At 69.9% G+C, this 57,308-nt stretch carries 49 protein-coding genes and 2 pseudogenes (2 of these 51 cut by a window edge); 22 read left to right on the forward strand and 29 right to left on the reverse strand.

What is annotated here, in order from left to right; genetic code table 11:
• Window positions 1-964: the 5' portion of a galactose-1-phosphate uridylyltransferase gene (galT, locus tag AQJ27_RS32415; protein ID WP_067376240.1), read on the reverse strand. It extends 101 nt beyond the left edge of the window; only the first 964 of its 1,065 coding nucleotides appear in the window; it begins with the start codon at window positions 962-964; its stop codon lies off the left edge, out of view.
• A 153-nt stretch (window positions 965-1,117) separates the two neighbouring features.
• Here galT and AQJ27_RS32420 point away from each other — a divergent pair, with 153 nt between their 5' ends.
• From AQJ27_RS32420 to AQJ27_RS32430, 3 genes are all read left to right on the forward strand, one after another.
• Complete coding sequence (locus AQJ27_RS32420) at window positions 1,118-2,797, forward strand: sodium:solute symporter family protein (RefSeq protein ID WP_177324015.1); 1,680 nt, start codon at window positions 1,118-1,120, stop codon at window positions 2,795-2,797.
• 20 nt (window positions 2,798-2,817) lie between these two features.
• Window positions 2,818-3,117 (forward strand): hypothetical protein, encoded by a 300-nt coding sequence (locus AQJ27_RS32425; protein ID WP_067376245.1) that lies wholly within the window; start codon window positions 2,818-2,820, stop codon window positions 3,115-3,117.
• Between the two features lie 223 nt (window positions 3,118-3,340).
• Entirely contained in the window at window positions 3,341-3,820 is a 480-nt protein-coding gene (locus AQJ27_RS32430; protein WP_067376247.1) for a hypothetical protein, read from the forward strand.
• A gap of 179 nt (window positions 3,821-3,999) precedes the next feature.
• Here AQJ27_RS32430 and AQJ27_RS32435 read toward each other — a convergent pair whose 3' ends face one another.
• The 11 genes from AQJ27_RS32435 to rsmI form a co-directional block, all read right to left on the reverse strand.
• On the reverse strand, window positions 4,000-4,722 hold the full coding sequence (locus tag AQJ27_RS32435; protein ID WP_067376249.1) for a helix-turn-helix transcriptional regulator: 723 nt from the start codon (window positions 4,720-4,722) through the stop codon (window positions 4,000-4,002).
• A 259-nt stretch (window positions 4,723-4,981) separates the two neighbouring features.
• A complete protein-coding gene (locus AQJ27_RS32440; RefSeq protein ID WP_079065414.1) occupies window positions 4,982-6,811 on the reverse strand; it encodes an outer membrane protein assembly factor BamB family protein in 1,830 nt (609 codons plus the stop codon).
• Between the two features lie 91 nt (window positions 6,812-6,902).
• Complete coding sequence (locus AQJ27_RS32445) at window positions 6,903-8,837, reverse strand: outer membrane protein assembly factor BamB family protein (protein WP_067376253.1); 1,935 nt, start codon at window positions 8,835-8,837, stop codon at window positions 6,903-6,905.
• A 238-nt stretch (window positions 8,838-9,075) separates the two neighbouring features.
• Window positions 9,076-10,884 (reverse strand): ABC-F family ATP-binding cassette domain-containing protein, encoded by a 1,809-nt coding sequence (locus AQJ27_RS32450; RefSeq protein WP_067376255.1) that lies wholly within the window; start codon window positions 10,882-10,884, stop codon window positions 9,076-9,078.
• Between the two features lie 132 nt (window positions 10,885-11,016).
• A complete protein-coding gene (locus tag AQJ27_RS32455) occupies window positions 11,017-12,378 on the reverse strand; it encodes an acyltransferase family protein (protein ID WP_067376256.1) in 1,362 nt (453 codons plus the stop codon).
• A gap of 162 nt (window positions 12,379-12,540) precedes the next feature.
• Window positions 12,541-13,488, reverse strand: a complete 948-nt coding sequence (locus tag AQJ27_RS32460) for a 4-(cytidine 5'-diphospho)-2-C-methyl-D-erythritol kinase (protein ID WP_067376257.1) — start codon at window positions 13,486-13,488, stop codon at window positions 12,541-12,543.
• A complete protein-coding gene (gene rsmA / locus AQJ27_RS32465) occupies window positions 13,485-14,414 on the reverse strand; it encodes a 16S rRNA (adenine(1518)-N(6)/adenine(1519)-N(6))-dimethyltransferase RsmA (RefSeq protein ID WP_067376258.1) in 930 nt (309 codons plus the stop codon). Before rsmA ends, AQJ27_RS32460 begins: the two co-directional genes overlap by 4 nt.
• Window positions 14,415-14,608: 194 nt before the next feature.
• A complete protein-coding gene (locus AQJ27_RS32470; RefSeq protein WP_067376259.1) occupies window positions 14,609-15,997 on the reverse strand; it encodes a resuscitation-promoting factor in 1,389 nt (462 codons plus the stop codon).
• A gap of 141 nt (window positions 15,998-16,138) precedes the next feature.
• The gene (locus AQJ27_RS32475) at window positions 16,139-17,011 is read right to left on the reverse strand and encodes a TatD family hydrolase (RefSeq protein WP_067376261.1); all 873 of its coding nucleotides are present in this window, start codon (window positions 17,009-17,011) and stop codon (window positions 16,139-16,141) included.
• 68 nt (window positions 17,012-17,079) lie between these two features.
• Window positions 17,080-17,499 (reverse strand): hypothetical protein, encoded by a 420-nt coding sequence (locus AQJ27_RS32480; RefSeq protein ID WP_067376262.1) that lies wholly within the window; start codon window positions 17,497-17,499, stop codon window positions 17,080-17,082.
• Between the two features lie 200 nt (window positions 17,500-17,699).
• Entirely contained in the window at window positions 17,700-18,557 is an 858-nt protein-coding gene (rsmI, locus tag AQJ27_RS32485) for a 16S rRNA (cytidine(1402)-2'-O)-methyltransferase (RefSeq protein WP_067376264.1), read from the reverse strand.
• A gap of 94 nt (window positions 18,558-18,651) precedes the next feature.
• On the opposite strand from rsmI, the gene AQJ27_RS32490 reads away from it, so the two are divergent.
• Window positions 18,652-20,391 carry a dolichyl-phosphate-mannose--protein mannosyltransferase gene (locus tag AQJ27_RS32490; protein ID WP_067376265.1) on the forward strand — a complete coding sequence of 580 codons (1,740 nt, stop codon included), beginning with the start codon at window positions 18,652-18,654 and terminating at the stop codon, window positions 20,389-20,391.
• A gap of 419 nt (window positions 20,392-20,810) precedes the next feature.
• Entirely contained in the window at window positions 20,811-22,073 is a 1,263-nt protein-coding gene (locus AQJ27_RS32495; RefSeq protein ID WP_067376266.1) for a hypothetical protein, read from the forward strand.
• Between the two features lie 169 nt (window positions 22,074-22,242).
• Here the strand turns inward: AQJ27_RS32495 and AQJ27_RS32500 are convergent, their stop codons facing one another.
• Window positions 22,243-25,116 carry a PKD domain-containing protein gene (locus AQJ27_RS32500; protein WP_067376267.1) on the reverse strand — a complete coding sequence of 958 codons (2,874 nt, stop codon included), beginning with the start codon at window positions 25,114-25,116 and terminating at the stop codon, window positions 22,243-22,245.
• Window positions 25,117-25,676: 560 nt separating this feature from the next.
• Between AQJ27_RS32500 and AQJ27_RS32505 the strand changes: the two genes are divergently transcribed.
• The 5 genes from AQJ27_RS32505 (at window position 25,677) to AQJ27_RS32525 (ending at window position 31,191) form a co-directional block, all read left to right on the forward strand.
• Window positions 25,677-27,317: a penicillin-binding transpeptidase domain-containing protein gene (locus AQJ27_RS32505; RefSeq protein WP_067376268.1), complete on the forward strand. Its 1,641-nt coding sequence runs from the start codon at window positions 25,677-25,679 to the stop codon at window positions 27,315-27,317.
• Between the two features lie 97 nt (window positions 27,318-27,414).
• Window positions 27,415-29,085 carry a penicillin-binding transpeptidase domain-containing protein gene (locus AQJ27_RS32510; protein ID WP_067376269.1) on the forward strand — a complete coding sequence of 557 codons (1,671 nt, stop codon included), beginning with the start codon at window positions 27,415-27,417 and terminating at the stop codon, window positions 29,083-29,085.
• A 182-nt stretch (window positions 29,086-29,267) separates the two neighbouring features.
• Window positions 29,268-29,774, forward strand: a complete 507-nt coding sequence (locus AQJ27_RS32515; RefSeq protein ID WP_067376271.1) for a YbaK/EbsC family protein — start codon at window positions 29,268-29,270, stop codon at window positions 29,772-29,774.
• Window positions 29,771-30,607, forward strand: a complete 837-nt coding sequence (locus AQJ27_RS32520; protein WP_067376272.1) for a DMT family transporter — start codon at window positions 29,771-29,773, stop codon at window positions 30,605-30,607. The genes AQJ27_RS32515 and AQJ27_RS32520 overlap by 4 nt, the downstream gene beginning before the upstream one ends.
• 74 nt (window positions 30,608-30,681) lie before the next feature.
• Window positions 30,682-31,191, forward strand: a complete 510-nt coding sequence (locus AQJ27_RS32525) for an Imm21 family immunity protein (RefSeq protein WP_067376273.1) — start codon at window positions 30,682-30,684, stop codon at window positions 31,189-31,191.
• A 16-nt stretch (window positions 31,192-31,207) separates the two neighbouring features.
• Here AQJ27_RS32525 and AQJ27_RS58950 read toward each other — a convergent pair.
• Window positions 31,208-31,360: pseudogene (locus AQJ27_RS58950) on the reverse strand (IS5 family transposase); the annotation flags it as partial.
• Window positions 31,361-31,390: 30 nt separating this feature from the next.
• On the reverse strand, window positions 31,391-32,074 hold the full coding sequence (locus AQJ27_RS32535; RefSeq protein ID WP_067376543.1) for a maleylpyruvate isomerase family mycothiol-dependent enzyme: 684 nt from the start codon (window positions 32,072-32,074) through the stop codon (window positions 31,391-31,393).
• A gap of 126 nt (window positions 32,075-32,200) precedes the next feature.
• Here AQJ27_RS32535 and AQJ27_RS58955 point away from each other — a divergent pair.
• Window positions 32,201-32,341: pseudogene (locus tag AQJ27_RS58955) on the forward strand (EamA family transporter); the annotation flags it as partial.
• A gap of 63 nt (window positions 32,342-32,404) precedes the next feature.
• On the opposite strand, the gene AQJ27_RS57970 reads toward AQJ27_RS58955, so the two are convergent.
• Complete coding sequence (locus AQJ27_RS57970; RefSeq protein WP_201264377.1) at window positions 32,405-32,650, reverse strand: maleylpyruvate isomerase N-terminal domain-containing protein; 246 nt, start codon at window positions 32,648-32,650, stop codon at window positions 32,405-32,407.
• Window positions 32,651-32,968: 318 nt separating this feature from the next.
• On the opposite strand from AQJ27_RS57970, the gene AQJ27_RS32550 reads away from it, so the two are divergent.
• Window positions 32,969-33,637, forward strand: a complete 669-nt coding sequence (locus AQJ27_RS32550; protein WP_159064440.1) for a nitric oxide synthase oxygenase — start codon at window positions 32,969-32,971, stop codon at window positions 33,635-33,637.
• Window positions 33,638-33,813: 176 nt separating this feature from the next.
• Here the strand turns inward: AQJ27_RS32550 and AQJ27_RS54935 are convergent, their stop codons facing one another.
• Window positions 33,814-34,620, reverse strand: coding sequence for a hypothetical protein (locus tag AQJ27_RS54935; RefSeq protein WP_067376283.1), 807 nt, complete (start codon window positions 34,618-34,620; stop codon window positions 33,814-33,816).
• Window positions 34,621-34,969: 349 nt separating this feature from the next.
• Here AQJ27_RS54935 and AQJ27_RS32560 point away from each other — a divergent pair, with 349 nt between their 5' ends.
• Together AQJ27_RS32560 and AQJ27_RS56570 are read left to right on the forward strand one after the other, a co-directional pair.
• Window positions 34,970-35,569, forward strand: a complete 600-nt coding sequence (locus AQJ27_RS32560) for a hypothetical protein (RefSeq protein ID WP_067376286.1) — start codon at window positions 34,970-34,972, stop codon at window positions 35,567-35,569.
• A 208-nt stretch (window positions 35,570-35,777) separates the two neighbouring features.
• Window positions 35,778-35,999: a hypothetical protein gene (locus AQJ27_RS56570; RefSeq protein ID WP_159064441.1), complete on the forward strand. Its 222-nt coding sequence runs from the start codon at window positions 35,778-35,780 to the stop codon at window positions 35,997-35,999.
• 232 nt (window positions 36,000-36,231) lie between these two features.
• On the opposite strand, the gene AQJ27_RS32570 is transcribed toward AQJ27_RS56570, so the two are convergent.
• The 4 genes from AQJ27_RS32570 to AQJ27_RS32585 form a co-directional block, all read right to left on the reverse strand.
• Entirely contained in the window at window positions 36,232-36,486 is a 255-nt protein-coding gene (locus AQJ27_RS32570) for a hypothetical protein (RefSeq protein WP_067376293.1), read from the reverse strand.
• Window positions 36,483-37,469 (reverse strand): hypothetical protein, encoded by a 987-nt coding sequence (locus AQJ27_RS32575; protein ID WP_067376296.1) that lies wholly within the window; start codon window positions 37,467-37,469, stop codon window positions 36,483-36,485. Before AQJ27_RS32575 ends, AQJ27_RS32570 begins: the two co-directional genes overlap by 4 nt.
• Before the next feature lie 97 nt (window positions 37,470-37,566).
• On the reverse strand, window positions 37,567-38,295 hold the full coding sequence (locus AQJ27_RS32580) for a hypothetical protein (protein ID WP_235613664.1): 729 nt from the start codon (window positions 38,293-38,295) through the stop codon (window positions 37,567-37,569).
• A 138-nt stretch (window positions 38,296-38,433) separates the two neighbouring features.
• A complete protein-coding gene (locus AQJ27_RS32585; RefSeq protein ID WP_067376306.1) occupies window positions 38,434-38,790 on the reverse strand; it encodes an SsgA family sporulation/cell division regulator in 357 nt (118 codons plus the stop codon).
• Window positions 38,791-38,994: 204 nt separating this feature from the next.
• On the opposite strand from AQJ27_RS32585, the gene AQJ27_RS32590 reads away from it, so the two are divergent.
• The 6 genes from AQJ27_RS32590 to AQJ27_RS32615 all read left to right on the forward strand — a co-directional run bounded on the left by AQJ27_RS32590 (window position 38,995) and on the right by AQJ27_RS32615 (window position 43,867).
• Complete coding sequence (locus tag AQJ27_RS32590) at window positions 38,995-40,038, forward strand: energy-coupling factor ABC transporter permease (protein ID WP_067376309.1); 1,044 nt, start codon at window positions 38,995-38,997, stop codon at window positions 40,036-40,038.
• A gap of 1 nt (window position 40,039) precedes the next feature.
• Window positions 40,040-40,801 (forward strand): cobalt ECF transporter T component CbiQ, encoded by a 762-nt coding sequence (gene cbiQ / locus AQJ27_RS32595; protein WP_067376311.1) that lies wholly within the window; start codon window positions 40,040-40,042, stop codon window positions 40,799-40,801.
• Window positions 40,789-41,550, forward strand: coding sequence for an energy-coupling factor ABC transporter ATP-binding protein (locus AQJ27_RS32600; RefSeq protein ID WP_067376314.1), 762 nt, complete (start codon window positions 40,789-40,791; stop codon window positions 41,548-41,550). Before cbiQ ends, AQJ27_RS32600 begins: the two co-directional genes overlap by 13 nt.
• A 10-nt stretch (window positions 41,551-41,560) precedes the next feature.
• The gene (locus AQJ27_RS32605; RefSeq protein ID WP_067376316.1) at window positions 41,561-42,040 is read left to right on the forward strand and encodes a MarR family winged helix-turn-helix transcriptional regulator; all 480 of its coding nucleotides are present in this window, start codon (window positions 41,561-41,563) and stop codon (window positions 42,038-42,040) included.
• 125 nt (window positions 42,041-42,165) lie between these two features.
• Window positions 42,166-42,627, forward strand: coding sequence for an organic hydroperoxide resistance protein (locus AQJ27_RS32610; protein WP_067376319.1), 462 nt, complete (start codon window positions 42,166-42,168; stop codon window positions 42,625-42,627).
• Window positions 42,628-42,694: 67 nt separating this feature from the next.
• Window positions 42,695-43,867: a serine hydrolase domain-containing protein gene (locus AQJ27_RS32615; RefSeq protein WP_067376321.1), complete on the forward strand. Its 1,173-nt coding sequence runs from the start codon at window positions 42,695-42,697 to the stop codon at window positions 43,865-43,867.
• Window positions 43,868-44,059: 192 nt separating this feature from the next.
• On the opposite strand, the gene AQJ27_RS32620 is transcribed toward AQJ27_RS32615, so the two are convergent.
• From AQJ27_RS32620 to AQJ27_RS32630, 3 genes are all read right to left on the reverse strand, one after another.
• Complete coding sequence (locus AQJ27_RS32620) at window positions 44,060-45,070, reverse strand: helix-turn-helix domain-containing protein (RefSeq protein ID WP_067376324.1); 1,011 nt, start codon at window positions 45,068-45,070, stop codon at window positions 44,060-44,062.
• 156 nt (window positions 45,071-45,226) lie between these two features.
• Window positions 45,227-47,458, reverse strand: a complete 2,232-nt coding sequence (locus AQJ27_RS32625) for an MMPL family transporter (protein ID WP_067376325.1) — start codon at window positions 47,456-47,458, stop codon at window positions 45,227-45,229.
• A 112-nt stretch (window positions 47,459-47,570) separates the two neighbouring features.
• Complete coding sequence (locus AQJ27_RS32630; protein ID WP_067376328.1) at window positions 47,571-48,158, reverse strand: TetR/AcrR family transcriptional regulator; 588 nt, start codon at window positions 48,156-48,158, stop codon at window positions 47,571-47,573.
• 339 nt (window positions 48,159-48,497) lie between these two features.
• Here AQJ27_RS32630 and AQJ27_RS32635 point away from each other — a divergent pair, with 339 nt between their 5' ends.
• Window positions 48,498-51,962, forward strand: a complete 3,465-nt coding sequence (locus AQJ27_RS32635) for a S41 family peptidase (RefSeq protein WP_483027183.1) — start codon at window positions 48,498-48,500, stop codon at window positions 51,960-51,962.
• Window positions 51,963-52,143: 181 nt separating this feature from the next.
• Here the strand turns inward: AQJ27_RS32635 and AQJ27_RS32640 are convergent, their stop codons facing one another.
• The 4 genes from AQJ27_RS32640 to AQJ27_RS32655 all read right to left on the reverse strand — a co-directional run bounded on the left by AQJ27_RS32640 (window position 52,144) and on the right by AQJ27_RS32655 (window position 55,857).
• Window positions 52,144-52,404, reverse strand: a complete 261-nt coding sequence (locus AQJ27_RS32640) for a hypothetical protein (protein ID WP_067376331.1) — start codon at window positions 52,402-52,404, stop codon at window positions 52,144-52,146.
• Window positions 52,405-52,490: 86 nt separating this feature from the next.
• Window positions 52,491-53,375, reverse strand: a complete 885-nt coding sequence (locus AQJ27_RS32645; RefSeq protein ID WP_067376334.1) for an SDR family oxidoreductase — start codon at window positions 53,373-53,375, stop codon at window positions 52,491-52,493.
• Entirely contained in the window at window positions 53,372-54,301 is a 930-nt protein-coding gene (locus tag AQJ27_RS32650; protein ID WP_067376337.1) for an alpha/beta fold hydrolase, read from the reverse strand. Before AQJ27_RS32650 ends, AQJ27_RS32645 begins: the two co-directional genes overlap by 4 nt.
• A complete protein-coding gene (locus tag AQJ27_RS32655; protein ID WP_079065425.1) occupies window positions 54,298-55,857 on the reverse strand; it encodes a flavin-containing monooxygenase in 1,560 nt (519 codons plus the stop codon). The genes AQJ27_RS32650 and AQJ27_RS32655 overlap by 4 nt, the downstream gene beginning before the upstream one ends.
• A gap of 161 nt (window positions 55,858-56,018) precedes the next feature.
• Here AQJ27_RS32655 and AQJ27_RS32660 point away from each other — a divergent pair, with 161 nt between their 5' ends.
• Window positions 56,019-56,645 carry a MerR family transcriptional regulator gene (locus AQJ27_RS32660; protein ID WP_067376546.1) on the forward strand — a complete coding sequence of 209 codons (627 nt, stop codon included), beginning with the start codon at window positions 56,019-56,021 and terminating at the stop codon, window positions 56,643-56,645.
• Window positions 56,646-56,708: 63 nt separating this feature from the next.
• Here the strand turns inward: AQJ27_RS32660 and AQJ27_RS32665 are convergent, their stop codons facing one another.
• A protein-coding gene (locus tag AQJ27_RS32665; protein ID WP_067376340.1) for an exodeoxyribonuclease III crosses the window boundary here: on the reverse strand, window positions 56,709-57,308 show its 3' portion. The gene runs 204 nt beyond the window's last position; the window shows 600 of its 804 coding nt (coding positions 205-804); its start codon lies beyond the right edge, outside the window; it ends in the stop codon at window positions 56,709-56,711.

The following is a 57,308-nucleotide window of genomic DNA, read 5'->3' on the forward strand; positions in this document are numbered from 1 at the left end:
GCTTGCCGGAAGTGCGGCGAATGGTGAAAAGCTCGAGGTGAAGCGCGAAGTCGTCCCTGCTCACACCCTCGAACTCCGCCAGCGCGCCGAACGGCGCCTGGTGCCAGGCGGCGATGTACGGCGTCGGAGGCTCCCCCTCACCGAAGATCCGGTCGAAGCGCCTCAAGAGTTCCAGATAGACCTGGGGGAACTCTGTGCGCGCCTCCTCGTCGAGCCCGAGCAGGTCGGGCACCCGCCGCTTGGGGTAGAGGTGGACCTCGTAGGGCCAGTGCGCGGCGTACGGCACGAAGGCGACCCACCGCTCGGTCTCCAGGACGATCCGGTCGCCCTCGGCGAGTTCGCGTGCGACGACGTCGTCGAAGAGGTTCTGGCCGCCGGTGGCCTCCTTGTGCGCGGCCACCGAGCGCAGCATCAGGGCCGTACGCGGGGTGGTGAACGGGTAGGCGTAGATCTGCCCGTGCGGGTGGCCGAGGGTGACGCCGATCTCCTCACCGCGGTTCTCGAAACAGAAGACCTGTTCGACGGAGGAGAGGTGGGACAGCTCCGCCGTGCGGTCCGTCCACGCCTCCAGGACGAGGCCCGCCTGCTCCTCGGTGAGGTCGGCGAAGGACGAGTCGTGGTCGGAGGTGAAGCAGACGACCTCGCAGCGCCCGGAGTCGCCGGCGAGCGAGGGGAAACGATTCTCGAAGACGACCACGTCGTACGAGGAGTCCGGGATCTCGCTCAGCCGGTCGCCCTGCGAGGGGCACAGGGGGCACTCGTTCGCCGGGGGGTGGTAGGTGCGCCCCTGGCGGTGCGAGGCGATCGCGACCGAGTCGCCGAGGAGCGGGTCCCGGCGCACCTGGGAGCTGGTGACGGTGGGCTCCAGCGGGCGGCGGTCCACCGCGTCGCGCACCGCGCTGTCGCCCGAGTCGTAGTAGATCAGCTCACGACCGTCAGCAAGCCGGGTCGAGGTCTTCTTCACCGCTGGACTCCTCATCCACACCACACCCAACCATCAAACAGAACCGAACACAACAAACCACAAAGCAACAGGAACGTCAATGCCTGCGGGGGTTTGGGGGGTGTCTGTGAAGCTTGGGCAGCGTCATGGGGCTCATGGGGCATGGATACGGGCATGCATGCCCCCACATACCTCGCCGCAGGGCTCCGGCTCCCCACGAACGGGCTCGACTACACGATCCTCGGCATCTACTTCGTCGTCGTGCTCGGCATCGGTTTCGCCGCCAAGGCCTCGGTCAAAACCAGCCTCGACTTCTTCCTCTCCGGGCGGTCGCTGCCCGCCTGGATCACCGGCCTCGCGTTCATCTCCGCCAACCTCGGCGCGACCGAGATCCTGGGGATGGCCGCGAACAGCGCGCAGTACGGCGTCTACACCGTGCACTGGTACTGGATCGGCGCGATCCCCGCCATGGTGTTCCTGGGCCTGGTGATGATGCCGTTCTACTACGGCTCGAAGGTCCGCTCGGTCCCGGAGTTCCTGCTCCTTCGCTTCGACAAGGCGGCGCACCTGCTGAGTTCGATCCTGTTCGCCTTCGCGGCGATCCTGATCGCGGGCGTCAACCTGTACTCACTGGCGATCGTGGTCGAGGCGCTGCTCGGCTGGCCGCAGTGGGTGGCGATCGTGATCGCGGGCTTCTTCGTCCTGGCGTACATCACGCTCGGCGGCCTGTCCTCGGCGATCTACAACGAGGTGCTGCAGTTCTTCGTGATCCTCGCGGCCCTGATCCCGATCGCCGCGCTCGGTCTGAAGCGGGTCGGCGGCTGGGACGGCCTGACCCACTCGCTCGACAAGACGCACGGCAGTGACTTCACCACCGCCTGGGGCGGTACGGGCATCGGCCATGTGAACCCGCTCGGCGCGAACTGGCTGACCATCGTCCTCGGCCTCGGCTTCGTCCTCTCCTTCGGCTACTGGACGACGAACTTCGCGGAGGTGCAGCGCGCGCTCTCGGCGAAGAACCTGTCGGCGGCCCAGCGCACCCCGCTCATCGCGGCGTTCCCCAAGATCTTCATCGTCTTCCTGGTGATGATCCCGGGCCTGGTGGCGGCCGTCCTGGTGCCCAGGATCGGCACGAGCGGCTCGAACCTCCAGTACAACGACGCGGTCCCGTACCTGATGCAGGAACTGCTGCCGAACGGCGTGCTGGGCATCGCGGTGACGGGGCTCCTGGCGGCCTTCATGGCGGGCATGGCGGCCAACGTCTCGTCGTTCAACACGGTGTTCACGTCGGACATCTGGCGGCGGTACGTCGTGACCGACCGGGAGGACTCCTACTACGTCCGCTTCGGCCGCCTGATCACGGTGATCGGCGTCCTGGCGTCGATCGGCACGGCGTTCCTGGCGTCGTCCTTCTCCAACATCATGGCCTACCTGCAGACCCTCTTCTCCTTCTTCAACGTGCCGATGTTCGTGGCCTTCATCGTCGGCATGTTCTGGAAGCGCGCGTCGGCGAAGTCGGGTTTCTGGGGCCTGTTGGCAGGCACGACGGCGGCGATGGTCAACTACTTCGTCATCTACAAGCAGGGGATCATCGCCATCCCCTCCGACCAGGGAGCCAACTTCGTCTCGGCGATCGCGGGCTTCGTGGCCGGCGCGGTGGTGATGGTCGCGGTCTCCCTCTTCACGGCCCCCAAACCGGCGGAGGACCTCCAGGGCCTGGTCTACGGCACCGTCTCCCCCGGCATGGCCGAGCCCCCGGCCGTGGGCGACGACGCGTGGTACCGCAGGCCGGCACTGCTGGGCTGGGGCGCGCTGATCCTGGCGGCGGCCTGCTACATCCCGTTCTCGTTCTGACGCAGGAGGCCTGAGCAACCATGTCCGACCACTATTCGGACCGTGATGTCCAGCGCGAGGTCACGGAGCTGGAGCAGCAGTCCGCGACCGCGACCCGTCTCTTCGACATCCGCACCATCATCGGCGGCCTGTTCGTCGTCTACGGCGTCATCGTCACCCTCGCGGGCCTGACCGCCTCCGACGCCGAGATCGCCAAGGCCCAAGGCGTCAACATCAACCTCTGGACCGGCCTCGGCATGCTCGCCCTGGGCATCTTCTTCCTGCTGTGGCTGTGGCTGCGCCCGCTGGCTCCGCCCGTGCCGTTGCCCGACGAGGAGTGATCGCTCCAGGTGGTCGCCCGTTCACAGTAGCGAGCACCCCCGTTCGAGCCATCTCCGCCACACGCCTCTGACCTGCGCCTTTCCTTCCGGCGAGGACCTGGGCGGGCATCACGGCCTGGAGTGCATAGGACACGTGGAGTTGCCGGAGGCCGCGCCGCGGGGCCTCCTGGGCTCGGGGATACCTCCCCAACTTCTTCACAAAACACACGAAGAAAGGCGCGGAATGTTCTCTTTCAAGCGCTTCGGGTCCGCTGTCGCCTCGGCCGCGGCCCTGGCCTCCCTGTCCATGGCCATAGCCCCGGCGGCCATCGCCGCCTCGGACCCGCAGCCCGTCGTCCAGGAGTCCAAGGGCCCGAAGCCCCCGACGACGCCGACGGAATGCGTCACTCTGAGTGGTCAGCTCTCCACGCAGCTGCAGGCCGCCGCGACGGCTCTGGCCGCCACACCGACGGCCAACGTCGCCGCGGCCCAGGCGGCAGTGACCGCAGCCCAGATCACGGTCGCACAGCTCCGTGCCGCCGGGTGCCTGCCGGAAGCGCCTCCGACGCCGCCGACCTGTGCGTCCCTCGCTCTCCAGCTGCAGGCGCAACTGAAGGTCCTCGCCGCCGCGCTGGCGACTTTCCCGCAGAACCCGGCCAACATCACCGCGGCGCTCAACGCGGTGATCGCCACCGCCGCGCAGCTCACCACCGTGTGCACGTGACCGGTCGTTCACCGCGCACTGTGCCGGCGACTCACGAACACGCCTGACATCGCGGTCTGAACGTGTGACGTTGAGGCGGAGGCGTCGAGGCGTAGAGGCGTTGGGTTCGGCGGTACTTCACCGTCGAACCCAACGCCTTTCGGCTACGCGGTCGACCCGCCACACCCTCGACCGGGTGACTACGTGGGCCGAGGGTCTTCCGCACTCCCCGGCCCCGCACTCCCCAGCCCCGCCGTGACCGGCCCCGCCCGGTCCAGCAGGCCCGTCCGCGCGGCCAGGGCGGCCGCCTCCAGCCGCGACCCCACCCCCAGCTTCATCAGCACCCGCTGGACATGGGTCCTGGCGGTCGACGGGGCTATCCCCATACCGGCCGCGATGAGCCTCGTGTCCTCCCCGTCCGCGACCCTCACCAGGACCTCCACCTCACGTGGGGTGAGCATCTGCAGGAGCCGCTGGCCCTCGTCGTCCGGTTGGGCCGCGGGGTTCAGCAACTCGCTGAAGGCGCCCTGGAGCAGGGCGGGGGCGACCGCCGCCTCACCCGCCCTCGCCTTCATGATGGCGCGCTCGACTCCCTCTATGCGCTCGTCGTGGCGTACGTAGCCCGACGCGCCCGCGGCGAACGCGGCGGCGATGCCGCGCGGGTTCGGGACCGGCCCCAGAACCAGGACCGCCACCTGCGGACGCTCCCGTTTGATCCTGATCACCGGGTCGAAGATTCCCGGCTCGGCGGGTGTCGCCGTGCCGATCAGGCACACCTCCGGTGCCCTGGTGATCACCAGCTCCGCCGCTCCCGCGGCGGGCGCCGCCGCGGCGAGCACCCGGTGCCCCCGCAGTTTCAACGCCGAGGCCAACGCCTCGGCGAGCAGTCGGTGGTCGTCGACCACCATGAGCCGCACTCCCATCGAGCAACCCCCCAGTCCCCCCAAGCATCCCCACTGGTTCCCCGTGGATTAGGAGCCCCCCGGCTCTCCATCCCCCGGAAGCTACACGCTTGTTCGACGTTGCGCTTCCCCTACTGGTGAGAAGTGCCCCGGAATATCGAAATTCCTCGCATTCGGGAGTGATGAGGGGTAAGCGAACGGCCCCGTCCCTGAGCTGGGACGGGGCCATGGTCAAAAAAGACGGGGCCATGGTCAAAAGAAGTTGACCTAAGAAGTTGACCTACTGCGTGCCGAACGCGATCGCCAGGTACTCCTTCTCGGAGCTGCTGTACGGCTTGTGGGCGTAGATCGCGGACATGTACAGGTGACCCTTGCTGTAAAGGATCTCGGCGTAGTCCGGGAGCATGCTCGTCTCCGCGTCGCGGACCGCCTCGGCCGCCGGGTTCTCCAGGAGCTTGGTCTCCTTGAAGGAGGTGCCGTCGATGCTCACGATCTGACCGCCCTTGTCGTAGGGCGGACTCTTGTACGCGAGGAGGTTGCCGCCGTCCATGCGCAGCGGGGAGATGTCGTAGCCGTCGCCCGCGTCCGCGCGCTGGCCGGTCTGCTTGCCGGTGCCCAGGTCGAAGGCGACGATCTCGTTGATCTGGCCGGACTGGCCGCCGTTGTGCTGCTCGGTCGGGATGTAGAGCCTGTCGTTGCCGACCACCAGCTTCGCGCAACCCTCGATCCTGGTGATGCCGTCGCACTTGGCGGCATACGTCTTGCCCGGCGCGGAGATCCTGGTGCGCAACTGGCCGGTCTTGTTGTCGATGGAGAAGAAGTCCGAGATGCCGCTGCCGTCACCGGCGGAGTCGCCGACGTCGGCGGCCACCACCAGCGGGTCGGTCGACACGACGCTCGCGTACTCGATGCCGGGCGACATCTTGTACTCCGAGATCACCTTCCCGGACGTCGGGTCGATGGTCTGGATGTGCAACTGCCGCGTACTGCCGTACTCACCGCACTTGCGGACCGCGACCAGCTTGTCGCCGCCGCCGTACCCGGCGTCGTAGCAGCTGTCCGTGGGCTTGGGTGCCCACAGCGCCTTGCCGGTGGAGATGTCGAACGCGGCGCCACCGCTGGTGCTGCCCACGGCGACGGTGTTCGCGCTGGTGGTGACGTTGTCGAGGCCGATCTTCTGGTCACCGGACTTGACCGTCTTCGTCCACAGCAGCTTGCCCGCGGCGAGGTCGAGGGCGGAGACCTCGCTGCAGCCGTGGGAAGGCTTCGCCTTGGTCGGCATGGCGGGCTCGTAGACGATCGCCGTCCGGCCGGCGTCGGTGGTGTGGCGGCTGGCCGTGCACACCGGGCCGGGGAGTTTGACCGTCCAGACCTTGGCGCCGGAGTCGGGGTCGTAGCCGTTGATCTCGGCGTCGCCGCTCTTGGCGTACACCTTGTCGGTGAGCCAGGAGCCGACCGTGGACACGCTGGTCTCGGCGGGCACGGCGGGTGCGGGGACCCGGAAGAGGACCTTGGAGGTGGTGTTGGCGGGGACCTTCTCCTTGCCGGTGGAACCGGTGGTCTTGTCGCCGCCCGAGCCGCCCTTGCCTCCGGTGCCGCCGCTCGTACCGGAGGAGTTGTTCTTGCTGTCGTCCTTGCTGGAGCTCGCGTACCAGACCCCGCCGCCGATGATCAGCGCGATGGCCGCGACGGCCGCCACGATGATGACCACCTGGCTGTTCGGCTTCCGCCCGCCGCCCTGGGGAACCTGGGGTTGCATCGGGTAGGTCTGCGGCTGCTGCGGATAGCCGTAGCCGTACGGGGATCCCGGGGGCTGGGCGGGCTGCTGGCCGGGGTAGCCGTAGCCCGGATGGGCCGGGGGCCCCGGCGGGGGCGCCTGCTGCGGGTAGCCGTAACCGGGACCCTGCGGAGGCTGCGGGGCGCCGAACCCACCGGGCGGCGGGTCCTGGGGAGCTCCAAAGCCACCCGGCGGAGGGTCCTGGGGAGCTCCGAAGCCACCCGGCGGCGGGTCCTGCGGCGCACCAAAGCCACCCGGCGGCGGGTCCTGCGGCGCACCGAAACCACCCGGCGGGGGCTGGTTCGGCGGTGGTGGGGGCGGCGGCTGGCTCATGACGTGTCTACCTCGGATGCGGATGCGTTGGGGACGGAGATGCGGGAGACGAAGAAGGTGGCGAACGGGGTGAAAGTGGCGTGAGCGTGCGTCACTTGCCGTAGGCCAGCATCAACTTCTCCTTCGACTGGTCGTTGCCCGTCAGCCGGGTGGTGGAGATGTAGAAGCGCCCGTCCACGTAGTCGACCGCCTTCGAGAAGAAGCCGTTCTCGACCGACGCCGTGCCCTGCGGGTTCTGCAGCAGCTTGGTGGTCTTGTGACTGCTTCCGGTCGTGGGGATCGACACGATCTGCCCACCGGCGTCGTACGACGGCTCGACGTACGCGATCAACCGCGTGCCGTCCATCTTCAGCGGCAGCATCGACTCGGCGGCCGGGGACTTGACGCGCCACTTCTCCTTGCCGGTCGACAGGTCGAAGGCGACGATCTCGTTGGCGCCGCTCTTCGCCTCGGTCGGCAGGTAGAGCGTGTTCGCGTCGGCGGCGGTGCCGAAGCAGCCCGTCAGGTCGCGGTCGAGGATGGCGAAACCGCACTCGGGCCTGAAGGCGTCGCTGCTCTTGAGCTGCGAGCGGACGGCACCGTTGTCCTTGAACGTGGTGACGTTGACCTTCTTCTGGTCCTTGTTGGTCATGTAGATGACGACGGGGTCGACGGAGTACGTGCGCTCGACCGTCCAGCCCTTGGGGATCTTCGTGGTCCACTTGACCTTGCCGGTGGCCGGGTCCAGCTGCTGTACCTCGTCGTGCTCGGTGTCGGTGGCGGCACCGCAGGAGGCGACGGACAGCAGCTTGGCGCCGCCCGCGAACGCGGCCGGGTAGCAGGCCTGGCCGTAGTTCTTCTTGTCCCAGAGCTTCTTGCCGCTGGTGATGTCGTACGCCGTGCCGGACTGCGAGCGACCGACCATCAGCGTCTTGCCGGTGACCGACAGTTCGATGGTGAGCGTGCTGTCGAAGAGCGCCCCGTCGGCGACCTTGCCGCTCCAGCCCTTGGCACCGGTGTCGAGGTCTATCTGCTGGAGCTGGTTGCACTTGGCGCTGTCGCCTGCACCGCTCTTGTACGCCACGACGACCTTGTCGTCGGACGTCTTCTGCGGGGTGACCGCACAGATCGGCTGCGGGAACGTGATCGGGTCCCAAGTGGGCTTGCCGTCCCCGACGTTGTACGCGAACACCTGCGTGTACGCGGCCTTCACCGCCGCCTTGTCGGTGATCCACAGGCCGGGGGCGTCGGCGCCGGAACCGGGCGCGTCGGGCGCCTGCTTGTACCAGAGCACCTTCGCCTCACCGGCCTGGCGGCCCGCGTTGAGGTCCTCGGGGTCCCCGCCACCGTTGCCGCTGCCGTCACCGGGGTTGACCGGATCGGCGGAGGAGGAGGCCTTCCCGCCCTTGCTGTCCTGGGCGACCGGCTTCTTGCCGTCGTCGCCGCCCCCGCCGCTGACGGCCCAGACCGTCCCGCCGACGACGAGCAACGCGGCCACGGCGGCGCCGACGACCATGGCCGGGCGGCCCTTGAAGGGGTTCTTGGAACCACCGGGAGGAGGCGGAGGGGTACCCGGGCCGCCGGGGCCGCCCGGGTACTGCGCCTGGCCCGGATAGCCGTATCCGGACCCGTATGCGGGCTGCTGACCGTACGGGGGTTGCTGACCGTATGCGGGCTGCTGTCCGTACGGGCCGGGCTGCGCGTACGGACCGGGCTGGGCGTACGGCCCCGGCTGCTGCGGCGGCTGTGCGTATGGGCCCGTCGGCTGCTGTGGCGGTTGGGCGTACGGCCCCGGCTGCTGCGGCTGCTGCGGCTGCTGTGCGTACGGGCCGGGCTGGGCGTAGGGCCCGGGCTGCTGCGGATATCCGTAACCGGGCGCCGGCGGAGCGGCGGGCGGAGGGGGCGTGTCCTGGGGCGTGTTGGGGGGTGCGCCGAACCCTCCCTGCGCCGGTGCCGCCGGTGGAACCGGTGGCGTCGGCGGCGTCGGCGGCTGGTCCTGCGGTGCTCCGAAGCCACCCTGCGGCGGCTCACTCGGCGGCTGACTCATCAGCGCGTTCCCCCTAGTTCACTGATGTGGCGCCCCACCGGCGGTGCGGTCGGCGGCGCCGATTTCGCGCCACACCGGTGGTTCTCAGACTGTTCTCAGACGGACCTTTCTATCACTCTGGGGACCCCGAACAAGGGGCCGGTACTCCCCCTGTTCCCAAGGGAGGACCGGCCCGTGATGCCCTCGTTATGCGCCTTCACGCCCCCTTCACGGGACGCACGCGCCACCTGCGGGCGGCTTACGCGTCTTCCGCGAGCTCCAGCCAGCGCAGCTCCAGTTCCTCACGCTCACCGATCAACTGACGCAGTTCGGCGTCGAGTTTGGCGACCTTCTCGAAGTCCGTCGCGTTGTCGGCGATTTGGGTGTGGAGCTTGCTCTCCTTCTCGGAGATCTTGTCGAGCTGACGCTCGATCTTCTGCAGCTCCTTCTTCGCGGCGCGGGCGTCGGCGGCGGAGGCGGCCCTTGCGGACGGCGCGGGCGCGGCGGCGAGCACGGCGGCCGCGGCGACCTCCTCCATGCGCTTGCGCCGCTCCAGGTACTCGTCGATCCCGCGCGGCAGCATCCGCAGGGTGCCGTCGCCGAGGAGCGCGAACACGTTGTCCGTCGTGCGCTCGATGAAGAACCGGTCGTGGGAGATCACGATCATCGAGCCGGGCCAGCCGTCGAGCAGGTCCTCCAGCTGGGTCAGCGTCTCGATGTCGAGGTCGTTGGTGGGCTCGTCGAGGAAGAGGACGTTGGGCTCGTCCATGAGCAGCCGCAGCAGCTGAAGCCGCCGCCGCTCACCACCGCTGAGGTCCCCGACGGGCGTCCACTGCTTCTCCTTGTTGAAGCCGAACGTCTCGCAGAGCTGCCCCGCGGTCAGCTCGCGTCCCGTGCCCAGGTCGACCCGGTCACGGACGGCCTGCACGGCCTGCAGCACGCGCCAGGTCGGATCGAGCTCGGCGACCTCCTGCGACAGATAGGCGAGCTTGACGGTCTTGCCGGTGCTGATCCGCCCGGCGACGGGCTGCGTCTCCCCCTCGCTGCGGGCGGCCTCGGCCATGGCGCGCAGAAGAGAGGTCTTGCCGGCTCCGTTCACACCTACGAGCCCGACCCGGTCGCCGGGCCCGAGCTGCCAGGTGAGGTGCTTGAGCAGGACCTTCGGGCCCGCCTGCACCGTCACATCCTCAAGATCGAAGACCGTCCTGCCCAGTCGCGAGCTGGCGAACTTCATCAGTTCGCTCTTGTCGCGGGGCGGCGGCACGTCCGCGATCAGCTCGTTGGCGGCCTCGACGCGGAAGCGCGGCTTGGAGGTACGGGCGGGGGCACCGCGCCGCAGCCAGGCCAGCTCCTTGCGCACCAGGTTCTGCCGCTTGACCTCCTCGGTGGCGGCGATGCGCTCACGCTCCGCGCGCGCGAAGACGTAGTCGGAGTACCCGCCCTCGTACTCGTACACCGCGCCCTTCTGCACGTCCCACATACGGGTGCAGACCTGGTCGAGGAACCACCGGTCGTGGGTCACGCACACCAGCGCCGACCGCCGCTCCCGCAGGTGCTGGGCGAGCCAGGCGATGCCCTCCACGTCCAGGTGGTTGGTGGGCTCGTCGAGGATGATCAGGTCCTGCTCCTCGATGAGCAGCTTGGCGAGCGCGATACGGCGGCGCTCACCGCCGGAGAGCGGGCCGATCACCGTGTCGAGCCCCTGCGGGAACCCCGGCAGGTCGAGGCCGCCGAACAGTCCCGTCAGGACGTCCCTGATCTTGGCGTTGCCCGCCCACTCGTGGTCGGCGAGGTCCCGGATGACCTCGTGCCGGACGGTGGCGGTGGGATCGAGGGAATCGTGCTGGGTCAGCACCCCCAGATGCAGCCCGCCGGAGTGCGTGACACGGCCGGTGTCGGCCTCCTCCAGCTTGGCGAGCATGCGGATGAGGGTGGTCTTGCCGTCGCCGTTCCGCCCGACCACACCGATCCGGTCGCCCTCGCTGACGCCGAGGGAGACTCCGTCGAGCAGGGCACGGGTGCCGTACACCTTGCTGACGGACTCGACATTGACCAGGTTGACGGCCATTTCTCTCCTGAACAAGGGGGACGATCGACCCTCAAGGGTAGTCCGGCTCCCTCACCTCCCGAGCCACACGGGTGGGTGCTCCGGCTGCGACCGGCCCCCACCGGTCCGCGGACGACGGACCGCCCCGCACCTTCACGCGGGCGCGGCCGCGGTCCGGCCCCGTCCCGCCCGCTCCACCAGCAGCCACCCCACGAGCGTCATCGCCACGGCGACGGGAGCCGTCACCCGGACCGCGATCAGTACCGCCGTACGCCCTTCCAGCAACCCGCCGAACCCGACCATGGAGAGCCCGAGCACCCCGAAGAGGCACAGCGTCACGCCGAGCGCGGCGGCCGGCCGCGCACCCGCGGGTGACACCCCCGACTCCCCCAGGACCACGGCAGAGGGCTGTTCGAACCGCCGGAACACGGTGACGAGCAGGGCCGTCACCGCACCGGCCACCACCACCCGCACCGGCACCTGGGCCCACCACGCCCCCGTCGCGGGCTCCGGCAGCCGTACGCCGAGGGCCAGCAGCGCCCCGTACACACCGAGCATCGCGGTGAGGTGCCACAGGAAGGCGGTCATGGACACGCCGTTGGCGGCGACGACCGCACGCCACACCCGCGGCCGGCGCAGCCACCGCCCCGCGGGACCCCGCAGCGACTCCACCCCGCCGACCAGCCACAGCCCGTGGCACAGCAGCGCGAAGGTGGGCGGCGCCATGTTGGAGATCTTCTCCCCGGGCATCCCCACCATGGACAGCGGATACGGCCCGTACGTCACCAGCAGCGCCGCCCCGGCGAGCCCGGCGCCCGCGAGGAGGTAGGGGCGTCGCAGCCTCCCGTCCGCGCGCAGGAATCCGAGCTGGTGGACGGCGAGCCAGACGAAGGCGAAGTTCAGGAACTCGACGTACGGCACCCCGAACCCGAACCGCAGCACGTCCACGAGACCGGCCGCGGCGACGAGGCCGCCGAACGCGCCCCACCCGTACCGCTCGTGCAGCCGTAGCAGCGGCGGGGTGAAGGCCACCATCGCCAGATAGATCCCTATGAACCACAGCGGCTGGGCGACGAGTCGCAGTGACACGTCCAGCAAGCCGCCCTCCCTGCCCGCGAGTTGCAGAGCGAGCGCGAGCGCTCCCCACACGCCGATGAACACCACGGTCGGCCGCAGCAGCCGCTGCAACCGGGCGCGCAGGAACACGGAGTAAAGAGCCCCTCCTCCGTTCTCCCCGGCCTTGCGTCGCAGTGAGCGGTACGACAGCGCGTGCGAGAAGCCGCCGACGAAGAAGAAGACGGGCATGACCTGGAGGGCCCAGGTGAGCAGTTGGAGGCGGGGCTCCACGGCGAGCAGGTTCCCGACCTCGGCCCGTCCGTCGCCGCGTACCGACACGGCGGCCATCAGCCAGTGCCCGAGCACCACCGTGCCGAGCGAGGCGACCCGCAGCAGGTCGACGTACTTGTCGCGCGAGGCGGGTGTGGCCGCGGCGAGGGCGTGAGCGCTTGATGGCATACGAGTACGGTCGCGCCGTCCGCCGCTACGGCGTCAGCGCGCCCGTACTCAATTCGCCTCTGAGTACCTCGAGCCCGTGACGTGCCGCTGAGTACCGCGGCGCGTACCGGGTGCCGGTGACGTGCCTCCGCGTACCGGGTGCCGGTGACGTGCTCGTGCGGGTCAGACGACCGTCGCGCCGGGGGCGGGGCCGTCGGTGACCCGTACCGTCCGGCAGGTGCCGGAGGCGCGCAGCGCGTCGGCGACCGCCCGCGCGGACTCGGCGTCCGCCGCGAGGAAGGCCGTGGTCGGCCCCGAGCCGGAGACCAGGGCCGCGAGCGCACCGGCGTTCCGTCCGGCGGCGAGCGTGTCGGCGAGGGCCGGGAAGAGGGAGAGCGCGGCGGGCTGGAGGTCGTTGGAGACGGCGCGGGCGAGGGCCCCGGCGTCCCCCTTGGCCAGCGCGTCGAGCAGCTCCTGCGAGGCGACCGGCTCCGGGATCCGCACACCCTCGTTCATCCGGTCGAACTCCCGGAAGACCGCCGGGGTCGACAGCCCGCGCTCGGCGATCGCGAAGACCCAGTGGAAGGTCGCGCCGACCTCCAGCGTCCGCAGCTGCTCACCCCGTCCGACACCCAGCGCCGCCCCGCCCACCAGGCTGAACGGCACGTCACTGCCCAACTCGGCGCAGATGTCGAGGAGTTCCTCGCGGGAGGCGTGCGTCCCCCACAGGGCGTCGCAGGCGAGCAGCGCGCCGGCGCCGTCGGCGCTGCCGCCCGCCATGCCGCCCGCGACGGGGATGTCCTTGGCGATGTGGAGATGGACCCCCGGCTCGACGCCGTACCGGCGGGCGAGTTCGAGGGCCGCGCGGGCCGCCAGGTTCGTGGCGTCGAGGGGGACCTGGTCGGCGTCCGGGCCCTCGCAGGTGATCCGCAGCTCGTCCGCCGGCGTCACGGTGACCTCGTCGTACAGCCCTACGGCGAGGAAGACGTTGGCCAGGTCGTGGAAGCCGTCGGGGCGGGCGGCGCCGACGGCGAGCTGGACGTTGACCTTGGCGGGGACACGTACGGTCACGGCGTCCGTGCCCGTGCCCCTGCCCGTGTGCGTCGTGGGCTCGGTCTTCGACTCCGTCACGGCTGAGCGCTCTCCTTGTTCCCGGCCTTGCTCTCGGCGTTCTCGGCCTTGCCCTCGGCCATGTTCTCGGCCTTGTTCTCGGCGATACGGGCGAACTCCTCCACCGTCAGCGACTCCCCGCGGGCCTGCGGTGAGACCCCGGCGGCGACGAGCGCGACCTCGGCGGCGGCCGCGGAACCGGCCCACCCGGCGAGGGCGGCGCGCAGGGTCTTGCGCCGCTGGGCGAAGGCGGCGTCGACGACCGCGAAGACCTCGCGCTTGGAGGCCGTGGTCCTGATGGGTTCGGCGCGCCTGACGAGCGACACGAGGCCGCTGTCGACGTTCGGCGCGGGCCAGAAGACGTTCCGTCCGATGGAGCCGGCCCGCTTCACGTCGGCGTACCAGTTGGCCTTGACGCTCGGCACGCCGTACACCTTCGAGCCGGGGTCGGCGGCGAGCCGGTCGGCGACCTCGGCCTGCACCATCACCAGCGTGCGCTCGATGGTCGGGAAGGTGGCGAGCATGTGCAGCAGCACGGGGACGGCGACGTTGTACGGGAGGTTCGCGACGAGGGCGGTGGGGGCGGGGCCGGGGAGCTCGTTCACGTGCATGGCGTCGGAGTGCACGAGTGCGAAGCGGTCGGCGCGGGCCGGCATACGGGCGGCGATGGTCGCCGGGAGCGCCCCCGCGAGTACGTCGTCGATCTCCACGGCAACGACCCGGTCGGCCGCCTCCAGCAGCGCGAGGGTCAGCGAGCCGAGGCCGGGGCCGACCTCGACGACCACGTCGTCGGCCCGTACGCCGGCGGTGCGCACGATGCGGCGCACGGTGTTGGCGTCGATCACGAAGTTCTGGCCGCGCTGCTTGGTGGGCCGCACGCCGAGGGCACCCGCGAGCTCGCGGACGTCGGCGGGGCCCAGGAGGGCGTCGGGGGTGGGGCTGTTCACGCCCCAAGACTACGGGGGTACGGGCCGCGCCCCCGAAGGGGCGCGGCCCGAAGGGGCGCGGGGAACTGCGCGCCCGGCCCCCACCGGCCCGCGGCCGAACGAAGCGGGTGGCGGGGGATACGGGGCGCAGCCCCGCCACAGGGGCGCGGGGAACTGCGCGAGCAACCCCCACCGGCCCGCAGCCGGAAAACCGGTCAGCCGTGGAGGTGGGATCCGCAGTGGGGCCACGGGCTCGTGCCCCGGCGGACGTACAGCTTCTTCGCCCGGCGGGTCTGCTCCGCGGCCGGCGCGTCCTGGGGCCGCCCGGACCCCCCGAGCTTGTGCCAGGTGTGGGTGTCGAACTGGTACAGGCCGCCGTAGGTGCCGGAGGGGTCGACGGCGCCGGGGCGACCGCCGGACTCGCACGCCGCGAGCCCGGACCAGTTCAGATGGTCCGCACCCTGCGTGGAATCGGGCCGCGGCTTCGTACCGACCCGCACCACCTGTCCGCGCGGCTCCCGGACCACCTCGTCCCCGACCCTCCGCGGCTTCTGCCTGACCCCGTTGACGGTCCGCAGCAGGTAGGTGACCCGCCGGGTCCCGGGCTCCCCGGCCCGGTCGACGACCTCGGTGCCACGGAACAGCGAGGGGTCGTTCGTCCGTGTCGTCCGGAAGGGGATCGCCTCCTCGCGGACCTCCTGGGTGCCGGTGATCCGCATCACGCTGACCGTCTGTCCGTCCCGGGGGAAGCTCCCTGGCGGGACGGATGTCGTGTCCTCGCCGTGGAGGGTGATCCCGGCCTCCCCGACGGCCTCGCCGACGGTCGCCGCGTTCGTCCGGATCGTCCGTGCCCGCCCGTCCGCCATGATCGTCACCGTCCGCTCGGTGCGGACGTCGAGCGCGAGGCCCTCACGGCCGATGCGCCGGGAGCGCGAGGTCGACAGGTACGCCCCCTCGGCGCGCACCCCGAGCTGCTGGAGCGCCCCGTCCACCGTGTGCGCCGTCGTCCACACCTCGTGCGGCTGTCCGTCGAGGGTGAGCCGCACGGGCCGCCCGTAGTGGACCGCGATCTCGTCACCGCTGGTCAGTTCGGTGCCGGGGGCGGGCGCGACCACGTCGTGCTCGCCGACCCGCACGCCCTCCTCGGCGAGCAGTTCGGTGACGTCGTCGGCGAAGGTGTGCAGCGTGCGCGCCTTCCCGTCGACGCTGAGCTCGATGGCCTTGTCGTTGGCGACGAAGGCGGAGGTGCCGCCGGCGAGGAAGGCGACGACCAGCGCCTGGGGCAGCAGCCGCCGCAGCGGGTCGGGGCGCTCGGCGGTGCGCCGGCGCCGGGCGGCGCGCCGGGCAGCGGCCCGCCCGCCGGACCGGGGCTCCTCCGCCGATTCCCCGAGCGTCTGCGTCTGCACCAACGTCTGCGTCTGCCGGGGCAGTATCGGCTCGGTCGGCGCCTGGGACACCGCCAGTGCCTCGTACGCGGGCCGGTAGGTGTCCACGTAGCCGCCGCGGTCCGGGCTTCCGGCACCGTAGGGCGGCTGTTCACCACTCTCTCGGTCCTCGAACGACGTTCCAGTCAGGCCAAACGTCTCGTACTGCGAGTTGCTCACGACGACACGCTCCAGGAGGGGTCCGGATCGGGCGACCAGAACCTAGCGGAGCGGTCGTCACTCTCCCAAGCAACGCGGCTACGCTGTGTCGCGACACTGCCCCGAGGTGTGACGCCGAAAAATGACCGGCAGCGTTATCCCTCAGTAACCGAAGGCCCGGGCCGTGTTCGCCGAGAGCGCCGTCGCCAGCGTGTCCTCGTCGATGCCCCGCACGGCCGCCATGGCGCGCACCGTGACCGGAATGAGATAAGGCGCGTTAGGCCGTCCGCGGTACGGGGCGGGGGTCAGGAAGGGCGCGTCGGTCTCGACGAGGACGAGCTCCAGGGGGGCCACGGCCAGCGCGTCACGCAGTGGCTGGGCGTTCTTGAAGGTCATGTTTCCGGCGAAGGACATGTAGTACCCGGCCTGGGCGCAGATTTCGGCCATCGCCGCGTCACCGGAGTAGCAGTGGAAGACGGTCCGCTCGGGCGCGCCCTCCTCCTTCAGCACGCGCAGCACGTCGGCGTGCGCGTCCCGGTCGTGGATGACCAGGGCTTTTCCGTGCCGCTTGGCGATCTCTATGTGGGCGCGGAAGGAGCGCTCCTGGGCGGCCTTGCCTTCGGGGCCCGTACGGAAGTAGTCGAGCCCGGTCTCGCCGACGCCCTTGACCTGCGGAAGGGCGGCGAGGCGGTCGATCTCGGCGAGGGCCTCGTCCAGGGCGCCGTCGCCGCCGGGCTGCCGTGCGCCCTGGCGGGACCAGCCGTCGGGGTCGCCGTGCACGATACGGGGCGCCTCGTTGGGGTGCAGGGCGACAGTGGCGTGGACGGCCTCGTACGCGGCGGCGGTCTCGGCCGCCCAGCGGGAGCCCAACAGGTCGCAGCCGACCTGGACGACCGTGGTCACGCCGACCGAGGCGGCCTTGGCGAGGCCTTCCTCGACGCTGCCGGACTGCATGTCGAGGTGAGTGTGCGAGTCGGCGACGGGGACGCGCAGCGGCTCGGGGAGCGGTGGTGCTTCGGTCTTGTCGGAGGGCATGCCCCGATCCTACGAAAGGGGCATGCCGGACCGGACCTCACCCGGGCGAGGTCACCGCGCTCGCGCGATCAGCCCGCCTTGCGGTGGTGGAAGGGGTGCAGCAGGTCGGAGAGGTGCCAGTGATGGGGTTCCCCGGGCACGGCCGGCTGGTCGACGGCCTCGTCGCGGGCCTGCTCGGGGTGGGCCGGCACCGGGCGGTGCGTGTGCTGGTGCATGGAGTTCTGGACGGAGGACACCTGTCCGGCGCGCATGATGCGCACCACGTGTCCGTCGCAGTTCTGGCAGGAGGGCCGACTCAGCGGCGACGGCACGACATGGCCGTCCGCCACGTACATCACGAACTCGCCGCCCTCGGCGTCGCGGTGGTGCTCTATCTCGAACGACTGCTCCCAGCCGTGCCCGCAGCGCATGCATGCGAAGGAATACGACTCGTTGACGACAGCGGTCGCCGCGCTGCGGTTGCCGGTCTGCCCTGCGATCTCACTCATGCCAGCTCCTGCTGTTCCGCTGGACAAGCGCCCCCGGTCGGCGGGGGCGAGGGACGGGTACGTCCCTTCAACCAGTGGACGCTTCTCCGGGCGGGAACGCATCAGGCCTGTCGACTATTGGAGTCGTTTTGGCCTTTCCTTGTCGGAATGCCTCGGAGACACGGCCTGAGCTTTGCTTTCGGTGCGGGCCCTTTGCTCTTCTATGGGGCGCTGTGCGCCGCGTTCTTTGCCGCGACCACCGCATCGAAGACGTCGCGCTTGGGAATTCCGGCCTCGGCCGCGACCGCCGCGATGGCCTCCTTGCGGCGCTCTCCCGCCTCTTCCCGCACCCGCACCCTGCGCACCAGTTCGCCCGCGTCCAGTTCCTCGGCGCCCTTCTCCGGCGCGCCCTCGACCACCACCGTGATCTCCCCGCGTACGCCCTCGGCGGCCCAGGCGGCCAGCTCGCCCAGCGGCCCGCGCTTGACCTCCTCGTACGTCTTGGTCAGCTCGCGGCAGACGGCGGCCCGCCGCCCGTCCCCGAAGACCTCGGCCATCGCGGCGAGGGTGTCGTCGAGGCGGTGCGGGGCCTCGAAGTAGACCATCGTGCGGCGCTCGCCCTCGACCTCCCGCAGCCGGGACAGCCGCTCGCCCGCCTTCCTCGGCAGGAACCCCTCGAAGCAGAACCGGTCGACGGGCAGCCCGGACAGCGCGAGCGCGGTGAGCACGGCGGACGGGCCGGGTACGGCGGTGACCTTGATGTCCTTCTCGACGGCCGCGGCGACCAGCCGGTACCCGGGGTCGGAGACGGACGGCATCCCGGCGTCGGTCACCAGCAGCACGCGCGCGCCGCCGACCAGCGCCTCGACGAGTTCGGGCGTGCGGGCGGCCTCGTTCCCCTCGAAGTACGACACCACGCGCCCGGTGGTCTGCACGCCCAGCGCCTGGGTCAGCCGGCGCAGCCTGCGGGTGTCCTCGGCGGCGACGACGTCCGCGCCCGCCAGCTCCTGGGCGAGCCGGGGCGGGGCGTCGGCCACGTCGCCGATGGGGGTGCCGGCCAAAACAAGGGTTCCTGTCACGGTTCCATCCTCGCAGGGGCATTCGGCGGCAGCCGCATCCACCCATTAGGCCCGTGCACGGGACTCCCACAGACCTGTTCCCTACGATGGCGCGGTGACCAGTACCGCGTCCTCCACGGACACCCGGCAGGGCCAGGCAGCCGAAGAACGGCGGCCGTCGTGGCAGCAGCGGCTGCGCCGCTTCGGATACATCGCGCCGCCAAGAAGCGATGTGCGTGATCGACTCGTGCCGCCGTACGCCGAGCCCAGTCCCCGGATCTGGGCTGCGTTCGGGCTGCGCCACGAGGTCGCGGAACGCATCACGCGCTGGTCGGGCTGGGGCGGCCCGCTGCTCGTGACCCTGATGGCGGGGCTGATGCGGTTCTGGAACCTGGGCAGCCCGAAGGCGGTGATATTCGACGAGACGTACTACGCCAAGGACGCCTGGGCGCTGATCCACCGCGGGTACGAGGTCAACTGGGACAAGAACGCCAATGACCTGATCCTGCAGAACAACGGGCACGTCGGCATCCCCTCCGACGCCGCCTATGTGGTGCATCCCCCGGTCGGCAAGTACGTCATCGGGCTCGGCGAATGGATGTTCGGCTTCAATCCGTTCGGCTGGCGTTTCATGACGGCGCTGCTCGGCACGCTGTCGGTGCTGCTGCTGTGCCGGATCGGGCGCCGGATGTTCCGCTCGACGTTCCTGGGCTGTCTCGCGGGCGCGCTGATGGCGGTGGACGGGCTGCACTTCGTGATGAGCCGCACCTCGCTGCTCGACGGTGTGCTGATGTTCTTCGTGCTGGCGGCCTTCGGCTGTCTGATCGTGGACCGCGACCGCGCGCGTGCCCGGCTGGCGGCCGCCCTGCCCACGGACCCGGACGGTCTCGTACGCCCCGACGCGCACATCGCCGAGTCCACCCGCCTCGGCTGGCGCCCCTGGCGCTGGACGGCCGGTCTGATGCTGGGCCTGGCCCTCGGCACCAAGTGGAGCGGCCTGTACGTCCTCTTCGCGTTCTGCCTGATGGCGGTCCTGTGGGACGTCGCCGCCCGCCGGGTCGCGGGCGCCCGGCACCCGTACATGGCGGCCCTCAAGCACGACACGGGCATCACGTTCCTCGCGACGGTCCCGGTGGCGATCGCCACGTACTTCATCTCCTGGACCGGCTGGATCCTCTCCCCCACCAACGGCAAGGGCGGCTACTTCCGCAACTGGGCCGCGACCGACGGCAAGGGCGGCAGCTGGAGCTTCCTGCCCGACTGGCTGCGCAGCCTGTGGCACTACGAGCACGAGGTGTACGAGTTCCACGTCGGCCTCTCGTCCCCGCACACCTACCAGTCGAACCCGTGGAGCTGGATCGTCCTGGGCCGCCCGGTCTCGTACTTCTACGAGTCCCCGCTGCCCGGCAAGGACGGCTGCCCGGCGGACGCGGGCGACAAGTGCGCCCGCGAGGTCCTGGCCCTGGGCACGCCCCTCCTGTGGTGGGCCGCCTGCTTCGCGATCGTCTACGTCCTGTGGCGATGGGCGTTCCGCCGCGACTGGCGGGCGGGCGCGATCGCCTGCGGCATCGCGGCCGGCTACCTCCCCTGGTTCATGTACCAGGAGCGCACGATCTTCTTCTTCTACGCCATCATCTTCGTCCCGTTCCTGTGCCTGGCGGTCGCCATGATGATCGGCGCGATCCTCGGCCCACCCGGCTCCACGGAACGCCGCCGCGTCATCGGCGCGGCGAGCGCGGGCGTCCTGGTCCTCCTGATCGCCTGGAACTTCATCTACTTCTGGCCCCTGTACACGGGCACCGCGATCCCCATAGACCAGTGGCGGTCACGGATGTGGCTGGACACCTGGGTCTAGCTGGGCGGACACACCAAGAGGGCGCGGCGGTCTGCCGCGCCCTCTTGGTCGTTGTCGGCCGTCAGCGGCTGTCGTTGGCCACCCTCGTACGGCCCGGAGACGGCCCGGCTCGCGGGTGAAGCGGCTGACCACCGCCTCACAAGTTCGATCACCGACCCATACGACGTCCGGCAACGCGCTCGTGGGGCTGCATGAGTTTCCGGGTCGTGGCCGCCCCTGTGCGCTCCGGTCCGTCGTCGTTGATGTCAACCGGTGAGGTCAGGGGCAGCCGCTGCGCTCGCCGCTCTTGTGGTCTGTTCGGTGGAGATCGGCGTGCCGTGCAGGGGCTGACATCCGGCCTGTCGTCACTGTGAGCGATAGCAGACGTGATTGACGCGTAGCTCTGGACCGGGGCTACCGCCCGAGAAGAAGGAGGCCCCATGGCAGCGTTTCGAGGCGCCTGTCTGCGCGGCGCGATCGCTGTGGCCGGCATGGTGGTGAGTTTGGTGGCCACGCCCGCGACGGCCCAGGCCGCGACAACCAACGTGCCCTGTGACCCGACCGCACTGAAGAACGCGATCACTGGCGCCAACTCCGGGGACACGCTGGTGCTGGCCCACAACTGCGTCTACAGCTACACCACGCCGGACAACGCCAACAACGCTTTGCCCGTGATCACCAAGAAACTCACCATCAATGGACGCGACGCCACCATCCAACGAGACCCGACGACGGCAGCCCTGTTCCGCATCTTCGAAATCGACGGACCCGGGAACCTGGCACTCAACGATCTCACCGTCCGCAACGGCAGCGTCCCGGGTACCGCTGGTGGCAACCTCTTCGTCAATCCGGGTGGGACACTCAGCCTCGCCCGTAGCGTCGTGACGAACGGCACCGCCACCGACGGCGGCAACATCTTCGCCAATTCGGGTGGGACCATCGACCTCACCCGTAGCGTCGTGAAGAACGGCACCGCCACCGACGGCGGCGGCTTCTTCATTCTCGCCTCTGCCACCGTGCGGATCCGTCACAGTGCCGTCAGCTACAACACCTCGGCAGCATTCGGCGCCGGCATCTCGAGCAGAGGCGACCTCACCATCGCCGACGGCACCACGATCAGCAATAACGCCACCGGCGGCGTGGGTGGCGGACTCGCCAACAGCGGCCCGGCGACGATCGATGATTCCAAGATCTTCTCGAACAGCGCAGCCAGCACCGGTGGCTTCAGAGGCGGTGGAGGGATCTTCAACCTCAACACCGGCAAGGTGAACCTGCACCACACCCGTGTGGAGCACAACACGGTCACCGCAACGGCGAACGCGCCGGGCGTGGGCGGGGGGATCTCGAACCAGGGAGTGGCCGCCACGGTGACGATTGACGGCGGAAAGATCGGACACAACTCGGCCGAGGGGACCAACGCCCAGGGCGGTGGCGTCTACAACGAGGGCACGCTGATCACCAAGCGGCTGGAGATCGAACACAACACCTCCACCGGCACGGGTGCCCAGGGCGGTGGTCTGACCAACAACGGTGGGACCGCCACGCTCACCAGCAGCCAGGTGGAGCACAACACCAGCAGCGCCCCTCCCGGCGGAATCAACAACAAGTCCGGCACGGTGACCCTGAACGACAGCAAGGTGAAGCACAACAAGCCCACCAACTGCGCTGGCAGCGCAGTCCCGGTGCCTGGCTGCGTGAACTGACCAACCGGGACCCCCGCCGGAGGCATTGCCTTAACCTCGGCTGCACTCTCTCAGCCCAGCCCCGGCCTGGTCTTCGCCCCCTTGTGGGCGCGGGCGGACGACGGCGACGACGCCGCGGCGGAGAGCCGCGCTGTCGTCGCCGTCGTCGTTGTCGGTGGTCGTCGGGCGGTCAGCCCGCCGGGTGGGTGGCGTAGTCGCCGAGGAGGTCGGCGTAGATGTCGACGGAGGTGGAGCCGGCGTTGTACAGGTCGATCTCGCCGTCGGTGCCGACCTTGACCAGCGCGCGGTTGGCCACGGTGTGTTTGGCCGTGAAGTCGACCGAGTGCACGCCGGGGCGGGAGGTGCCGTCGGCGTAGGCGATGAGGTAGCCGGTGCCGGACGGCGCGGGCACCGTGAGGTTGAGGTCCACGGCGCTCACCCCGCTCGCCGGGACCCCGTGCGCACCGATGACCTTGAGCTTCAGCGTGGCGTGGGCACCGAGCCTGGCGATCTTTCCGCTTCCGGCGCCGGTGTGGGTGTTGAGGATCCGCACCGGGGTGACCGGCTGGAACTGCGAACCGCTCGCGATGGGGCCGTACCAGCCGACGAGGTCCGCGATCAGGTTCGCCGACGACCTGCTGGTGTTGCGCAGGACGACCTTGCCGTCCACCAGCGGGAGCACGATCTGGGCGGAGGCGGTCTGCCCGGTGGTCCAGTACGGGCCCGTCACGCTGGAGCCGGAGTTGCCGTGGGTGGAGACGGTGAGGCTGCCGGACGCCTTGGTGGTGGTCGCCCCGACGTTGAGGACCACGGCGCTCGCCCCGGTCGGGACGCCGTGGGTGCCGGCGGCCGTCAGCGTGACCGAGTGGCCGCCGGCGACCGGTCCGGTGACGCCGCCGGTGCCGCCCCGGGTGTCGAGCAGCCGGACGGGCGTGGCCGGGCGATAGGTATCGGCGAACTGGCCGTGCGATTGAAGTCCGACGGTGGCCACGTTGACGGTCACCGCGCCGGAGCTGCCGTTGTAGATGTCGACCGAACCGGTCGGGGTGACCTTGACGGTCGCCTCGTTGCGGGCGCTCCGGCCGGGCTCGAAGTCGATGCTGGAGGTGCCCGGGCGGGTGGTTCCGTGGGTGTAGAGGGTCAGAGAGCCGCTCGCCTTGGCCTCGCTGGTGACGATCTGCAGCTCAGCCGCGTCCACGCCGTCGGAGTCGGCGCGCACGGTGGCCGCCGAGAGCTTCAGGACGCCGTGCGCGGCGATCGTCTTCTCGGTGTCGAACTCCGGGGTCATGGCCACGAAGGCGTCCGCGGCGTGGAAGGTCGCCTTGGCGGTGGTGGTCCGGCCGAGCTGGTCCGTCTGCGTCAGTGTGGCGGTGTACGCGCCGGGGGCGGGGTACTGGTGCGGCACCTCCTGCGCGCCGTTGGCCAGGTTCTGCTGGCTGCCGTCGCCGAACGTCAGGGACCGGTACGCGATCTCCCACACGTCCGCCGGTTCCGGAACGGTGAACCGCGCGTACCCCGCGTTGACCTGCCCGTCGCTCGTGGTGTCCGCAACGCCGGACAGCGACGCGGCGGGCGGTGTGGCCGTAGCCGCCAGGACCGGGACGTACTGCCCTGTCCGGCTCAACCCGTCGGTATCAGTCACCGTGATGCTCGGGGTGTACCTGCCCGGCGTGGTGTAGCTGTGGGTGACCGGGGCGCCCGCAGCGCCGGTGACCGGGGCACCGCCGTCGCCGAAGTCGACCGAGTACGTGAATGCCTCGCCCCACGAACTGGTGGCGCCATCGGTCCTCAGCGAGGTGACCAACGGTGCGAGCCCGCTCGTCGACGACGGCGTGTCGCCGACCCGGAAGTAGATGGTGTCCTGCCGCTCGATGGCGCCCCGGTCGGGGCGGCTGCTCGCGCTGGTGCCGGTGTCGGCGACGAGCGGGTCGTCGACGCGCGAGGCGCCGTTGATGTCGGTGGAGAGCTCGCCGGGCGCGTCCGCGTCGGCCGAGTCGATGAGGGCGGAGTGTTCGTTCGGTGCCGTCAGGGACAGCATGTTGAGTCCGTCGATGTCGTGCGCACCCTGCCCGGTCGCGTCCCGCAGTGCCGCGGTGGTGGGGTAAGGGCTGTCGGCCCAGGAGTACTCGGGGCGCGGCCGGGTGCCGCCGGGTGCACCGTTCGCCGCCACGTTGTAGTCGGCGGTGACCTGGGCCGCCGAGTCGGCCGACACCGTGTAGAGCGGAGCGGTGGGTGCCGGGCACGTGTCGCTCTGCCGCGCCGTCGTGGAGGCGACCACGTTGTTCTCCACCACCCCGGAGCTCCCGCCGTCCAGCGAGATTCCGGTGGCGCAGGGCGCGATGACGGTATTGCTCGTCACGTTCGCGCCGGACGTCCCCGTCACCGCGATCCCGCCGAGCCGCGGGGTGGTCACCACGTTGGTCGTCGCGGTGACCCGCGCCGCTCCTTGCTCCACCCGTACGCCGTAGGCGTATCCGTCGCCGATCCAGTTCCGCGACACGGTCACGTCCGAGGACGCGCCGTCCACAGTCACCGCGGTCCCTGCGCCAGGGGCCCGCACCGCGGGGCGGGGAAACGACAGCCGGTCGAGATCGACGCCTTCGGAGCCCGTCACCGCCACCCCGTCTCCGCCGCGGTACCAGACCCCCAGGTATTCGACCCGTACGTCGTGCACCGCTTTGAGCGTCAGCGCCGGCGCGGAGCCGGTGGACGCGAGCTCCGCCCATGAGCCGCCCGCGCTGACGGGCGCCCCAGTGAACGTGATCGGGGCGTCCTTGGTGCCCGACCTGGTCAAGGTCACCGACTCCGAGTACGTCTGATCGTCCACCGACTCGATCCGAACCGTCTGCCCCGGTTCCACCACGTCCGCCGCCGCCTGCACCGTGCAGAAGGGCGCGCTCTGTGAGCCCGCGCCCGTGTCGCTGCACGCCACGTCGTGGTTCACGTACAGCGTCCCGGCCGAACCCGGGTCCGCCGTCGCCCTGCCGGTACCCGCGCCGCTCATCACCCCCGCCACGATGAGCACGGCCACGGACACCCCGACAGCGGGGCGAGGTCTATGCATGAGGTCTCCACGAAGCGTTCGCGGTGAGGGCGGTGAGCCCCGGGGCGGCGTGCTGGGGTGCTGTGCTGAGGTGCAGCGTTGGGGTGCGGTGCTGAGGTGCAGTGCCGAGTCGTCGACCGACGTCGACCGACCGACCGAGCGCGTGACGAGAATGCCGGTTGAGGGTGAACGGTCCCTGGAGGTCCACCAGTTGGCCGTCGCGGTCGTTCACTCCAGCGCTGACACGCAGCCGTCATCGTGTCAGCCCCCTTCTCAAGAAACGGCCATGATCCACCCTTGCCTTGCCCAAGACCGTTCCGTCCAGGGCGCGTTGGGGCGAATCGTTCATCCCGGTCACAGCGGGCCGGTCCCCGTGACCCGGCTCTCCGGCCACGAGTAGATCGCACCGGTCCGTCCTGGTCATTGACCCGCGTTCACGGATGCGACCGGACGCCCGGTCTAACGATTCGGAGAATCTCCGCCCCATCCACCACTCCTCCCGCATACAGTGCCCTGCAGACCGGCTTTTCTGAACGCGTTCAGAAGTTCGGGGGAGGGGTCCACGGGGAGGGTTTCGCGCAATGCGCAAGGGGGCAAAGGCTGCCGTCATCGGCAGTGTGTTCGCCGTGATGGTGGGGGGTGCCGGATACGGCGCCTTCAATGTGATGTCGGCGCTCGACGGGAGCGGGGGCGGGGGCTCGGGGAGCGGCGGACCCGCGGCCGTGAAGACCGGGCCACCGAGCAGCGCGGAGGTCAAGGAGACCTCGACGAAGTTCTTCGCCGCCTGGGAGCAGGGGGACGCCGCCAAGGCCGCCGCGTACACCAACTTCGCCCAGAAGGCGCAGGAGTTGCTGGCCGGTTACCGCGACGACGCACACCTCACCGGCGTGAAGATCACCCCGGGGGCGGCCACGGGAGCCACCGTGCCGTTCTCCGTCAGGGCGACGGTGTCGTTCGAGGGGAAGTCCAAGCCGTTCGCGTACGACTCCCGGCTGACCGTCGTACGCGGTGAGACCACCGGGAAGGCGCTGGTCGACTGGAAGGCGTCCGTCGTGCATCCCGAGCTGCAGGAGGGGGACACGCTGGTCACGGGCGAGTCGGCGAGCCCGCCCATCGAGGCCGTGGACCGGAACAACGTTGTCCTGACGAAGGAGAAGTACCCCTCGCTGGGCCCGATCCTGGACGCGCTGCGCGAGAAGTACGGCGACACGGCGGGCGGTACGGCCGGAGTCGAGCTGGCGATCCATCACGCGACCGAGGGCGCGGGGGACACCGCTCTGGTGACCCTCGCCAAGGGCAAGGCCGGCAAGCTGCGCACCACCCTCAGCGCGAGCGTGCAGGCCGCGGCGGAGAAGGCGGTCGCCCAGTACGCCGAGTCGTCCGTGGTGGCCGTGCAGCCGAGCAGCGGTGAGGTGCTGGCGGTCGCCAACCACCGTGCGGACGGCTTCAACGCGGCCTTCCAGGGCACCCTGGCCCCCGGCTCCACCATGAAGATCATCACCGCGGCGATGCTCATCGACAACGGCGTGACCACCATGAACGGCCCGGCGCCCTGCACGGAGACCGCGACCTGGCAGAGCCAGACCTTCCACAACCTCACCAACCTCGCGCCGAACGAGAAGGCGAGCCTCGCCAACAGCTTCATGCGGTCCTGCAACACGGCCTTCGTGAAACTGATCGACGAGAAGCCGCTCACGGACGAGTCCCTGACGACCGAGGCACAGACGCGCTTCGGCCTCGGCCAGAACAACTGGAAGACCGGCATCCCCTCCTTCGACGGCAGCGTCCCCGCCTCCAGCGGCCCGGACCGCGCCGCGAACGCGATCGGCCAGGGCCAGGTCCAGATGAGCCCGCTGAACATGGCGTCGGTCACGGCGACGGCGATGACGGGCACCTTCCGGCAGCCGGTCATCGTCTCGCGCAAGCTCGACGACCGGGAACTGGCGACGGCGAAGGGCCTGCCCAGCAGTACGTCCGCGCAGCTGCGCGCGATGATGAACCTCACCGCGACCAGCGGCACCGCCGCCCAGGTGATGGCGGGACTCGGCGGCAACATCGGTGCCAAGACCGGCTCCGCAGAGGTCGACGCCCAGTCCAAGTCGAACAGCTGGTTCACCGGCTATCGGAACGACATCGCGGCCGCCGCGATGACCCAGGGAGGCGGTCACGGGGTGGACGCGGCCGGTCCGATCGTCGCAGCTGTGCTACGAACGGGCGGCTGAAGTCACCCTTGACAGGGCGGGACCCTAGGGTGGGGGCTCTCGTTGAGGAGCATGAGGGTGCCGGGGGACTTGGGGAACAGGCGGAGGATCGAGAACTGTGGGGAACAGAAGGCGCGTCGCCGAGCGGCGAAAGACGAAGCCCGCCGTGGTCGGCGGGCTGATCGCGGTGGTCGTCGGCGGCGGGGCGTTCGGCGCCTACAGCCTGTACGGCGGCGGGGCGTCGGCCGAGGACCGTACGTCGGGGACCGCCGCCCACAAGGCCGTGAAGACCGGTCCGCCGTCGGCGGCCGAGGTCACGGCGCTGTCCACGCGGTTCCTGACCGCCTGGCAGAGCGGTGACGTCGCGAAGGCGGCCGCGGCCACCGACGACTCGGCGGCCGCGACGACCTTGCTGACCGGCTACGGCAAGGACGCCCACATCAGCGGCGTCAAGGTCACGCCGGGCACGGCGTCCGGGTCCTCCGTCCCCTTCTCCGTCAAGGCCACCGTCACGTACAAGGGCAAGAGCAAGCCCCTGGCGTACGACTCGAAGCTGACCGTCGTGCGGCGCGCCAAGGACGGTGCGGCGCTGGTCGGCTGGCAGGCGTCGGTCGTACACCCCGACCTCCAGGACGGCGACCGCCTGGTCACCGGTCCTGCGGGCACTCCCCCGGTCACCGCCCTCGACCGCGACGGCGGCGAGATCACCACGGCCAAGTACCCCTCGCTTGGCACGGTGTTGGACGGGCTGCGCGAGAAGTACGGAAAGATCGCCGGCGGCAAGGCGGGCATCGAACTGCGCGTGGTCCGCAAGGCCGCCACCAAGGGCACCCAGAAAACCCCCGACAAGACCCTGGTGACCCTCAGCGAGGGCACCCCGGGGACCGTGAAGACCACGCTCAGCCCGACCCTCCAGGCCGACGCCGAGCAGCAGGTCGCCAAGAAGGACCGGGCGTCCGTGGTCCTGATGCGCCCCTCGACGGGCGAGATCCTCGCGGTCGCCAACACCAGCCACGGCTTCAACACAGCCTTCCAGGGCTCGCTGGCCCCCGGCTCCACCATGAAGGTCATCACGTCGTCGCTGCTCATCGACAAGGGGCTCGCCTCGGCGGACAAGCAGCACCCGTGCCCGAAGTACGTGACGTACGGCGGCTGGAAGTTCCAGAACGACGACAAGTTCGAGATCAAGGGCGGCACGTTCAAGGCGAGCTTCGCGCGCTCCTGCAACACCGCTTTCATCAGCCAGGCCAAGAAGCTGTCGAACTCCGACCTGACGAACCAGGCGCAGCAGTACTTCGGCCTGTCCATGAACAACTGGGCCATCGGCGTCCCGTCCTTCGACGGCTCGGTCCCGGTCCAGTCGGCGGCCCAGATGGCGGCCTCGCTGATCGGCCAGGGCGGGGTCCGCATGAACCCGCTGAACATGGCCTCGGTCGCCTCCACGGTCAAGACGGGCGCCTTCCACCAGCCGTACCTGGTGTCTCCGGCGGTCGACAACCGCAAGCTGGCGACGGCCTCCCGCACCCTCTCCGCCACCACCCTCGCCCAGCTCCGCGAACTCATGCAGTACACGGCGTCGTCCGGCACCGCCGCCGAGGCGATGTCCGGCCTCGGCCCCGACTACGGCGCGAAGACCGGCTCCGCGGAGGTCGACGGCCAGAAGAAGCCCAACGGCTGGTTCACCGCGTGGAAGGGCGACCTCGCCGCGGCGGGCGTCGTCCAACAGGGCGGCCACGGCGGCGACACGGCGGGCCCGATCGTGGCGGCCCTCCTGAAGGCGGGAAGCTAGCCGGGCGGGCGACTGGGACCTGTCCGGGCGGGGGGCCAAGGCCTGTCCGGGCGGGGGGCCAAGGCCTGTCCGGGTGGGGAGCCAGGCTTGTCCGGGCAGGGAACGGGTCGGCCCAGGGAGCGATGTCGGTCGAGCCGGAACTCGCTCGCGTGCCTCCTACACCGACCGATAGCGTGCCGCCCATGACGACCGACGCCGCCGAAGAGTCCGGAGCCCACCCCCGTTTCGCCGAGGCCCTGAGGGAGCTGAGCCTCGCTGATCTCCTGCCGCGCATCCGCCGCTTCCCGGACGCGACCCGTACCGCCGAGGAGGCCGCCGCCGCGATCGGCTGCGAGTTGAGCCAGATCTGCAAGTCGCTGATCTTCGCCGCGGACGGGGTACCCGTGCTCGTACTCATGGACGGGGCGTCGCTGGTCGATCTGGAGCTCGTGCGGCGGGAGCTCGGGGCCGGGAAGGTGACGCGGGCCAGGGTCGAGCTCGTACGGGAGACGACCGGGTACGCGATCGGCGGGGTGCCGCCCTTCGGCCACCGTACGAGGACGCGCGTGCTCGCGGACCGTTCGCTGCTCGACCACGACGTGGTGTGGGCCGCGGCCGGCACCCCGTACACCGTGTTCCCCATGGACCCCAAGACGCTGGTCGCGCATGCGGGCGGCACGCTGGTGGACGTGCGCGAGCAGCACCTGTGACCCCGCTGGTCACCGCGGCGGTGCTGCTCGCCGCGGTCACCCACGCCTGTTGGAACGCGATCGCGCACCGCATCACCGACAAGCTCGTCGGGTTCACGCTGATCGCGGGCGGCGGGGTGCTGATCGGGGTGGCGCTGATGCCGTTCGTGGCGGTGCCGGCGGCCGGGGCGTGGCCGTATCTGCTCGTGTCGGCCGCGATCCACGTCCTGTACTACGTCCTGCTGATGCGCTCCTTCCGGCTGGGCGACTTCGGGCAGGCGTATCCGATCGCCCGCGGGACGGCCCCGCTGGTCGTCACCGTGCTGGCGGCCGTGTTCGCGCACGAGGTGCCGAACGCGTGGGCGGCGGCGGGGATCGCCGTGTCGTGCACGGGGCTGACGGGGGTCGCGCTGTGGGGGATGCGCGGGCGGCATCCCAACTGGGCCGCCATCGGCGCGGCGTTGGCCACCGGGGTGTCGATCGCCGCGTACACCGTCGTGGACGGACTCGGCGTACGCGCCTCAGGTTCCTCGCTCGGGTACATCGCCTGGCTGATGGCGGTGCAGGGGGTCGTGATCCCGGCGTACGCCGCCTATCGTCTGCGCTCCCGGCTCGTCCCCGTCCTACGGCCCTTCGCCGCCCTGGGGCTGCTCGGCTCGGTGCTGTCCGTGGCGGCGTACGCGCTGGTGCTGTGGGCACAGACGCGCGCGGAGCTGGCCCCCATCTCCGCCCTGCGCGAGTCCTCAGTCAACTGCCGTTCATGCGGCAATAACTTTGCTGGCGAGGGGGGCCGGAGAAGCGACTCCGTACGCCCCGGCCTCGTCCCGCGCCACGAAAGAGCTTTTGTTCCATAAGTTCTATCTGGTCTCGCAACGGAAGCCTGAGCTGTGCCAACGAGGCTGTCAGTAGTGCCCTGTAGCGTCGCGGCATGGTGCGATACGGAGATCCGGGGGCCATTGACTGGATCGAGTCCGGTGGTGGGCCTCTGATCGTCATTCCCGAGGAGTCGCTGTCTGCGTGGAGGGGAGCTGACGGGGAGGACTGGAAGGACTACGACAGGGCGTGTGCTGTCGACGGCCATGTGGGCCTGATTGCCGTGGGGCAGTCGCATGCCCTGGTGCTTGGCTTCGATCCCGCCTCTACGGCGTTTCTGCCGAACCCGGGTGCCTTCGTGCGCTGGATTGCTGCGGACTCGGAAGAGGAACTTCTCGACAGCGTCGAAGGGGCTCTCGCGTCCGTCGTCTGGGAGGAGACGGTGACGTGGGACGTACCGGGCCCCGTGGTGCTGCTGGACTCAGCCTGTCCGGGGGGCGGGGTGCATGAGGACGAACGCTTGCGGGTCGAGATGGCGGCGGGACGTTATCGGGTGCAAGCCGCGGAGGTGACGCCCGCACCGCGCACCACTCTTTGCCTAGTCCAGTTCGTTCCAGTGACATGATGAGCGACGGGACGGTTCAGGTGCCGCGCCAGTTCTGCGTCAACTCGCTGGTGAGCCTTCGGCTTATCAGGTCGATCATTGCCAGCTTGATCACGGCTTCGGAGCGGTGTGGGCGGGTTTCGTAGTCGCGGGCGAGGCGGCGGTGGTGCATGAGCCGGCCGAAGGTCCGCCGTTTCGCTGGCGTCAGTTGGCGACGTTCTCAACCCAGCGTGAGCCAACGGATGCCCAGGCGGCTGATGTCCGATGCTTCCTCCCTGGTGATCGGCTCGCGCCCCGTCGCCGTGCGCAAAAAGCGAAGCTGACCCCATCCCAGCTTCTCCAGTGCCGCTGCCCCGTCCGGTCCGAGCAGAAGACCCTGCACCAAATCTGCGGCATCGGAAGTCAGCCACGGCTCGCGCCCCAGGGCGTCGGCCAGGTCCAGGCCGTGCACGGCGACCTCAACCACGCGCGTCAGCAGGAACTCCGACAGGAGCATCGGATCGCCGTGCCGGGTGCGCACCACACGCCCTTCGGGCTCGGCTTGGCACAGTCGGTCCACCTGTTGCCAAGTGGCGTTGAAGTCGTCGGCGAGTGCGGCACCGCTGAGCTGTTCGGCCGCATGATCTTGGGCCAGAGCAATACGAGCCGCGTTGGTGCCCGGAGCGAAACGGTCGTCGGGCCGGTAATACTCCACTGCCGAGACCTCGGCACAGCTCGGCGCCGGCGCGGCCAGCATGCCCGGCAGCCAGGCAATCACCACCCGGACATGAGCCAGCAATTCGCTCACGTTCCACGGTGCACACCGCGTCGGCAGACCCCACTCGGCCGCGGAAACCCCAGTCATCGCCTGCCCGAGCTGCCCCGTCTCAAGACGAAACGCTTCGACTACCCGCCCCTGATCCATGCCGATCAAGCTACCCAACCGGAACTGGTGCAGCAGCAGATCTCAAACGCGCTCCGTGCCCTCGGTACGGTCGAGGTCGCGTCTGGCGCACGTCTGGGTTGGTCGCTCCTAGGCGTGCGCTGGTTGATCGCGCGCAGCTACGGGAGCTCGATCATCGTCGGCGCGGCGATCGGGGCGGTGTTCTTCAAGGAGCGGTTCGGGGCGCCGCGGATCGCGGCGGCGGGGCTGCTGGTGGTGGGGATCGGTCTGATGCTGCACGCGGGCTGATACCGCGCGCGAGGACGCCGCACACGAGGTGATGGCGACGCCCTACGCGAGGTGGACCGACCGTCAGTGAGCCACCGGGGTCACCGCGGTGTACGTGCGGCGCAGGAAGCGGATCAGAACCTTCGAGTCGAACTGGACCATGCCCGGCAGCCAGGCAATCACCACCCGGACATGAGCCGGCAAGTCGCTCACTTTCCACGGTGCACACCGCGTCGGCAGACCCCACTCGGCCACCGAGACCCCAGCTATCGCCCGCGCGAGCTGCCCCGCCTCAAGACGAAACGCTTCAACTACCCGCCCCTGATCCATGCCGATCAAGCTGCCCAACCAGAATTGGCGCAGCAGCAGATCTCGAACGCGCTCCGTGTCATCGGCACGGTCGAGGTCGCATCTGGCGCGCGTCGGGGTTGGTCACTCCTGGCCTCGGGCTTTCATGTGGGCTGGCATCCGAGAGGTGATCGAAAACGCGAGAAGCGCTCCTGACCTGCAACGATAGGGCTTGTCGAAGGTCCTGTCGGTTGCGAGGAAGGAAGCACTTCCCAGGTGAAGGTGCGACACGATGTCGCGTGTATTGAGTGGGCGCTCTTGTGGAACGTCAGGCATTTCCCCCACCGGAACGGTCCTCCAGTGCCCCCTCGCGGGCCCTTGCCTCGCGTCGGCCGGCGGACCAGAGAGATAGAGGCCGAGCTCGACGCGACGGGTACTTACCGGCAGAGCTCTGAGGAGCTCTGTCTTGGCGCCCGGATCGCCTGGCGCAACAACCCGCAGTGCATCGGCAAGTTCTACTGGAAGGGACTGGAGACCCGGGACTGCCGCGACGTCGGTGCCGACGGCGGTGATGAGAGCGCCCTGTTCGAGGCTCTTGTGGACCATCTCCGGCTCGCCTGGAACGGCGGCAAGGTACGCATGCTCCTGAGCGTTTTCGCCCCGACTAGGCCCGATCGGCCCGGACCCAGGGTCTGGAACGGCCAGCTCATCCGCTACGCCGGATACCGGCAGCACGACGGGTCCGTCGTGGGCGACCCCGAGACGGTGGATCTCACCGAGGCCGTGCTGCGGCTCGGCTGGCGCGGTCGGGGCACCGAGTACGACGTACTGCCCCTGGTCATCCAGTGGCCGGGACGCGAACCCCGATTATTCGACCTGCCGCCAGACGCTGTCCCCGAGGTCCGCATCAGCCACCCCGACTACCCGTGGTTCGAACGACTCGGACTGCGCTGGCACGCCTTTCCTACCATCTCCAACCAGGTGCTTGAACTGGGCGGCCTGCGCTACCCCCTGGCACCGTTGCACTGACCCTCATCACGCTGCCCGCCTGGACCTTCACCGCCGCAGGCTTCTCCTGCTACCTGCTGACGCTCTGCGCCACCCTGCTGATCCTGCTGTGGCGCCGGTCGGGCCCGTCCGGCCTTGGTACGCCCCCGCCCTGAACGTGAGCGGCTCCCCGCACGTCCTCGGACAGGGGCCACCGCTCACCGCCAGGTGCTCCCGGCCGCCAGCAGCCGCGCCGGGCCCTCGACCCGCGCCAGTTGCCAATCACGCGGACGGGCCCGGCCTTGCGGATCCGTATCCCGGATCCGCAACCAGTCCCCACCGCTTCTCAGCTCGGGCCGCAGCTGGGTCCCGACGCGATGCGGCAGGGTGGAGCGGACGATCTCCCACCGGTCGCCGTGTACCCGGCCGATCGACACCTCACAGTCCAACAGCGCGGCCGCCTCAGCGCGGCGACTGCAACCGCCGACCTGATCGACGAGCGGGACCACGGGCGAGGGGAGCGGCACAGGCCGGTCCCGGGCGTAGCCGAACCAGGAGCCCACCCGGACCAGCATCCCCGCACAGCCCTCCAGCCGATCCTCGAGCACGGCGGCTGCCGGACTGCCCTGCTCTATGAGTTCCCAGTGCTCCACATAGTCCTCGTGCAGGCCCGCCTCAACCAACACGCCGTCCGCCCAGTGCAGGGTGCCCGCGTCGGGAAGCAGCGCCGACGGGTGGAGATCGATCCGACGGACCCAGGTGAAGACGTCGCCGTCCTCATGCAAAGTGCCGGCGAACGCCTTCTGCCCGCACAGCGCCAGCAACTGCGGTCGGTCCAAGTCCATCAGCAACGCTCTTCCGACTACATCGTCGAGAGCGGGCGGCTGCCGCAGGTCCCCGAACAGCGAGGGACCTTGGACCCACGTGGTGATGGTGACGCAGTCCGTCGAGCCGTCCGCTTCGCGAGCGAGCGTGCGCTGCCAGACGCCGTGCAGATCCGCGACAGCGGGGTGGGACCTGGACATCAGTACTCCGTGCCTCGGGTCCTGAAGGAGAGGATGGTGGCCGACCGGGATGACCGCTGGGGGATCACGCTACGGCGGGCCACGCGCCGCGGCCAGTAGGCACACCTGGCCCCGCCGTTTCAATTGAGGACAAGCCAGTTGGCGCCCGGGAAAGCGAAAGTGCCTAAACACGGGGCAAGCCAATCAGACGTTCAGTGAGAACGCCCTCTTAGCGTCAACTGATGGCCCTTAGCGCCTTCTTAGCATTCGTCCCGGAACCCGCCGCGCCCCAGGGGCTTCCTCTCATGTGGCAACAAGTCTGACCTTGAGTCCCGTTCCGGACTCAAGGACGAACGGTGGAAGGTTGCGCATGCTCGACACGAAGCGCGGAGCACTCCTGCTCTGCTCCGCAGTCAGCGCCTCGCTGATGATAGGCGGGATGACACCCGCCAACGCCGACTCCGCGGATGGCGTCGGATCCAGCGACAATGTCGGGGAGTTGATCTCCATACCGGCCGGCGAGAGCACTGCGGCCACGTATGAGCGGGTGACGCACCGCGCGGCAGAGATAAACGCGCGCACGACGGCCGACAAGAAGTGCACGGGCGTCTGGAAGCACAGTGTCGCCAACGTCGACTGGGACCGCACCCCCGCCGGCACTGTCCGCTGGAGCTTCAAGCTGACCGCCAGAGCGCGTGCCAACCTGGGCGTGGCCGTGACCGTCACCATGCCCAATGCCTGGGTGAACAATCACGCCATCAACCCTCCCTACGGGCCACACTCCAAGGTGAGCACGTACGACTTTCACGGCAGCATGAACAAGTACAACCGCAAGGGCAGCAACACGAAGTACACGATCAAGACGAAGGACAAGATCACGTTCTTCTGGCTCATCAAGAGCAACAGCAACCCCAGGGCCGGTGCCACGCGATACATCACGTGCGCGGTGCCCCCCAAGGGTTCGAGCTGAGCCAGGAGGCAGACGGGAATACGCGATGGGAAAAGGTAAACGCAAGGGCACGGGCGGCACCGCCCGGAGGTTCTCTGTCCTGAATGGCCAACACGAGCTGACAATCCGTGGCTTCACCGCGACCGCGGAACGGATCGAGCTCGAATACCACATCACGCCGCCCCTGCCTGAGAGATGGCAGGACAATCCGGATGGATCACTCGATGCGGTGGGGCCGCCGATCTTCTTCTCCGTCGAGGGAGTGGACGATCTCGGACGGGAGTACCTGGACGGTGGAGGCGCGTTCGGTACCGACCCGGACGGCAGGTTCACCGAAGGCTCACTCAGCCTGGAGCCCGGCCCCGCGCCCGCCGCTCGGTCCCTGACACTCACCCTGATGCTGACCTGTGGTGACACGCAGAGTACCCACCAGTTGGAGATGCCTCTCTAGGTTCCGGCGCGGAAGGGCTGGTCGCAGCCTCTCGTTGAGGTTGTGACCAGCCCTTCCGTAGATTGCCTGACTGATTCCTATGTCGTCTGTCAAGCCGCGAGAGCGACGGATGGCGTGACCAAAGAAATGCCCCGGTTCCCCACACGGATGGGGCCGAAGAGCGCTACGCGTCTCGCGCGGCTCCTCGGCCCTGCACGGAAGGATTCCTGGAAGATGATTGATTCCAAGGGGCTCATCGGCGGCCTCGTCGGTCCTCGTAGTTGACGAAGAAGCTCACAACAATGAGCAAGCCGAAAATCCCCACGGCGAAGGTGCCGAGGATCGTCCAGATCCCCTTGCCGTCCAACGCAGCGCGCACCCCACCGGCGAGCCCACCAACGGCAAAGCAGATGCCGAAGACGAGCGTCTGTGAACTTTGGGGTCTCAGCCAGTGCCGCAGGTCCGGGCGGCGGCGCCCGCGCGTGGGCGGGCCTGCGGAGTGCGTCATTGGTACCTCACCTTTCCCGGTTCTGCTGGGGCGTTCACATGGGTGTCGCCCGGGGTCCTGGGCTGGTTGGGCGTGTAGTAGAAGTCGATCCCCGTCGCGATCACGGAGACCGGCACGCTGAATATCTTCTCCCCGAACTTGCCGATCGTGTTGATGAACGTGGGGCGATGATGTTTCCCGCGTACGTCGCTCAGGAGCGCGCCCTTGGCGAGGTGCTTGCTGGCCTCGCCGCCGGCCGCGGAGGGGGAGCCGCCGATTGCGCCCTGTATCGCGCCGTTGAGGTCTCCGTGCAGTGCCGCCTCGCCACCACCCATCCAGGAGCGGTAACTGAGGAATTCAGCGATGGGCTTGATGGTGCCGCTGCCCCACTTCGCGGGCGGCGTGTACTCCACCGAATCCGTCTTCGTCTGCTGCGCCTGTCGGACGTCGGTGCTCGCGTCCTTGAGGGAGCCGTAGTACGTGCTGCCGAACTCGCGCTTGTCCTTGGTGAGTTGCCACAGGCCCCAGGAACAGGTCGAGTCCGCTTCCGCTGCTCGGGCGGTGATCGCATCGATGCGCCGTTGCAGGGCGTCGAAGTCGTCCTGGGTCACCACCGACTCGGGATCCCCGTGCGACATGCGCTGGGGCTGGACGCTACGGCTCAGCGTGCCGTCGGCATGGATCGTGATGCCTGCGGGCGGATTCTCGCAGAGAACCTTCAGGTCGTCCCTGGCCGCCTTGATCTTGTCGTGCGCGGAACTCAGCAGGTTCCCGACGCTCTCCGCTTCGGTGACCGCGTCGGTGAACTCGTCCGACACCCGGACGACGAACGGCTTGGTGACGGAGGCGTTCTCGCCCTTCCACTCGGTGCCCTGGGCCAGCCTGCGCATACTCCCGGCCTCTTTGGCGACTTTGTTCAGCAGGACCGCCATGGCGGCCCAGTCGTCTGCCGCCGACTGCAGCGGTGAGAGATTTACGTGGAAAAGTTCTTCGAAGGTCGGCACCGGCTCCCCCTGTTGGTCCCGGCGTCGCCGCCGGCGTCTTCCAGAGGGTTCCCGGTCCGCTTCGGAATCCCTCCGCCCCACACACACTGACCAGACGTCACATGATGGGACCGTCCGCCTTCGGGACTTGGGGCGCGTCGGAGTCCGAGGTGGGCGGCGGCACGTCGAGGTACTCGGAGATCTTGGAGACCTGCATCTGCGCGGCAATGAAGTGGTCGTCCTGCTTCGACGACTTCACCGAGTAGTCGAGATGGTTGGAGATCTGAGCGCAGGCGTCGACCAGCACCTGAAGCTGCCCCTGCCAGCCCTCTTCGGCCTTGGCCAGTGCGGCGCCCATGTCGAACCCGTCGCTCTCCAGGCTCTTCGCTGCGGCCTCGGTGTGTGACTGCGCATGCTTGCCGGCGCTCGACAAGTGCTGATGCAGCAGGAACGCGGCATGCCCGATCTTCCCCATGTCGTCGTACCTGAGGATCAGGTCCGCGCCATCGGGCGACGACCCGCCGGGATCCATGGGCACGCTGTCCAGCCGCATCGCGGACTTCGCCTTCAGGTCCGCCCACTCCTGATCGAACGACATGCTTTCACGCCCCCGATATCGTTGATCAAGCAAAGCTACCCCTGAAGACGCATCCAAAGATTGCTGGCAGCGATAGGAGGGCGTTAAGGGGAGTGCGGCCAGCCTCAGTGAGCTGTACAGCTCGCCACTCCTGCGTTCCTGTCGGTCGACCCCGGTCTGGTCCTCGTCCTTGGTGTGGGAGATCCGGCAGTAGATCGCTGCGGGCTCGCCCGGGGTGACGGCGGTCTTGGCCAACTTGGATCGGCTCATGACAAACGCCGTATGAGCCGGGTATGCCATCGATCATCGTCGGCGGGGCTGCTGGTGGTGGGGATCGGTCTGATGCTGCACGCGGGCTGATGCCGCACACGAGGTGATGGTGACGCCCTACGCGAGGTGGACCGACCGTCAGTGAGCCACCGGGGTCACCGCGGTGTACGTGCGGCGCAGGAAGCGGATCAGGACCTTCGAGTCGAACTGGACCACCGACACCCCTTGCGCGGAGTGGAACTCCACGACCGCCTGCACCCGGCCGCACGGCCACACGCGTACGTCGCCGGACTCGACCGGACCGCGCAGGCCCCGCTCGAGGAGCTCCCGGGGGAAGGCCCACTCGTGGGGGCCGGGCAGCGTCATGTGAACCTGGCGGGGATCAGCATCGGGGTCGTAGCTGAGGGCCACCGGGACGGCCTGGTGTTCGTCCTCGAAGGAGTCTGCGGTGTCGGTGACGATGTGGGCGCGTGCGTACTGTTCGACGGCGGACATGAACCGACTCCTTGCGCTGCGTTACCTGTGTGGAATATATGAATCCGTCACCTCTCCAATGTCGCACATTTCGGAGATTTCGCCCATGGACTCCCATACCCACCGGGTTCCCGGATCGGCTCCCGCCATGCCTCACCCCCTCGCCACTATTCATGGGCACCTCGCTCTTGCAAGCCGTTCGCAACAAGGCACTATCATCGAACGGTGCATGTGCCTGACGGATTCATCAACGCCCCGGTCTCCGCGGTCACCGGAGTGGTCGCCGCCGGCGCCATCGCCGTGAGCCTGCGGGGCGCCCGCCGCGAACTCGACGAGAAGACCGCGCCGCTCGCCGGCCTGGTCGCCGCCTTCATCTTCGCCGTACAGATGCTGAACTTCCCGGTCGCCGCCGGGACCAGCGGACATCTGCTCGGCGGCGCGCTCGCGGCGATTCTCGTCGGCCCCTTCACCGGGGTCCTCTGTGTCTCCGTGGTCCTGCTGATGCAGGGCATCCTCTTCGCCGACGGCGGCCTGACCGCACTCGGCGTGAACATCACCGACATGGCGATCGTCACGACGGTCGTCTCGTACGCCGTCTTCCGGGGCCTGGTGAAGGTCCTGCCGCGCAAGAAGCGCTCCATCACCGTGGCGGCCTTCGTCTCCGCGCTCCTCTCCGTGCCGGCGGCCGCCGTCGCCTTCACCCTCATCTACGCCCTCGGCGGCACCACCGACGTCCCGATCACCAAGGTCGCCACCGCGATGATCGGCGTGCACGTCCTCATCGGCATCGGCGAGGCCACCATCACCGCTCTCACGGTCGGCGCGGTCATCGCCGTACGACCGGACCTCGTGTACGGGGCCCGCGGTCTGCAGCAGCGGCTGAAGCTGCGCGTCGGCGGCGAACTGGTCGACGCACCCGCGCCCGCCGCCGTCCCCGTGGCCGCCCGGACCTCCCGCCGCAGGGTGTGGGCGGTCGGCCTCGTCACCTCCCTCGTCCTCGCGGGCTTCGTCAGCTTCTACGCCTCCGCGAGCCCCGACGGCCTGGAGAAGGTCGCCAAGGACCAGGGCATCGACCAGAACACCAAGAAGCACCACACCGAGGACTCCCCGCTCGCCGGGTACGGCGTCAAGGACATCTCCGACGCCCGGATCTCCGGCGGCCTCGCGGGCGTGATCGGCGTCGGCGTCACCGTCGTCGCGGGCACGGGGATCTTCTGGGCGGTGCGCAGGCGCCGCACCAGCGACGTCTCCCCCTCGCAGGTGGCCTGAGGTGGGCGCGGGTCACGCCCACCGGCTCTACCGGCACGGGCACTCCCCCGTGCACGCCCTGCCCCCGCACACCAAACTCGCCGCGACGTTCGCCTTCGTCGTCGTGGTCGTCTCCACCCCGCGCGAGGCGATGTGGGCCTTCGCGCTGTACGCCGTGCTCCTGGCGACGGTGGCGTACAAGGCCCGGGTGCCGGCCGCCTTCCTGCTCAAGCGGCTGCTGATCGAGATCCCGTTCGTCGCCTTCGCCGTGCTCATGCCGTTCGTGGCGGAGGGCGAGCGGGTGGACGCCCTCGGTCTGTCGCTCAGCGTGAACGGCCTGTGGGGCGCCTGGAACGTCCTCGCCAAGGGCACCCTGGGCGTGGCCGCCTCCGTACTCCTCGCCTCGACGACCGAACTGCGCGAACTGCTGCTGGGGCTCCAGCGGTTGAAGCTGCCCCCGCTCCTCGTACAGATCGCCTCCTTCATGATCCGCTACGGCGATGTCATCACGGACGAGATGCGGCGGATGCGGATCGCGCGGGAGTCGCGGGGCTTCGAGGCCCGGGGTGTACGGCACTGGGGCGTCCTCGCGAAGTCGGCGGGCGCGCTGTTCATCCGCTCCTACGAGCGCGGGGAGCGCGTCCACCTCGCCATGGTGAGCCGGGGGTACGCCGGTTCGATGCCGGTCATCGACGAGGTGACCGCGTCCCGGGCGCAGTGGTCGTACGCCCTCGCCCTCCCGTTCGCCGCCCTTGTCGTCTGCCTGCTGGGATGGACCCTGTGACCCCCTCTCTGGAAGTGGCCGGACTGGCCTTCGCCTACCCCGACGGCCACCAGGCCCTCTTCGGCGTGGACTTCACCATCGGCCGGGGCGAGCGCGTCGCGCTGCTCGGCCCGAACGGCGCCGGCAAGACCACCCTCGTCCTGCATCTCAACGGCATCCTGACCGGCGGCGCCGGAACCGTGACGGTGGCCGGACTCCCGGTCGGCAAGCGGCACATGGCGGAGATCCGGCGCAAGGTCGGCATCGTCTTCCAGGACCCGGACGACCAGTTGTTCATGCCGACCGTGCGCGAGGACGTGGCCTTCGGGCCGGCCGCGGCGGGCCTGAAGGGCGCCGAGCTGGAGGAACGCGTCCGCAGGGCCCTGGAGCGGGTCGGCATGGCGGACTTCGCCGACCGTCCCCCGCACCATCTGTCGTTCGGGCAGCGACGCCGGGTGGCCGTCGCGACCGTCCTCGCCATGGAGCCGGAGATCCTCGTCCTCGACGAGCCGTCCTCCAACCTCGACCCGGCCTCACGCCGCGAACTCGCCGACATCCTGCGGTCGTTGGACGTGACCGTCCTCATGGTCACGCACGACCTGCCGTACGCCCTCGAACTGTGCCCCCGGGCGCTGATCCTGAGCGACGGCGCGATCGCCGCGGACGGGAAGACCGGCGAGCTGCTCTCCGACGACGAGCTGATGCGCACCCACCGCCTGGAGCTGCCCTTCGGTTTCGATCCGCGCTCGACAGCTGTGCGTACTCCGTGACAATGGGCGCGTGACGAAACAAGGGGACCAAGAGGACTTCGGATCGGCCGGGTCGCTGTTCCTCGACGACCAGTTGTGCTTCGCGCTGTACGCGGCCCAGCGCGCGGTGACCGCCGCGTACCGCCCGCTACTGGAGGAGCTCGGCCTCACCTACCCGCAGTACCTCGTCCTGCTGTTCCTCTGGGAGCGCGGCGAGACCACGGTCAAGGAGCTGGCGGGCGCGCTGCGGCTGGACTACGGCACGGTGTCGCCGCTGCTCAAGCGCCTGGAGTCGGCCGGTCTGGTCCGCCGTGAACGCTCGCCGCGTGACGAGCGGTCGGTGCTGGTGGCGGTCACCGGGCGCGGTGAGGCGCTGCGGGAGCGCGCGGCGGGCGTACCGCGGGCGCTGCTGGCGTCGACCGGTCTCGCCGGGGACGAGGTGGCCAGGTTGCGGCAGGAGCTGTGGGGGCTGGCCGAGCGCGCGGAGGGCGCGGCGGAGCGCGGGCGCTGACCTGCCCGGGCAGGGGTTACCGGCGGTTTCTACCCCCTGGCAATCACGCCTGCCGTACCGGCCGGTACCTTGTGCACGATGTACTTGCGCACTTCTGTGTTTTCCGTCCTGGGGGAGGTCCCGCCATGATCGATGGCACCGCTGTCGGCGACACCGCTGTCGACACTCGTCCGACGAAGATCATGTACGTCGCCGAGGCCACCGCGCACGGCGGCCGGGACGGCTATGTCACCAGCCAGGACGGCCAGATCGAGCTGAAGGTCGCGATGCCGCCCGCGCTCGGCGGTGACGGCAACGGCACCAACCCCGAGCAGCTCTTCGCGGCCGGGTACAGCGCCTGCTTCCACAACGCGCTGGTGCTGGTGGGCCGCCGCGCCGGACTGGACCTGACCGGCTCCACCGTCGCCGCGAAGGTCGGCATCGGACCCAACAAGCAGCGCGGCTACGGCCTCGCGGTCGCCCTGAGCATCTCGCTGCCCGTCCTCGACCAGGACGTCGCGACCAAGCTCGTGGACGCGGCCCACGAGGTCTGCCCGTACTCGAACGCGACCCGGAACAACATCGAGGTCACGATCCTGCTCGGCTAGGAATCGAGCCTTCCGCGTGTGTGTTGCACCCACCGTGGAGGGTGACCGCGCGACAGGGAGTACGGACGTGAACGTGAACGGCGAAGTGGCCGAGGGCTTCGAGCCGGTCAGGGAAGCGTTCGTACGCAACTTCGAGACGCTCGGGGAACGGGGTGCCGCGGTCTCCGTGTACCGGCACGGCCGCAAGGTCGTCGACCTGTGGGGCGGCACGCGGGACGTGGACGGTACGGCGGATGCGGCGCCCTGGGAGCACGACACGGCCCACGTCATGCACTCGGCGACGAAGGGTGTCGGGGCCGCCGTACTCCTGATGCTGCACGAGTGCGGCGAGCTGGACCTGGACGCACCGGTCGGGAAGTACTGGCCCGAGTTCAAGGCTCGCGGCAAGGAACACCTCCTGGTCCGGCATGTGCTGTCACACCGGGCGGGCGTGCCCGTGGTCGACGTGCCGCTGACCCCGGCCGAGGCCGCGGACCCGGACCGTACGGCCGAGTCGATCGCGGCGCAGACCCCCCTCTGGGAGCCGGGCACGGACCACGGCTACCACCCCCACACCTTCGGCTGGATGCTCTCCGAACTGGTCCGCCGCGTCACCGGCGGCCGGGGCGTGGGCGAGTTCATCGCGACGGAGATCGCCGCCCCGCTCGGCCTGGACCTCTGGGTCGGGCTGCCGGGGGCCGAGGCCCACCGGGTGGGCCGCGCTGGCCGAGTCGACTCGCCCGAGCCGTCGAGCGCCCTGCGCACCCGCCCGAAGCGGTCGGTGGCCGAGGCCTACAAGGACCCGGACTCGACGACCGTCCGCGCCTTCGCCGCGATCACCCCGCCGCCCGACGACAACGACCCCGCCTATCGCGCCGCGGCCCTCCCCGCCTCCAACGGCATCGCCACGGCCGACGGTCTCGCCCGTTTCTACGCCGCCCTGATCGGCGAGCCGGACGGCGCCCGGCTGCTCACCCCGGCCACGGTCGACCTGGCCCGCGCCGAGGCGTCCGCGGGACCGGACCGCACCCTGGTCATCACCACGCGCTTCGGCCTCGGCTACATGCTCCACGGCACCGCCTCGCCGCTGCTGGGTCCGGCCTCGTTCGGCCACCCCGGCCGCGGCGGCCCACTGGGCTTCGCGGACCCCGAGTCGGGCATCGCCTTCGGCTACATCACGAACGGCTTCCGCAAGACGGTGACGGCGGATCCACGGGCACAGGCGCTGGTACGAGCGGTTCGGGCGGCGCTGTCGTCGTAGCCGACCGGACCGAGGACGTGTCGTAGCCGACCGGGCCGGGGACCTGTCGTAGCCGATCCGGCCGGGGCCGGGCCGTGCCAGGACACCCCCGCGATCCTGGCCCGCCCCTTCCGGTCCGCCCGTCCCTCGCCGCGCGGCGATCACCAGAATGCGCGGCCGACCACCCGCCTGTCGTTGGCGCACAGTCGCCACCTAGTTGGCGCAGGGTCCACGGCCTTCCGGACGTGCCTCACGCTCCTGGGCCACCGCCTGCCTCCGGAGTTCACTCGGCGGGACGCCATGGGCGGCGCGGAAGGCCCGGGTGAACTCGGCGGCGCGGGGGAAGCCCCAGCGGGCGGCGACCGCATGGACCGGCGTCGCGCGCAGTGCCGGGTCGGCGAGGTCGCGGCGGGCGTTCTCCAGCCGCTGATCGCGGATGTAGGAGGCCACGGTGAGGCCCTCGGCCTGGAAGAGGCGGTACAGATGGCTGCGCGAGATGTGGTGCGCGGCGGCGATCCGGGCGGGGGTCAGCTCCTGGTCGCCCAGATTCCGGCGGATGAACGCCTTGATGCGCAGGGCCAGCGTCCGGCCGCGGGTCTCCGGCGGCAGCAGGGCCTCGGCGTCCAGGGCGCCCGCGAAGACGGCCGTGACCAGATCGGCGAGGACCGTTCCCAGCCGGGGTCCGTCCGACGGCTGGTAGGAGCCGGTGTCCGAGGCCAGCTGGACGAGGAACTGCGCCAGGAGCGCGCCGACTCCCTCACGGCCCGAGATCCGGCTGCCGATCACCTGGTCGGCCCGGTTCGCGGGCAGCGCCACCAGCGACCGCGGGATCTCGACTCCCACGAGGCTGACCGGGTCGGCGCCGGTGTGTATCTCGTACGACCGCGAGGAACAGTTCGTGTGGATGTCGTTGACCCGGTACGCGGCCTCCTGTCGGTCCCAGGCGGCCGCTCCCTCTCCCCGCAGGAGGAGGGAGAGGTGGTACACCTCGGGATCGGACTGGCGGATCAGCTTCGGCGTCCGGCGGAAGACCAGATGGTCGAAGGTCGCCGGCCAGACCGTGACGTCCCCCAGCCCGATCATGCGCTGGTGCGCGCGGTAGTCCGCCGCGCGGTCGCTGGCCAGCTGCATGGGCGCGTGCGTACGGCCCATGCGCTGCGTCCACGCCTCGAACCGGTCACCGACCGGCAGGTCCGCGGTTTTGAAGACCGACTCGGGCAACACGATCGGCGGACCTCCTGGTGAGAGAGCCTGGGACCGGATGATTCCACAGCCAGGAGCAAGAAGTGAGGGGCACCCCGCCGCAATGCGGGGTGCCCCTCAGTACATCAGTCGGCTCAGTACATCAGTCGGCCGGCCGGACGGACAGCCGGTCGGGCCTCAGACCCGTACCAGCTCCCGGTCCTCGTCCCGGCCCCCGTCGCCGGGGCCCTGGCTCTTCTCCTCCGCCGTGCGCAGGCCCTCGCCCTCGACGTCCACGTTGGGAAGCGCCCGGTCCAGCCACTTCGGCAGCCACCAGGCCTTCTTCCCGAGCAGGGCCAGCACCGCGGGGACGAGCGCCATACGGACCACGAACGCGTCGAAGAAGACCGCGATCGCGAGGCCGAAGCCGATCATCTTGATCATCGACTCGCTGGAGCCGATGAAGCCGGAGAAGACGGCGATCATGATGACCGCGGCCGCCGTGACGACCCGTGCGCCGTGCCTGAACCCGGTCACGATCGCCTGGTGGGGCTTCTCCCCGTGGACGTACGCCTCGCGCATCCGGGTCACGAGGAACACCTCGTAGTCCATCGCGAGACCGAAGACGACACCCACCATGAAGATCGGCATCATCGACATGATCGGGCCGGTTTCCTCCACGCCCAGGAGGCCGGACAGCCAGCCCCACTGGAAGACGGCGACGACCGCGCCGAGCGCCGCCATCACGCTCAGCAGGAAGCCGAGCGCCGCCTTCAGCGGGACCAGGATCGAGCGGAAGACCACGATCAGGAGGAGGAAGGCGAGGCCGACGACCAGCGCGAGATACGGGATCAGCGCGTCGTTCAGCTTCTGCGAGAAGTCGATGTTCATCGCGGTGGTACCGGTGACCAGCACCTTCGCGTCGGTCTCCGTCGTGATGCTGCCGCCCGCGTCACGGATGGCGTGCACCAGGTCCTCGGTCTTGACGGAGGACGGCTTGGAGTCGGGGATGACCGTGATCGTCGCGGTGTCCCCGGCCTTGTTGAACGCCGCCGGACTGACCGAGACGACGTCCTTCATGTCCTTGACCGTGTCGGTGACCTTGGTGGCCGCGGCCTTGGGGTCGTCGCTGGACTTGCCGTCCACGACGAGCATCAGGGGACCGTTGAAGCCGGGGCCGAAGCCGTCGGACAGCGCGTCGTACGCCCGGCGCTGCGTGGTCGACGTCGGCTGCGAACCGTCGTCGGGCAGACCCAGTTCGAGCGAGGCAGCCGGGAGCGCGGCGGCGCCCAGGCCGATCACGCCGAGCACCAGCACGGCGAGCGGCCGGCGCACGACGAAGCTCGCCCAGCGGGTGCCCATGTTGGGCTTGCCCTCCTTCTTCGCGGCCCGCCCGCCGCCGAGCAGCTTGCTCTTCTTGCCCGCGGGCTGGACCTTGCGGCCGGCGTAGCCCAGCAGGGCCGGAATCAGCGACAGCGCGATCAGTACCGCGATGGCGACCGTGCCCGCCGCCGCGACACCCATCTTCGTCAGCATCGGGATGTTGACGACCGACAGACCGACCAGCGCGATCACGACCGTCAGACCGGCGAAGACCACCGCCGAGCCCGCCGTGCCGACGGCCCGTCCGGCCGCTTCCTCGCGCTCCCGGCCCTCGGCCAGTTCGGCGCGGTAGCGGGAGACGATGAACAGGGCGTAGTCGATGCCGACCGCGAGGCCGATCATCATCGCCAGGGTGGAGGTGGTGGTGCCCAGGTCCAGCGCGTTCGCCAGCGCCGTGATCGTCGAGACGCCGATGCCCACGCCTATCAGGGCGGTCAGCAGCGGCAGCCCGGCCGCGATCAGCGAACCGAAGGTGATGACGAGCACGACCGCGGCAACCGCGATACCGATGACCTCGGTCGACCCGGTCTCGGGCGTGGCCTGGAGCGCGTCACCGCCGACCTCGACGCTCAGCCCGGCGTCCCGCGCCTGCTGCGCGGCCTCCTCCAGGGCGGTCTTCGAGGAGTCCTTCAACTCCATGCCGGACACCTCGTACTTCACCGAGGTGTAGGCGACCGACCCGTCCTTGCTCACCGCGTGGGACTTGAAGGGGTCGGACACGGAGGTGACCTCGGAGCCGTCGCCGAGCGCCTTGACGGTCTTCTCGACGGTCGCCTTGTTGGCCTTGTCGCCCATCTTCTCGCCGGCGGGCGCCTTGAAGACCACACGGGCGGTCGCGCCGTCGGCGCTCATCCCGGGGAAGCGCTGTTCGAGCAGGTCGAAAGCCTTCTGCGCCTCGGTGCCCGGGATCGAGAAAGAGGACGCTCCCGCGGCGGGCGCGGAGGCGGCGCCGACACCCGCCAGCGTCAGCAGGGCCACCCAGATCAGGGCGACGAAATGGCGTCGCCTGAAGGCGAATCGGCCGAGTTTATAGAGGAATGTGGCCACGAGGGCATACTCCCGGTCAGGTCGTTTGCTGGCAGCTGGGCAGGGGAGATCAGCCCGACGACGTGAGCGGTCGCGTCAGGTGCACGTAGGCGTTACTGAAGGTCGGGCAGGCTCAGGCGCCGAGAGCGGGGAGGATCACGGCGTCCATGTACGAGGTGAGGAAGTCCTGGGTGGGTGGCAGTTCGTCGACGATGCCGCGCACCGCGAAGGCGCCGATCATCATGTGCAGCACGTAGTCCTGGGCGGGGTTGTCCGCCCGGATCTCACCTCGATCGACGGCGCGCCGCAGGATCTCGCGGAGCATCTCGGTCTCCGGCTCGATGATCCACTCACGGAAGGCGCGCAGGAGATCGGGGTTCCCGTGCAGTGCCGTGGCCAGACCCCGCATCAGCGCGGAGTTCTGCTCCATGTGGCAGTCGTCCTCACGCCTCACCATGGCGTGGAAGTCGCCCCGCAGGGACCCGGTGTCGATGTCACTGGTGATCGGCTTCTCGTGCCGCAGCGCCTTCACCACGAGCTCGGCCTTGCCGCCCCACTGGCGGTAGAGGGTGGCCTTGCTCGACCGGGTGCGGGCGGCGACGGCGTCCATGGTCAGGGCGTCGTAGCCGACCTCTCGGAGCAGTTCGAGCACGGCCGCGTACAGCTCGGCCTCACGCTCGGGGGTGATCCGACTGCGACGCACCGTTGCGGCTTCAGTCATCCCACTCACCTTCTCTGCTCCGGACGACACGGTTTCGTACACCCATGAAGATACCCCGAGAATCAGCGAAACGAAACCGTTTCGTACGTGTGCTGGGTCACGCACAGCAGAAAGAACACCCACTCACAAGTTGCCGGGCGCCTCCGGGAGGAAAAGCATGGGTAGGTGAGCGACGCGTACGAGAAGACGCACAGCACCCCGTCAGGGGCGCGGGGAACCGCGCGACCAGCCACGGACCACCCACAGACCTCCCACCCTCCACAGACGGACGGCAACGCCGGCTACCTCCGCTTCCCCCATCTCAGCGGCGACCACCTCTGCTTCGCCGCCGAGGACGACCTGTGGATGGCCCCGCTCGACGGGCCCGGCCGCGCCTGGCGGCTCACCGTCGACCGGACCAAGGTCGGCCACCCCCGCTTCTCCCCCGACGGCCGGCTCATCGCGTACACGAGCTGGCGCAGCCTCGTGCCGGAGATCCATCTGGTGCCGGTGGACGGCGGTCCCTCCCGCCGGCTCACCTACTGGGGCAGCGCGGACACCCAGGTCTGCGGCTGGTCGCCGCCCGACAAGGACGGGCACAGCGACATCCTCGCCGTCGCCTCCCACGGCCAGCCCTTCTCGTACTTCACCTGGGCCTACAAGGTCCCCACCGACGGCGACCCCGGCGGCGCGCTCCCCTGGGGCCCGGCCGCCGCCATCCAGGTCGCCGAGCTCGACGGCGAACACAAGACGCTCCTGCTCACCGGCACCCCGCCGCACGAGCCCGCCTCCTGGAAGCGCTACCGGGGCGGCGCCACCGGCCGGCTCTGGCTGCACGGACGGCGACTGCTCGCCGATCTCGACGGCCATCTCGACTCCCCCATGTTCGTCGGCGGCCGTATCGCCTTCCTCTCCGACCACGAGGGCATCGGGAACCTGTACTCGTGCGCGTACGACGGCGGGGACCTGCGCCGCCACACCGACCACGACGCCTTCTACGCCCGGCACGCCTCCAGCGACGGCACCCGGGTCGTCTACCAGTGCGCCGGGGACCTGTGGATCGTCGACGACCTGTCCCCGGACTCGGTCCCGCGCCGCCTCGACGTCCGCCTCGGCGGTCCGCGCGCGGGACGCCGTACGTACCAGGTGCCCGCGGCGCAGCACGTGGACGGCCTCTCGGTCGACGAGACGGGCCGGGCCAGCGCCGTCGTCGTACGCGGCAGCCTGTACTGGCTCACCCACCGCGACGGCCCCGCGCGCACCATCGCGGACACCCCCGGCGTACGCGTCCGGCTCCCCGAGATGCTCGGTTCCGGCGGCCGGATCGCCTACGTCACCGACGCGGACGGCGAGGACGCCGTCGAGATCGCCTTCCTCCCCCGGGCCTCCGGCCAGCGCGCGCCGCGCCGCCTCGCCTCCGGCGAACTGGGGCGCGTGCTGGAGATGGTCTCCGACCCGCAGGGCGAACGCCTCGCGATCGCCTCGAACGACGGACGCCTGCTGATCCTCGACGCGGCGGAGGATTCCGGGGACACGTCCACGTCCACGTCCCGGACGGAGCCCGGGGAAGCCTCCCCGGCGGAGTCCGACAGCACCTCGGAGACGGAGCCCGAGGACACCTCGCGGACGGAGCCGGAGGAAGCCTCCGGGACGGAGTCCGAGGGCACCTCGAAGACGGAGTCGGAGGAATCCTCCCGGACGGAGTCCGAGGGCACCTCGCAGACGGAATCCGAGGGCACCTCGCCGACCGAGACCGAGACCGAGAAAGCCTCCCGGACGGAACCCGAGGACTCCTCACCGACCGAACCCGAGGGAGGGGAGGTCACCGAGCTGATCACCTCGATCAACGGGCCGGTCCGGGACCTCGCCTTCTCCCCGGACGGGGCCTGGCTGACCTGGTCGCACCCGGGGATCGGCCGCTCCCTGCGCCAAATCAAGATCGCGCGCATAAAGGACCGGCTCATCGTCGACGTCACCAACGGCCGCTTCGAGGACGAGAACCCCGTGTTCACCCGCGACGGCCGCTACCTCGCCTTCCTCTCCTGGCGCGGCTTCGACCCGGTGTACGACGTCCACACCGGCGACCTCTCCTTCCCGCTCGGCTGCCGCCCCTACCTCGTCCCCCTGTCCTCCGCCACCCCCTCCCCCTTCGCACTCAACCCCGACGGGCGGCCGGTCGCCGGAGGCCTGGACCCGATCGAGGACGAGAGCGCGGACGGCGCGGTGAGCGTCGAACTGGAGGGCCTGGAGAGCCGGGTGACCCCCTTCCCGGTCACCGCCTCCAAGTACTCGGCGCTGTACCCGGTCGCGGGCGGCGGCCTGGTCTGGCTGCGCTGGCCGATCTCGGGCGCCCTCGGCGAGACCTTCGTCAACCCCGACGACACCTCCGGCCGGCCGACGCTGGAGTTCTTCAACATCAGCAAGGCGAAGAAGTCCGAACTCGTCCAGCACCTGGACTGGTTCGCGGTCAGCGGCGACGGCTCCCGACTGGTCGTCGTGGACGAGGGCGACCTGCGAGCGGTCCCCTCGACCGAGGTCGGTGACTCCGACTCGACGGTCTGGATCGATCTGCGGCGCATCATCCACGAGGTGGACCCGCCCGCCGAGTGGCGCCAGGCCTACGCGGAGGCCGGCCGCCTCACCCGCGCCTACTTCTGGGAACCCCACATGTGCGGCATCGACTGGGACGGTGTACTCGCCCAGTACCGCCCGCTGGTCGAACGGGTCGCCTCCCCCGACGACTTCGCCGACCTCCTGCGCGAGGTCCTCGGCGAACTCGGCACCTCCCACGCGTACGTCGCCGCCGCCCGCCGCAACGAGGGCCCGGCCCACTACCAGCGCTGGCAGGGCCTGCTCGGCGCCAACTTCGTCCGGCGTGACGGCAACTGGACGCTGAAGCGGATCCTCCCCGGCGACTCCTCCGACTCCAAGGCACGCTCACCGCTCGCCGGTACCGGCATCCGCGAGGGCGCTGTCCTCACCCACGTCGACGGCCGCCCGGTCGACCCGGTCACCGGCCCCTATCCCCTCCTCGCGGGCGCGGGCGGTACGACGGTGGAGCTGACGTTCATCCCCGAGGCGGGCGGGGGCCGCTCACGCCGGGTGGCCGTGGTCCCGCTGATCGACGAGCGCCCCCTGCGCTACCAGGACTGGGTGGCCAAACGCCGCGAGGTCGTCCGGGAGTTGAGCGGGGGCCGGTGCGGCTACCTCCACATCCCCGACATGGGCGGCTCGGGCTGGGCCCAGTTCAACCGCGACCTGCGCCTCGAGGTCTCGCGCCCCGCACTGATCGTCGACGTGCGCGGCAACGCGGGCGGCCACATCAGCGAACTCGTCGTGGAGAAGCTCACCCGCACGATCCTCGGCTGGGACCTGACACGCAACGCCCAGCCGGTGTCGTACGCCTCGAACGCCCCGCGCGGCCCGATCGTCGCCCTCGCCGACGAGGCGACCGCCTCCGACGGTGACATGATCACCGCCGCGTTCAAGCTGCTGAAGCTCGGCCCCGTCGTCGGCCAGCGCACCTGGGGCGGAGTCGTCGGCATGACCGGCCGCCACCGCCTCGGCGACGGCACGGTGATCACGGTGCCGATGAACGCGGCCTGGTTCGACGCGTACGGCTGGTCCGTCGAGAACCAGGGCGTCCCCCCGGACCTGGCGGTCCTGCGCACCCCCCTGGACTGGGCGGAGGGCCACCACACCGAAATGGACACCGCCATCCAACTGGCCCTGGACCTCCTGACCACCCACCACGCAGCCTCCCCACCCGACTACTCGAACGCCCCCGACAGATCAAGACCAACACTCCCCCCGAGATCTCAATAGGGGGCGGGGAGGCGCCCCGTCAGGGAGGCGCCCCGTCAGGGGCGCGGGGAACTGCGCGCCCAGCCACATCGAACCCGCACCCGACAACGCACCCCCCCCCCCCGACGCCAACCAAAAGCGTGGGGCGCCCCCAACCAACAGGGGCGCCCCACAACTCGGCCTAAGCCAGCGCAGCGAACCGTCAGACGTCGTAGTCCTGGTCGAGCCGGTCCTTCGCCTCACGCTGCAGGCGCTCGGCCTCCGGGATCGTCCGGTCGTCCCTCTGCGGGGAGCGCTCAGTCGACTGCGGGGAGCGCGCGCCCTGCTGCGAGGTGCGGGCACCAGGCTGCGGAGAGTGCTCGCCGGGACGGGCCTTCTCGTGGCCGATGTCCTGGCCCATCTTCTTCTTGCCCTGCTGCTTCATCTGCTCGGCCTTGTTCTGCATCTGGTCCTTCTTGCCCATGAGGTTTCACTCCCATTTGTGGGTGAGGGGGATCGGGCTCGACCAGACTTACACGCACGGACTACGCACGCATTTCGATCAGTCACTCACGGTGATATGCCCTGCTGGCGCTGCTCGTCGGCCGCCCCGCCGGCACCCACGAGCCCCGTACCCACGCCTTTGAGCCGCGGCTCGAACCGCCGCATCTCCCGTTGTCCGACCGCCCCGATGATCCCGGGGAGGTAGCCCCGGACGCCCTGCATCCCGCGCAGCCACCACTGCGCGTACACATGACTGGACCGCCGCTCGATCCCCGCGACGATACGGTCGACGGCCGGCCCCAGCGGATACGTCTTGTTGGACGGCCACGGCAGCCGCTGCCTCAACTCCCGCATCACCTCGTCCTGATCGGCCCCGCGCACCATGTCGGTGTCGGTCCAGGACAGGTAACCGACCCCGACCCGTACGCCCTTGTGGCCGACCTCGGCACGCAGGCTGTGCGCGTACGCCTCCACGCCCGACTTGGACGCGCAGTACGCCGTCATCATCGGCGCCGGGGTGATGGCCGCGAGCGAGGCGATCTGGAGCAGATACCCGCGGCTCTCCATGAGCACGGGCAGGAACGCCCGTGCGGTGACCGCCGATCCGATGAGGTTGACCTCGATGACCCGCCGCCAGGCGACGGGATCGGACTCGACGAAGGGACCGCCGTTCGCCACACCGGCGTTGGCGACGACGATGTCGACCTTCCCGAACCGTTGCTTCACCTCGGTCGCGACCTGGGCCATCGCCTCGTGGTCGGTGACATCGGCATGCCAGAAGCCGCTTTCGCCGTGCAGCCGGTCCGAGACCTGCTTGAGCGCGTCGGGCTCCAGGCCGACCAGCGCGACCTTGGCGCCGCGCGCGGAGAGCTTGCGGGCGAGGAGTTCGCCGACGCCCCGCGCGGCCCCCGTGACGACCGCGACCTGCCCTTCCAGGCTCACCTTGGTCATGCGCTGCCCTCCTTGATCTCTGCGTAGGTGGAGACGAGTTCACGTATGCGGGCGGTGACCAGTTCCGGCGCCTCCACCGGTGTCATGTGCCCGAGCCCGGTCAGTTCGGTGACGCCGACACAGTTCGGCAGGGTCGCGACCAGGGCGCGCGCGTGCACCACGGGCGTCAGCCGGTCCGCCGTACCCACCACCACGGCCGTCGGTACCGTCAAGGCCCGTACGCCGTGGTCGAGATCGAGCAGGTCGAGCACCTTCGACCAGGCGTACCGCACCCGGCGCGGGCAGGCGTGCACGATCCGCGCGCACGCCTCCACCATGCCCGGTGACGAACCGGCGCCCATGGTCGCGTACTTGAGGATCCGGCGGGCGAGCGGTGTGACGGGCCCGAGCGGCGCGGCCGACCCGAGGATCCTCTTGGTCACCTGGGTGCGCAGCCATCCGGCCGGTATCGGCACCACCCGCGACTCGGCCACCAGCCGCGAACTGCCCGTGCTGCACAGCAGGGCCGCCACCGCGTGCTCCCGGAAACGCGGCCGCGCCGAGGCCGCCATCAGCGTCATCCCGCCCATGGAGTGCCCGACGAGCACGGCCTTCTCGCCGGGCGCGAGGGTGGCCGCGAGCACGGCTTCCAGGTCGTCGGCGAGCGCGTCCGCGGTGTATGTCTCGCTCGCGGGACTGCGGCCGTGTCCGCGCTGGTCGTACGCGATCACCCGGTGGTCGGCGGCGAGGTCCCGTATCTGCGCCGCCCAGAACGCGGTCGAACAGGTCCAGCCGTGCGCGAGGACGACGACGGGCGCGGCCGGGTTGTCCTCGGGTCCGTGCACCTCCACGTGCAACCGGGCGCCGTCGGTGGAGACGGCGGTCAGTTCGCGCGCGGGCGCGGGCGGCGCGTACGCCCCGTGTTCCACATGCGTCAGTCGACTCACGCTCCCGCCTCCACCTTCTTGGCGCCCTTTGCGCCGGAGTTCTTGGTGCGCGACTCGGGTGTGCGCGACCCGGGCGTGTTCGGCGCTGGGGTGCGCAGCACCTCGTACTCTCCCAGGTCCACCCGCCGGGTGGCGCTACGGAACTCGGTCGTCGTACCGGGCCAGATGGTGGTGTTGCGGCCGTTCGCGTCGAGGTACCAGCTGGTGCAGCCGCCGGTGTTCCACACCGTGCGCAGCATCCGCTCCTGGACCTTGTCGTTCCAGCCCTCCACGGCGGCGGGGCGGGCGTCGAGAGCCGCACGTCCGCCCAGGACGTCCAACTGGCGCACGTAGTCGGCCATGTAGTTCAGCTGGGACTCGATCATCAGGATCATGCTGGAGTTCCCGAGCCCGGTGTTCGGACCGATGATCGTCATCCAGTTGGGGAATCCGGCCGCGGTGGCCCCGCGCAGCGACTTCATGCCGTCGCGCCACACCTCCGCGAGCGTCCTGCCCTCCGTTCCGACGACCCGGTCCGCGATCGGCATGTCGGTGACGTGGAAGCCCGTACCGAAGATGATCGCGTCGACCTCGGCCGTGCTGCCGTCGGCGGCGACGAGCGTGGAGCCGTCGATCTTGGCGAGCCCTGAGGCCACGACGTCGACGTTGGCCCGGGTGAGCGCCGGATAGTAGGTGTTGGAGAGCAGGATCCGCTTGCACCCGATCCGGTAGTCGGGGGTCAACTTGGCCCGCAGCGCCGGATCGTGGACGGCCCGCGCCATGTTCCGCCTGGCCAGCCGCTCGACGAGGCCGAGCTCGTCGGGACGCTTCGTGAACGCCTGGACCTGCAGCTCCCTGATCCCCCACAGCAGTCCGCGCCGGGCCTGTGTGGTGAAGGGCAGCTGCTTGTGCAGCCACCGTTCGGCGCCGGTGATGGCCCGGTCGACCCGGGGCATCACCCACGGCGGTGTGCGCTGGAAGAGGGTCAGCCGGGACACGTCGGGCTGGATGGCGGGCACGATCTGGATGGCGGAGGCGCCCGTGCCGATCATGGCGACGCGCTTGCCGCGCAGGTCGAAGTCGTGGTCCCAGCGGGCCGAGTGGAAGACCTTGCCGGGGAAGGAGTCGATCCCCGGTATGTCGGGGATCTTGGGATCGGAGAGCGGCCCAGTCGCGGACACGACGACGTCGGCGGTGAGGAATCCACGGCTGGTCTCGATCCCCCACCGGAGCTTCTCCTGGTCCCACGTCATCATCTTCACCTCGGAGTCGAAGCGCAGATGCGGGCGCAGCCCGAAGACGTCGGTGACGTGCTCCAGATAGGCCCGGATGTGCTCCTGTCCCGAGAAGGTGCGCGGCCAGTCGGGGTGGGGCGCGAACGAGAACGAGTACAGGTGCGAGGGCACATCGCAGGCGCACCCCGGGTAACTGTTGTCCCGCCACGTACCCCCGACGCTTCCGGCTCGTTCCAGGACGACGAAGTCGGTGATCCCTTCGCGGCGCAGCCGCACCGCGGCCCCCAGACCGCCGAACCCGGACCCGATCACCGCGACGCGCACATGCTCGTGCTCGGTCATCCCGACCATCCCACGCCTCCCTAGCCGCCCGACTCTGCCAGTGAACACTGGCGCAATGGGAGACTAGAGCAGCTCCGTACTGATGGGTAGGGTTGCGACCACGAAAGTTACCGACGGTACGACGTAGGGTTTCGCACGTGGCGGAGAAGCGTGAGTACCGGATGGAGGAGCTGGCCAAGGAGGCCGGCATCACCGTGCGCACCCTGCGCTTCTACCGGGAGCGCAAGCTGATACCGCCGCCCCGGCGCGAGGGCCGTATCGCCTGGTACGACCACACACACCTGGCCCGCCTGCGCACGATCTCGGCGCTGCTCGAACGCGGCCACACCCTCAACGGCATCGCGGAGCTGGCCGAGGCCTTCGACCACGGCCGTGACGTCGGTGAACTCCTCGGCCTGGGCGAGCCCACCGAGGAGACCCCCGTCCGCCTCTCCCCCGAGGAACTCGCCGACGTCTTCGCCGGCCAGGCCACCCCGGAGAACCTCGCCGCGGCCCTCGACCTCGGCTATCTCGGCACCGACGGCGGCGAGATCGTCCACATCAGCCGCCGCCTGCTCGACGTCTCGGCGGCCCTGGTCCGCGAGGGCATCCCCCTGGCCGACGTCCTCACCGCCGCCCGCCGCGTCCGCGACCACGCCGACGCCCTCGCCGATCTCTTCGCCGGCATCGTCCTGACGGAGAACCGCACCACCGAGGACCTCAAACGCCTACGCCCCCTGGCGAAGAGCGTGGTGGAGGCGGAGGTGTCGATGGCTCTGGACCGGCGACTGCGGGACTACAACTCATAGGCGACCGTCACCGGCGCCGGCGGGACCACAGCCCACAGGCGACCGTCACCGGCGCCGGCGGGACTACAGCTCGTAGACGACCGTCACCGGCGCATGGTCGGACCAGCGCTCCGCGTGCGTCGCCGCCCGCTCCACGAACCCCTTCACGGCCTTGCCCGCGAGCCCCGGCGTCGAGACGTGGTAGTCGATGCGCCAACCGCTGTCGTTATCGAAGGCCCGCCCCCGGTACGACCACCACGAGTACGGTCCCTCGGCGTCCGGGTGCAGTGCCCGTACGACGTCGACGTACCCGCCGTCTTCCACGTCCAGGACCCGCCCCAGCCACTCGCGCTCCTCGGGCAGGAAGCCGGAGTTCTTCTTGTTGGCACGCCAGTTCTTGAGGTCGGCCTCCTGGTGGGCGATGTTCCAGTCGCCGCAGACGACGACCTCACGCCCGTCGGCGGCGGCGCGCTCGCGCAGCTCCTTCAGGTGGGCGAGGAACTCGTCCATGAACCGGACCTTCTCGTCCTGCCGTTCGGTTCCGACCTCGCCGGAGGGCAGGTAGAGGCTGGCGACGGTGACGCCGGGGAGGTCGGCCTCGACGTAGCGTCCGCTAGAGTCGAACTCCTCGGACCCGAACCCGATCCGCACCCGGTCGGGCTCGCGCCGGGTGTACAGGGAGAC

The organism is Streptomyces olivochromogenes, from assembly GCF_001514115.1.
In the GTDB taxonomy this organism is placed as follows: domain Bacteria; phylum Actinomycetota; class Actinomycetes; order Streptomycetales; family Streptomycetaceae; genus Streptomyces; species Streptomyces olivochromogenes.

What these genes read in the sequence shown, in the direction of transcription:
- AQJ27_RS32500 (WP_067376267.1), bottom strand. Translation starts at nt 25,116, where the DNA reads ATGCATAGACCTCGCCCCGCTGTCGGGGTGTCCGTGGCCGTGCTCATC.
- AQJ27_RS32585 (WP_067376306.1), bottom strand. Translation starts at nt 38,790, where the DNA reads ATGTCCGCCGTCGAACAGTACGCACGCGCCCACATCGTCACCGACACC.
- AQJ27_RS32420 (WP_177324015.1), top strand. Translation starts at nt 1,118, where the DNA reads ATGCATGCCCCCACATACCTCGCCGCAGGGCTCCGGCTCCCCACGAAC.
- AQJ27_RS32630 (WP_067376328.1), bottom strand. Translation starts at nt 48,158, where the DNA reads ATGACTGAAGCCGCAACGGTGCGTCGCAGTCGGATCACCCCCGAGCGT.
- AQJ27_RS54935 (WP_067376283.1), bottom strand. Translation starts at nt 34,620, where the DNA reads ATGTCCAGGTCCCACCCCGCTGTCGCGGATCTGCACGGCGTCTGGCAG.
- AQJ27_RS32475 (WP_067376261.1), bottom strand. Translation starts at nt 17,011, where the DNA reads ATGCCCTCCGACAAGACCGAAGCACCACCGCTCCCCGAGCCGCTGCGC.
- AQJ27_RS32655 (WP_079065425.1), bottom strand. Translation starts at nt 55,857, where the DNA reads ATGACCGAGCACGAGCATGTGCGCGTCGCGGTGATCGGGTCCGGGTTC.
- AQJ27_RS32450 (WP_067376255.1), bottom strand. Translation starts at nt 10,884, where the DNA reads ATGGCCGTCAACCTGGTCAATGTCGAGTCCGTCAGCAAGGTGTACGGC.
- AQJ27_RS32455 (WP_067376256.1), bottom strand. Translation starts at nt 12,378, where the DNA reads ATGCCATCAAGCGCTCACGCCCTCGCCGCGGCCACACCCGCCTCGCGC.
- AQJ27_RS32430 (WP_067376247.1), top strand. Translation starts at nt 3,341, where the DNA reads ATGTTCTCTTTCAAGCGCTTCGGGTCCGCTGTCGCCTCGGCCGCGGCC.
- AQJ27_RS32440 (WP_079065414.1), bottom strand. Translation starts at nt 6,811, where the DNA reads ATGAGCCAGCCGCCGCCCCCACCACCGCCGAACCAGCCCCCGCCGGGT.
- AQJ27_RS32600 (WP_067376314.1), top strand. Translation starts at nt 40,789, where the DNA reads ATGGACCCTGTGACCCCCTCTCTGGAAGTGGCCGGACTGGCCTTCGCC.
- AQJ27_RS32445 (WP_067376253.1), bottom strand. Translation starts at nt 8,837, where the DNA reads ATGAGTCAGCCGCCGAGTGAGCCGCCGCAGGGTGGCTTCGGAGCACCG.
- AQJ27_RS32645 (WP_067376334.1), bottom strand. Translation starts at nt 53,375, where the DNA reads ATGACCAAGGTGAGCCTGGAAGGGCAGGTCGCGGTCGTCACGGGGGCC.
- AQJ27_RS32580 (WP_235613664.1), bottom strand. Translation starts at nt 38,295, where the DNA reads ATGAGCCGATCCAAGTTGGCCAAGACCGCCGTCACCCCGGGCGAGCCC.
- AQJ27_RS32505 (WP_067376268.1), top strand. Translation starts at nt 25,677, where the DNA reads ATGCGCAAGGGGGCAAAGGCTGCCGTCATCGGCAGTGTGTTCGCCGTG.
- AQJ27_RS32610 (WP_067376319.1), top strand. Translation starts at nt 42,166, where the DNA reads ATGATCGATGGCACCGCTGTCGGCGACACCGCTGTCGACACTCGTCCG.
- AQJ27_RS32535 (WP_067376543.1), bottom strand. Translation starts at nt 32,074, where the DNA reads ATGGATCAGGGGCGGGTAGTCGAAGCGTTTCGTCTTGAGACGGGGCAG.
- AQJ27_RS32495 (WP_067376266.1), top strand. Translation starts at nt 20,811, where the DNA reads ATGGCAGCGTTTCGAGGCGCCTGTCTGCGCGGCGCGATCGCTGTGGCC.
- AQJ27_RS32570 (WP_067376293.1), bottom strand. Translation starts at nt 36,486, where the DNA reads ATGACGCACTCCGCAGGCCCGCCCACGCGCGGGCGCCGCCGCCCGGAC.
- AQJ27_RS57970 (WP_201264377.1), bottom strand. Translation starts at nt 32,650, where the DNA reads ATGGATCAGGGGCGGGTAGTTGAAGCGTTTCGTCTTGAGGCGGGGCAG.
- AQJ27_RS32425 (WP_067376245.1), top strand. Translation starts at nt 2,818, where the DNA reads ATGTCCGACCACTATTCGGACCGTGATGTCCAGCGCGAGGTCACGGAG.
- AQJ27_RS32560 (WP_067376286.1), top strand. Translation starts at nt 34,970, where the DNA reads ATGCTCGACACGAAGCGCGGAGCACTCCTGCTCTGCTCCGCAGTCAGC.
- AQJ27_RS32480 (WP_067376262.1), bottom strand. Translation starts at nt 17,499, where the DNA reads ATGAGTGAGATCGCAGGGCAGACCGGCAACCGCAGCGCGGCGACCGCT.
- AQJ27_RS32660 (WP_067376546.1), top strand. Translation starts at nt 56,019, where the DNA reads ATGGAGGAGCTGGCCAAGGAGGCCGGCATCACCGTGCGCACCCTGCGC.
- AQJ27_RS32640 (WP_067376331.1), bottom strand. Translation starts at nt 52,404, where the DNA reads ATGGGCAAGAAGGACCAGATGCAGAACAAGGCCGAGCAGATGAAGCAG.
- AQJ27_RS32515 (WP_067376271.1), top strand. Translation starts at nt 29,268, where the DNA reads ATGACGACCGACGCCGCCGAAGAGTCCGGAGCCCACCCCCGTTTCGCC.
- AQJ27_RS32435 (WP_067376249.1), bottom strand. Translation starts at nt 4,722, where the DNA reads ATGGGAGTGCGGCTCATGGTGGTCGACGACCACCGACTGCTCGCCGAG.
- AQJ27_RS32525 (WP_067376273.1), top strand. Translation starts at nt 30,682, where the DNA reads ATGGTGCGATACGGAGATCCGGGGGCCATTGACTGGATCGAGTCCGGT.